Origin of the sequence: Nocardia sp. NPDC049220 (genome assembly GCF_040647855.1) — a bacterium.
In the GTDB taxonomy this organism is placed as follows: Bacteria; Actinomycetota; Actinomycetes; order Mycobacteriales; family Mycobacteriaceae; genus Nocardia.
In genome coordinates, this window is record NZ_JBEZDA010000010.1 from 1 (window position 1) to 57,671 (window position 57,671).

Annotated in this window: 48 protein-coding genes, 3 rRNA genes, 1 pseudogene and 1 riboswitch (1 of these 53 running past the window's edge); of the genes and pseudogenes, 32 read left to right on the plus strand and 20 right to left on the minus strand. The window is 64.8% G+C overall.

What is annotated here, in order from left to right; genetic code table 11:
• The 3 genes from AB0C34_RS20870 to rrf all read left to right on the plus strand — a co-directional run.
• Positions 1-304: ribosomal RNA gene (locus AB0C34_RS20870) — 16S ribosomal RNA — on the plus strand; the annotation flags it as partial.
• Between the two features lie 342 nt (positions 305-646).
• Positions 647-3,769 (plus strand): 23S ribosomal RNA (locus AB0C34_RS20875).
• A 111-nt stretch (positions 3,770-3,880) separates the two neighbouring features.
• Positions 3,881-3,997: ribosomal RNA gene (gene rrf, locus AB0C34_RS20880) — 5S ribosomal RNA — on the plus strand.
• Between the two features lie 130 nt (positions 3,998-4,127).
• Here the strand turns inward: rrf and AB0C34_RS20885 are convergent.
• Positions 4,128-4,611: pseudogene (locus tag AB0C34_RS20885) on the minus strand (LLM class flavin-dependent oxidoreductase).
• Between the two features lie 254 nt (positions 4,612-4,865).
• Between AB0C34_RS20885 and AB0C34_RS20890 the strand changes: the two are divergent.
• Together AB0C34_RS20890 and AB0C34_RS20895 are read left to right on the plus strand one after the other, a co-directional pair.
• Entirely contained in the window at positions 4,866-5,054 is a 189-nt protein-coding gene (locus AB0C34_RS20890; RefSeq protein ID WP_357075300.1) for a MerR family transcriptional regulator, read from the plus strand.
• Between the two features lie 48 nt (positions 5,055-5,102).
• The gene (locus AB0C34_RS20895) at positions 5,103-5,258 is read left to right on the plus strand and encodes a hypothetical protein (RefSeq protein ID WP_357075303.1); all 156 of its coding nucleotides are present in this window, start codon (positions 5,103-5,105) and stop codon (positions 5,256-5,258) included.
• 238 nt (positions 5,259-5,496) lie between these two features.
• Here the strand turns inward: AB0C34_RS20895 and AB0C34_RS20900 are convergent, their stop codons facing one another.
• Positions 5,497-6,378 (minus strand): helix-turn-helix domain-containing protein, encoded by an 882-nt coding sequence (locus AB0C34_RS20900; RefSeq protein ID WP_357075305.1) that lies wholly within the window; start codon positions 6,376-6,378, stop codon positions 5,497-5,499.
• Positions 6,379-6,484: 106 nt separating this feature from the next.
• Here AB0C34_RS20900 and AB0C34_RS20905 point away from each other — a divergent pair, with 106 nt between their 5' ends.
• Positions 6,485-7,276 carry an SDR family oxidoreductase gene (locus tag AB0C34_RS20905; protein ID WP_357075308.1) on the plus strand — a complete coding sequence of 264 codons (792 nt, stop codon included), beginning with the start codon at positions 6,485-6,487 and terminating at the stop codon, positions 7,274-7,276.
• Between the two features lies 1 nt (position 7,277).
• A complete protein-coding gene (locus AB0C34_RS20910) occupies positions 7,278-8,354 on the plus strand; it encodes a diacylglycerol kinase (RefSeq protein WP_357075311.1) in 1,077 nt (358 codons plus the stop codon).
• Positions 8,355-8,420: 66 nt separating this feature from the next.
• On the opposite strand, the gene AB0C34_RS20915 is transcribed toward AB0C34_RS20910, so the two are convergent.
• Positions 8,421-8,897, minus strand: a complete 477-nt coding sequence (locus AB0C34_RS20915) for a nuclear transport factor 2 family protein (protein WP_357075314.1) — start codon at positions 8,895-8,897, stop codon at positions 8,421-8,423.
• Between the two features lie 106 nt (positions 8,898-9,003).
• Positions 9,004-9,321, minus strand: coding sequence for a hypothetical protein (locus AB0C34_RS20920; RefSeq protein ID WP_357075317.1), 318 nt, complete (start codon positions 9,319-9,321; stop codon positions 9,004-9,006).
• Positions 9,322-9,534: 213 nt separating this feature from the next.
• Between AB0C34_RS20920 and AB0C34_RS20925 the strand changes: the two genes are divergently transcribed.
• From AB0C34_RS20925 to AB0C34_RS20945, 5 genes are all read left to right on the plus strand, one after another.
• Positions 9,535-9,666, plus strand: a complete 132-nt coding sequence (locus AB0C34_RS20925) for a hypothetical protein (protein WP_357075320.1) — start codon at positions 9,535-9,537, stop codon at positions 9,664-9,666.
• A 226-nt stretch (positions 9,667-9,892) separates the two neighbouring features.
• On the plus strand, positions 9,893-10,732 hold the full coding sequence (locus AB0C34_RS20930) for an IclR family transcriptional regulator (RefSeq protein ID WP_357075323.1): 840 nt from the start codon (positions 9,893-9,895) through the stop codon (positions 10,730-10,732).
• A gap of 251 nt (positions 10,733-10,983) precedes the next feature.
• Positions 10,984-12,387 (plus strand): amidohydrolase family protein, encoded by a 1,404-nt coding sequence (locus AB0C34_RS20935; protein WP_357075326.1) that lies wholly within the window; start codon positions 10,984-10,986, stop codon positions 12,385-12,387.
• Between the two features lie 10 nt (positions 12,388-12,397).
• Positions 12,398-13,348 carry an antibiotic biosynthesis monooxygenase gene (locus tag AB0C34_RS20940; RefSeq protein WP_357075329.1) on the plus strand — a complete coding sequence of 317 codons (951 nt, stop codon included), beginning with the start codon at positions 12,398-12,400 and terminating at the stop codon, positions 13,346-13,348.
• A 310-nt stretch (positions 13,349-13,658) separates the two neighbouring features.
• Positions 13,659-14,531: an expansin EXLX1 family cellulose-binding protein gene (locus AB0C34_RS20945; protein ID WP_357075332.1), complete on the plus strand. Its 873-nt coding sequence runs from the start codon at positions 13,659-13,661 to the stop codon at positions 14,529-14,531.
• On the opposite strand, the gene AB0C34_RS20950 is transcribed toward AB0C34_RS20945, so the two are convergent.
• On the minus strand, positions 14,524-16,212 hold the full coding sequence (locus AB0C34_RS20950; protein ID WP_357075335.1) for an FAD-binding dehydrogenase: 1,689 nt from the start codon (positions 16,210-16,212) through the stop codon (positions 14,524-14,526). The genes AB0C34_RS20945 and AB0C34_RS20950 overlap by 8 nt on opposite strands.
• Positions 16,209-16,850, minus strand: a complete 642-nt coding sequence (locus AB0C34_RS20955; RefSeq protein WP_357075859.1) for a TetR/AcrR family transcriptional regulator — start codon at positions 16,848-16,850, stop codon at positions 16,209-16,211. The genes AB0C34_RS20950 and AB0C34_RS20955 overlap by 4 nt, the downstream gene beginning before the upstream one ends.
• Positions 16,851-17,054: 204 nt before the next feature.
• Between AB0C34_RS20955 and AB0C34_RS20960 the strand changes: the two genes are divergently transcribed.
• Both AB0C34_RS20960 and AB0C34_RS20965 read left to right on the plus strand, forming a co-directional pair.
• Positions 17,055-18,056 (plus strand): zinc-binding alcohol dehydrogenase family protein, encoded by a 1,002-nt coding sequence (locus tag AB0C34_RS20960; protein WP_357075862.1) that lies wholly within the window; start codon positions 17,055-17,057, stop codon positions 18,054-18,056.
• A gap of 198 nt (positions 18,057-18,254) precedes the next feature.
• Positions 18,255-18,872: a cutinase family protein gene (locus tag AB0C34_RS20965; RefSeq protein WP_357075338.1), complete on the plus strand. Its 618-nt coding sequence runs from the start codon at positions 18,255-18,257 to the stop codon at positions 18,870-18,872.
• A gap of 236 nt (positions 18,873-19,108) precedes the next feature.
• On the opposite strand, the gene AB0C34_RS20970 is transcribed toward AB0C34_RS20965, so the two are convergent.
• Positions 19,109-20,314, minus strand: a complete 1,206-nt coding sequence (locus AB0C34_RS20970) for a cytochrome P450 (protein WP_357075341.1) — start codon at positions 20,312-20,314, stop codon at positions 19,109-19,111.
• 369 nt (positions 20,315-20,683) lie between these two features.
• Positions 20,684-21,442, minus strand: a complete 759-nt coding sequence (locus tag AB0C34_RS20975; protein WP_357075343.1) for a hypothetical protein — start codon at positions 21,440-21,442, stop codon at positions 20,684-20,686.
• A gap of 846 nt (positions 21,443-22,288) precedes the next feature.
• Here AB0C34_RS20975 and AB0C34_RS20980 point away from each other — a divergent pair.
• The 6 genes from AB0C34_RS20980 (at position 22,289) to AB0C34_RS21005 (ending at position 27,794) form a co-directional block, all read left to right on the plus strand.
• Positions 22,289-22,876, plus strand: coding sequence for a YbaB/EbfC family nucleoid-associated protein (locus tag AB0C34_RS20980; RefSeq protein ID WP_357075346.1), 588 nt, complete (start codon positions 22,289-22,291; stop codon positions 22,874-22,876).
• Complete coding sequence (locus tag AB0C34_RS20985) at positions 22,864-23,226, plus strand: hypothetical protein (RefSeq protein WP_357075349.1); 363 nt, start codon at positions 22,864-22,866, stop codon at positions 23,224-23,226. The genes AB0C34_RS20980 and AB0C34_RS20985 overlap by 13 nt, the downstream gene beginning before the upstream one ends.
• Positions 23,223-24,119: a hypothetical protein gene (locus AB0C34_RS20990; protein WP_357075352.1), complete on the plus strand. Its 897-nt coding sequence runs from the start codon at positions 23,223-23,225 to the stop codon at positions 24,117-24,119. The genes AB0C34_RS20985 and AB0C34_RS20990 overlap by 4 nt, the downstream gene beginning before the upstream one ends.
• A 301-nt stretch (positions 24,120-24,420) precedes the next feature.
• The gene (locus AB0C34_RS20995; RefSeq protein WP_357075355.1) at positions 24,421-24,921 is read left to right on the plus strand and encodes a hypothetical protein; all 501 of its coding nucleotides are present in this window, start codon (positions 24,421-24,423) and stop codon (positions 24,919-24,921) included.
• Between the two features lie 695 nt (positions 24,922-25,616).
• On the plus strand, positions 25,617-26,927 hold the full coding sequence (locus AB0C34_RS21000) for a cytochrome P450 (RefSeq protein ID WP_357075358.1): 1,311 nt from the start codon (positions 25,617-25,619) through the stop codon (positions 26,925-26,927).
• A gap of 51 nt (positions 26,928-26,978) precedes the next feature.
• The gene (locus AB0C34_RS21005; protein WP_357075361.1) at positions 26,979-27,794 is read left to right on the plus strand and encodes an SDR family NAD(P)-dependent oxidoreductase; all 816 of its coding nucleotides are present in this window, start codon (positions 26,979-26,981) and stop codon (positions 27,792-27,794) included.
• Positions 27,795-27,842: 48 nt separating this feature from the next.
• Here the strand turns inward: AB0C34_RS21005 and AB0C34_RS21010 are convergent, their stop codons facing one another.
• From AB0C34_RS21010 to AB0C34_RS21025, 4 genes are all read right to left on the minus strand, one after another.
• Positions 27,843-29,876: an SDR family oxidoreductase gene (locus AB0C34_RS21010; protein WP_357075364.1), complete on the minus strand. Its 2,034-nt coding sequence runs from the start codon at positions 29,874-29,876 to the stop codon at positions 27,843-27,845.
• Positions 29,877-30,176: 300 nt separating this feature from the next.
• Positions 30,177-30,881: a 5'-nucleotidase C-terminal domain-containing protein gene (locus AB0C34_RS21015; RefSeq protein ID WP_357075367.1), complete on the minus strand. Its 705-nt coding sequence runs from the start codon at positions 30,879-30,881 to the stop codon at positions 30,177-30,179.
• Between the two features lie 263 nt (positions 30,882-31,144).
• Positions 31,145-31,801, minus strand: coding sequence for a biliverdin-producing heme oxygenase (locus AB0C34_RS21020; protein ID WP_357075370.1), 657 nt, complete (start codon positions 31,799-31,801; stop codon positions 31,145-31,147).
• 101 nt (positions 31,802-31,902) lie between these two features.
• Positions 31,903-33,327, minus strand: a complete 1,425-nt coding sequence (locus tag AB0C34_RS21025) for a threonine/serine exporter family protein (protein ID WP_357075865.1) — start codon at positions 33,325-33,327, stop codon at positions 31,903-31,905.
• 234 nt (positions 33,328-33,561) lie between these two features.
• Between AB0C34_RS21025 and AB0C34_RS21030 the strand changes: the two genes are divergently transcribed.
• Positions 33,562-34,416, plus strand: coding sequence for an LLM class F420-dependent oxidoreductase (locus AB0C34_RS21030; protein WP_357075868.1), 855 nt, complete (start codon positions 33,562-33,564; stop codon positions 34,414-34,416).
• A 30-nt stretch (positions 34,417-34,446) separates the two neighbouring features.
• Here the strand turns inward: AB0C34_RS21030 and AB0C34_RS21035 are convergent, their stop codons facing one another.
• The 4 genes from AB0C34_RS21035 to AB0C34_RS21050 form a co-directional block, all read right to left on the minus strand.
• A complete protein-coding gene (locus AB0C34_RS21035; RefSeq protein ID WP_357075373.1) occupies positions 34,447-36,354 on the minus strand; it encodes a VWA domain-containing protein in 1,908 nt (635 codons plus the stop codon).
• A gap of 158 nt (positions 36,355-36,512) precedes the next feature.
• Positions 36,513-38,147, minus strand: coding sequence for an ABC transporter permease (locus tag AB0C34_RS21040; protein ID WP_357075376.1), 1,635 nt, complete (start codon positions 38,145-38,147; stop codon positions 36,513-36,515).
• Positions 38,144-39,076 carry an ABC transporter ATP-binding protein gene (locus AB0C34_RS21045; protein ID WP_357075378.1) on the minus strand — a complete coding sequence of 311 codons (933 nt, stop codon included), beginning with the start codon at positions 39,074-39,076 and terminating at the stop codon, positions 38,144-38,146. The genes AB0C34_RS21040 and AB0C34_RS21045 overlap by 4 nt, the downstream gene beginning before the upstream one ends.
• Entirely contained in the window at positions 39,076-39,729 is a 654-nt protein-coding gene (locus AB0C34_RS21050; RefSeq protein WP_357075381.1) for a TetR family transcriptional regulator, read from the minus strand. The genes AB0C34_RS21045 and AB0C34_RS21050 overlap by 1 nt, the downstream gene beginning before the upstream one ends.
• A 100-nt stretch (positions 39,730-39,829) precedes the next feature.
• Between AB0C34_RS21050 and AB0C34_RS21055 the strand changes: the two genes are divergently transcribed.
• Positions 39,830-41,761 carry an acyl-CoA dehydrogenase gene (locus AB0C34_RS21055; RefSeq protein ID WP_357075384.1) on the plus strand — a complete coding sequence of 644 codons (1,932 nt, stop codon included), beginning with the start codon at positions 39,830-39,832 and terminating at the stop codon, positions 41,759-41,761.
• A 126-nt stretch (positions 41,762-41,887) separates the two neighbouring features.
• Here AB0C34_RS21055 and AB0C34_RS21060 read toward each other — a convergent pair whose 3' ends face one another.
• Positions 41,888-42,532, minus strand: coding sequence for a phosphatase PAP2 family protein (locus tag AB0C34_RS21060; protein ID WP_357075387.1), 645 nt, complete (start codon positions 42,530-42,532; stop codon positions 41,888-41,890).
• A gap of 629 nt (positions 42,533-43,161) precedes the next feature.
• On the opposite strand from AB0C34_RS21060, the gene AB0C34_RS21065 reads away from it, so the two are divergent.
• The gene (locus AB0C34_RS21065) at positions 43,162-43,560 is read left to right on the plus strand and encodes a cupin domain-containing protein (protein WP_357075871.1); all 399 of its coding nucleotides are present in this window, start codon (positions 43,162-43,164) and stop codon (positions 43,558-43,560) included.
• Positions 43,561-44,000: 440 nt separating this feature from the next.
• Positions 44,001-45,734: an FAD-dependent oxidoreductase gene (locus AB0C34_RS21070; protein WP_357075390.1), complete on the plus strand. Its 1,734-nt coding sequence runs from the start codon at positions 44,001-44,003 to the stop codon at positions 45,732-45,734.
• Between the two features lie 127 nt (positions 45,735-45,861).
• On the opposite strand, the gene AB0C34_RS21075 is transcribed toward AB0C34_RS21070, so the two are convergent.
• The 3 genes from AB0C34_RS21075 to AB0C34_RS21085 form a co-directional block, all read right to left on the minus strand.
• Positions 45,862-46,758: a nuclease-related domain-containing protein gene (locus AB0C34_RS21075; protein WP_357075393.1), complete on the minus strand. Its 897-nt coding sequence runs from the start codon at positions 46,756-46,758 to the stop codon at positions 45,862-45,864.
• Positions 46,759-46,860: 102 nt separating this feature from the next.
• On the minus strand, positions 46,861-48,258 hold the full coding sequence (locus AB0C34_RS21080) for a DUF2252 domain-containing protein (protein ID WP_357075396.1): 1,398 nt from the start codon (positions 48,256-48,258) through the stop codon (positions 46,861-46,863).
• A gap of 49 nt (positions 48,259-48,307) precedes the next feature.
• Positions 48,308-50,002, minus strand: a complete 1,695-nt coding sequence (locus AB0C34_RS21085) for a GMC family oxidoreductase (protein ID WP_357075399.1) — start codon at positions 50,000-50,002, stop codon at positions 48,308-48,310.
• 221 nt (positions 50,003-50,223) lie between these two features.
• On the opposite strand from AB0C34_RS21085, the gene AB0C34_RS21090 reads away from it, so the two are divergent.
• The 8 genes from AB0C34_RS21090 to gcvP all read left to right on the plus strand — a co-directional run.
• Positions 50,224-50,817: a CDP-alcohol phosphatidyltransferase family protein gene (locus tag AB0C34_RS21090; protein ID WP_357075873.1), complete on the plus strand. Its 594-nt coding sequence runs from the start codon at positions 50,224-50,226 to the stop codon at positions 50,815-50,817.
• A 42-nt stretch (positions 50,818-50,859) separates the two neighbouring features.
• Positions 50,860-51,258 carry a glycine cleavage system protein GcvH gene (gene gcvH / locus AB0C34_RS21095; protein ID WP_357075402.1) on the plus strand — a complete coding sequence of 133 codons (399 nt, stop codon included), beginning with the start codon at positions 50,860-50,862 and terminating at the stop codon, positions 51,256-51,258.
• Between the two features lie 169 nt (positions 51,259-51,427).
• Positions 51,428-51,913, plus strand: a complete 486-nt coding sequence (locus AB0C34_RS21100; protein WP_357075405.1) for an FHA domain-containing protein — start codon at positions 51,428-51,430, stop codon at positions 51,911-51,913.
• Positions 51,914-52,004: 91 nt separating this feature from the next.
• Positions 52,005-52,808, plus strand: a complete 804-nt coding sequence (locus tag AB0C34_RS21105) for a MerR family transcriptional regulator (RefSeq protein ID WP_357075876.1) — start codon at positions 52,005-52,007, stop codon at positions 52,806-52,808.
• Between the two features lie 159 nt (positions 52,809-52,967).
• Positions 52,968-53,441, plus strand: a complete 474-nt coding sequence (locus tag AB0C34_RS21110) for a bifunctional nuclease family protein (protein WP_357075408.1) — start codon at positions 52,968-52,970, stop codon at positions 53,439-53,441.
• Positions 53,442-53,629: 188 nt separating this feature from the next.
• Positions 53,630-54,187, plus strand: a complete 558-nt coding sequence (locus AB0C34_RS21115) for a MerR family transcriptional regulator (protein ID WP_327115458.1) — start codon at positions 53,630-53,632, stop codon at positions 54,185-54,187.
• Between the two features lie 15 nt (positions 54,188-54,202).
• Positions 54,203-55,582 carry a M14 family zinc carboxypeptidase gene (locus AB0C34_RS21120; RefSeq protein ID WP_357075411.1) on the plus strand — a complete coding sequence of 460 codons (1,380 nt, stop codon included), beginning with the start codon at positions 54,203-54,205 and terminating at the stop codon, positions 55,580-55,582.
• Between the two features lie 100 nt (positions 55,583-55,682).
• Positions 55,683-55,783, plus strand: a riboswitch (glycine riboswitch).
• Positions 55,784-55,903: 120 nt separating this feature from the next.
• A protein-coding gene (gene gcvP, locus AB0C34_RS21125) for an aminomethyl-transferring glycine dehydrogenase (protein WP_357075879.1) crosses the window boundary here: on the plus strand, positions 55,904-57,671 show its 5' portion. The gene runs 1,079 nt beyond the window's last position; 1,768 of the gene's 2,847 nt are visible here — the first part of the coding sequence; its start codon is at positions 55,904-55,906; the stop codon falls past the right edge of the window.

Here is a 57,671-nt window from a genome sequence, read left to right on the forward strand (position 1 = left end):
GGCCGGTACAGAGGGCTGCGATACCGTGAGGTGGAGCGAATCCCTTAAAGCCGGTCTCAGTTCGGATCGGGGTCTGCAACTCGACCCCGTGAAGTTGGAGTCGCTAGTAATCGCAGATCAGCAACGCTGCGGTGAATACGTTCCCGGGCCTTGTACACACCGCCCGTCACGTCATGAAAGTCGGTAACACCCGAAGCCGGTGGCCTAACCCTTGTGGAGGGAGCCGTCGAAGGTGGGATTGGCGATTGGGACGAAGTCGTAACAAGGTAGCCGTACCGGAAGGTGCGGCTGGATCACCTCCTTTCTAAGGAGCACTTCTGCATCGCACCCCGAAGAGTCGGGGATGGTAAACGTTGATGCCAGAGACCGTTGAGTTCTCATCTGTAGGACTGCGGACGCTCATGGGTGGAACGCTGACAAGTTTTATCGCATTCGATCAGTCCTGTGTGGTTGGTCGCGGTGAATATATCGACACACTGTTGGGTCCTGAGAGAACACGCGAGTGTTTCTTTCTAGGCAAAGAATAACGATCTGGTGGGATCTCCGGTCATACCGGCCTCGGCCTTTGGGTTGAGGTGCTGGTGTCGGGTTGGGTTTCATCGGGTGTGTTGTTTGAGAACTGCACAGTGGACGCGAGCATCTTTGTTTGTAAGTGTTTAAGAGCGTACGGTGGATGCCTTGGCACCAGGAGCCGATGAAGGACGTAGGAGGCTGCGATAAGCCTCGGGGAGCTGTCAACCGAGCTGAGATCCGAGGATTTCCGAATGGGGAAACCCAGCACGAGTGATGTCGTGTTACCCGCATCTGAATATATAGGGTGTGTGGAGGGAACGTGGGGAAGTGAAACATCTCAGTACCCACAGGAAGAGAAAACAATTGTGATTCCGTGAGTAGTGGCGAGCGAAAGCGGATGAGGCTAAACCATGCGGATGTGATACCCGGCAGGGGTTGTCCGTGTGGGGTTGTGGGGCCCATTTTCTCATTGCTGCCGTGATGAGCGACAGTCAGAAAAGTTCGTGTTAGTCGAAGTGGTCTGGGATGGCCTGTCGTAGAGGGTGAGAATCCCGTAGACGAAAACACGTGCTCTGTCGTAGTGGGTGCCCGAGTAGCAGCGGGCCCGTGAAATCTGCTGTGAATCTGCCGGGACCACCCGGTAAGCCTGAATACTCCCTGGTGACCGATAGCGGACTAGTACCGTGAGGGAAAGGTGAAAAGTACCCCGGGAGGGGAGTGAAATAGTACCTGAAACCGTGCGCTTACAATCCGTCAGAGCCTTCCCTTCGGGGTGGGGTGATGGCGTGCCTTTTGAAGAATGAGCCTGCGAGTTAGTGGCATGTGGCGAGGTTAACCCGTGTGGGGTAGCCGTAGCGAAAGCGAGTCCGAATAGGGCGTTTGAGTCGCATGTTCTAGACCCGAAGCGGAGTGATCTACCCATGGCCAGGGTGAAGCGACGGTAAGACGTCGTGGAGGCCCGAACCCACTTAGGTTGAAAACTGAGGGGATGAGCTGTGGGTAGGGGTGAAAGGCCAATCAAACTCCGTGATAGCTGGTTCTCCCCGAAATGCATTTAGGTGCAGCGTCACGTGTTTCACACCGGAGGTAGAGCTACTGGATGGTCTAGGGGGCCTACAAGCTTACCGAAATCAGCCAAACTCCGAATGCCGGTGTGTGAGAGCGTGGCAGTGAGACTGCGGGGGATAAGCTTCGTAGTCGAGAGGGAAACAGCCCAGATCGCCGGCTAAGGCCCCTAAGCGTGTACTAAGTGGAAAAGGATGTGGGGTCGCGAAGACAACCAGGAGGTTGGCTTAGAAGCAGCCACCCTTGAAAGAGTGCGTAATAGCTCACTGGTCAAGTGATCCTGCGCCGACAATGTAGCGGGGCTCAAGTACACCGCCGAAGCCGCGGCATTCACACATGACATTCCAGCCCTTTTGGGGGTTGGCAGTGGTGTGGATGGGTAGGGGAGCGTCCTGTTGCCAGGGAAGCGCCGGAGTGATCCAGGTGTGGAGGCTACAGGAGTGAGAATGCAGGCATGAGTAGCGAAAGACGAGTGAGAAACTCGTCCGCCGAATGACCAAGGGTTCCTGGGCCAGGTTAATCCGCCCAGGGTGAGTCGGGACCTAAGGCGAGGCCGACAGGCGTAGTCGATGGACAACGGGTTGATATTCCCGTACCCGTGTATCCGCGCCCATGATGAATCAATGGTACTAACCGTCCAAAAGGTGATGGACTCCCTTCGGGGAGCCGGAGCTGGCTGCACGGGACCTTCGTTGGTAGTAGTCAAGCGATGGGGTGACGCAGGAAGGTAGCTGGGCCAGTCAGTGGTTGTACTGGTGTAAGCCTGTAGGGCGTGACATAGGTAAATCCGTGTCGCATGTGCCTGAGAGGTGATGCGTAGCCGATTGAGGCGAATTCAGTGATCCTATGCTGCCGAGAAAAGCCTCTAGTGAGTTGGTACACGGCCCGTACCCCAAACCGACACAGGTGGTCAGGTAGAGAATACCGAGGCGATCGAGAGAACTGTGGTTAAGGAACTCGGCAAAATGCCCCCGTAACTTCGGGAGAAGGGGGACCAACGCTGGTGACGGGACTTGCTCCCTGAGCTGGTGGTGGTCGCAGAGACCAGAGAGAAGCGACTGTTTACTAAAAACACAGGTCCGTGCGAAGTCGTAAGACGATGTATACGGACTGACGCCTGCCCGGTGCCGGAAGGTTAAGAGGACCGGTTAGCGCCTTCGGGTGCGAAGCTGAGAATTTAAGCCCCGGTAAACGGCGGTGGTAACTATAACCATCCTAAGGTAGCGAAATTCCTTGTCGGGTAAGTTCCGACCTGCACGAATGGCGTAACGACTTCTCTGCTGTCTCAACCACAGACTCGGCGAAATTGCATTACGAGTAAAGATGCTCGTTACGCGCGGCAGGACGAAAAGACCCCGGGACCTTCACTATAGCTTGGTATTGGTGTTCGGTACGGTTTGTGTAGGATAGGTGGGAGACTGTGAAGCGGGCACGCTAGTGTTTGTGGAGTCGTCGTTGAAATACCACTCTGATCGTATTGGACTTCTAACCTCGGACCATGATCTGGTTCAGGGACAGTGCCTGGTGGGTAGTTTAACTGGGGCGGTTGCCTCCTAAAATGTAACGGAGGCGCCCAAAGGTTCCCTCAGCCTGGTTGGCAATCAGGTGTCGAGTGCAAGTGCACAAGGGAGCTTGACTGTGAGAGCGACAGCTCGAGCAGGGACGAAAGTCGGGACTAGTGATCCGGCACCGGCAAGTGGAAGCGGTGTCGCTCAACGGATAAAAGGTACCCCGGGGATAACAGGCTGATCTTCCCCAAGAGTCCATATCGACGGGATGGTTTGGCACCTCGATGTCGGCTCGTCGCATCCTGGGGCTGGAGTAGGTCCCAAGGGTTGGGCTGTTCGCCCATTAAAGCGGCACGCGAGCTGGGTTTAGAACGTCGTGAGACAGTTCGGTCTCTATCCGCCGCGCGCGTCAGAAACTTGAGGAAGGCTGTCCCTAGTACGAGAGGACCGGGACGGACGAACCTCTGGTGTGCCAGTTGTCCTGCCAAGGGCACTGCTGGTTGGCTACGTTCGGAAGGGATAACCGCTGAAAGCATCTAAGCGGGAAGCCTGTTCCAAGATGAGGTTTCTCACCACCTTCGAGTGGTTAAGGCCCCCTACAGACCATGGGGTTGATAGGCCAGAACTGGAAGCACGGTAACGTGTGTAGGTGACTGGTACTAATCGGCCGAGGACTTACCAACAAAGAAGCTACGCGTCCACTGTGCGGTATCTGAAACAACACACAACCCTGTGAACAATCCCACCGTCTCGGTACGGGATGGGGTGTTTACGGGTGGATAGTTTCATAGAGTTACGGCGGCCATAGCGGCAGGGAAACGCCCGGTCCCATTCCGAACCCGGAAGCTAAGCCTGCCAGCGCCGATGGTACTGCACTCGACAGGGTGTGGGAGAGTAGGACACCGCCGGAACATCCTTCACCGAAGGCCCTCGACACAGTCGAGGGCCTTCGGCATTTCCCCCACACGACAACAGATCACACCGACATTACGGAATCGTCCAAGTATTTCTCGCTGTTTCGGGCGTTGGCAACATCGGTTATCAGGCGACGGCCCGTTCGCGGATCTCCACCGCCGTCTCGAGCATTTGCTGAGTGCTGGTGAACCAGTCCTGCAGATTCAGATCCACGATGAGTTCGTCTGCGCCAGCGGCTGCGGCCGTTCGGACGTCGTCCATCACCTGATCGAAGACGTCCAGCGTCTCGTCGAGGAAGCGGCCGCGATCCGCTCGAGTGGCGCCAGTGGCCTGGAGTTCGTCGGTGGACCAGCCGGTGCCCATGCCTGCGACCACGCGGCCGCCACTGATCTGATCGATCGTAGCCAGCGCCTTCGCCAGCTGGATGGGTGTGCAGTGCAGCGACCAGAACGGCAGTACCGAGGCGCACCTCTTCGGTCGCCACCGCCGCTGCCGTGAGGACTGCCAGGGGGTCAGCGGCCTGCCGCTGGGTTTCCGGCCACGGCACGTTCGGCGGGGCATAGGGTTCGGCGGGCTTCTCTGGGAAGAGCAGTCGTTCGTACGTCCACACACTGGCGTATCCGGCCGCTTCGGCCGTTCTGGCTGCTTCGACCAAGTCGTGTTGTAGGTCGACTCCCGCTCTCTGGGGCAGGCGAAGTCCGTTTCATGTGAAGCCTCCGATGCAGTCGTGATTGTCGTAGCCGCAGGAACTGAGCCAGCCTCCGGCATCTACCTGTTGTTCAGGCAGAGTGCGGCTGTTTTTGGTCCATCCGGCGAGTCTTGAACATTCACATAGGTGTGAAGGTCGAGGGTAAGTTCGAGCACGTGCGAATCGGAAAGCTCGCCGAGCGCACCGGCGTCTCCCGTCGGCTACTGCGCTACTACGAGGAGCAGGGCTTGATCACACCCAGCCGCGCCCTCAACGGTTACCGTGAGTACGGAGAGTCACACGTGCAGGTCGTTCAGCAGATCACGGGACTGCTCGATGCCGGACTGCCGACCCGTATCATCTAGCAGCTCCTGCCGTGCCTGGACAAGCCGCAGTCCATCTACGTTCCCGACGTGACGACCGAGATGATCGCCGAGCTGCGAGGCGAACAAGCTCGGCTGTCCGAACGCATCGAGTGCCTGACTCGCAACAAAGACGCAATCGCCGACTACCTCGACAAGGTTCTCAGCGTCAAATCGGCGAACAACGGGCGCAGGGCCACGTCATGATCAGATGCTCGAGGAGGTAATCCTTCCTGGTCATCCACAGGTTTTTAAGTATCGCTCGCCGGGCGAATTCCGCCGTCAGTTACAGGTGAAAGGGGGCGTAGGGGACTCGGTGGCCGGTAGGGCAGACGAAGAATGGCACTACGTTGTCCTTGCTGGGCTGCGAGCGGGGGCGTGTCGTGCTGCCGATTGTGGCGTTGCTCTTCTGCTGGACCTGCGCAGTTGTCGAGCGTGTCTGTGATCAGCTGTCGAGTTTACGTGCGGCCAAAGCAGCCGTGAGTTCCCGTGCGCTCGCGATTGTGGCCGAAATGAACTCGGCGCGTTCGAATTTCGTCGTGGCGGCGCGCAGTGGCCCGAGCTGGACTTCGTAGGCGGCGGTGCCGGTGGGGTCGAAAACCGGTGCTGCGAGATAACTCAGGGGCAGTTGGTCGTCGGAATCCAATTCCGTTCTGGTGAACGGCCGTGCGGTGAGGGCGGCGAGTTGGCGCAAAGCGCGGGTCCGTAGATGCGACCGGCGGAGATCGTCGCCGACCGCGCCGAGTAGATCAGCGAGCAGATCGACCATCCCGGCGTCGTCGGTGCGTGGACGGAAGACAGCGACGCCACGCTCGCGGACTAGCGCCAACAGCGAAGCGGCGGTGCGCTGGTCGGTGCTGGCTGTGGTGGCGAGCCAGGTATTCTGCTCACCCGCCGAACGCCACGGCATGACGCTCGCGCCCGCGGGAAACTGCAGCGGAATACGGTGTCCCACCGGGATGCCGGGGACGACGCGATCGATGCCGTGCCGGACATCGAGCACCGTGAGTCGATCCGGTTCGATCCGGCTGAACGTGGCGCCGTAGCCGGTGCGGTCGGCCAGGGCGGTGAGGATCTCTCCGATTCCGTGCGGGAGTGCGGCGCCGGACAGTCCGGACAGTGCGGGTCCGATGCCGTAACCGCGGGCGGGATGGCGGATGACCCAGCCTGCCACGTCCAACTCGGTCAGGATCGCGGTCGCGGTGGTGCGCGCGATGCCGAGTCGCTCGGCGATCCCTGCCACGCTGATCGGCGCATCGGAGGTCGCGAGCAGCGACACGATCTCGACGACGCGACGCGTAGGTGGGGACGGGGATCGTTCCGGCATGGCGTCAACCCCTTGTCTCGACTCCGACGTACTCCGTACGATGACGATTATCAGAATAGATCGTGTCGAATATTCGACAGGCCTGCGCAGCGCATAGGGGGCGCGAATGATTCTGGATCGGTTCCGTATCGACGGACAGGTCGCCATCGTCACCGGCGCCGGTCGCGGCCTCGGGGCGGCGATCGCCGTGGCATTCGCGGAGGCGGGCGCCGACATCGTCCTGGCGGCACGCACGAAGAGCCAGCTGGACGAGGTCGCGGAGCAGGTGGCCGCGACCGGAAGGCAGGCCCATGTGGTCCCGGCGGATCTGAGTGACGCCGATGCTACGGCGGCCCTCGCGGCGACGGCCGTCGAACGGTTCGGACGCCTGGATATCGTGGTCAACAATGTCGGTGGTGCGCTGCCGTGCCCGTTGCTCGACACGACACCGCAGATGCTGGCGGAGGCGTTCAGTTTCAATGTTCTCACCGCGCACAGTTTGGTTCGGGCGGCGGTGCCGCGGATACTCGACACCGCCGGTGGCGGTTCCATCGTGAACATCACCTCCACGATGGGACGCCTGCCGGGGCGCGCGTTCACCGCCTACGGCACCGTCAAAGCCGCCTTGGCTCACTACACGAAGCTCGCCGCGCTCGACCTGAACCCGCGTATCCGGGTGAATGCGATCGCGCCCGGTTCGATCCTGACCTCTGCGCTCGAGGTCGTCGCCGGTAATGCGGCGATACGCACCGAACTGGAGACCAAGACCCCGCTGCACCGCATCGGCGAACCCGAAGACATCGCCGCCGCGGCTCTGTACCTCGTCTCGCCCGCCGGGAAGTATCTCACCGGCAAGATCCTCGAGCCCGACGGCGGCTTGATCGTTCCGAATCTCGACCTACCGATTCCGGATCTGTGACATGACATATCGCGTAGTGCAATGGGGCACCGGCAATGTTGGCAGGCATGCTCTGGCGGGCGTCATCGCCAACCCCGACCTTGAACTCACGGGGGTGTGGGTGTCCGGCCCCGCCAAGGATGGTGTCGACGCGGGAATGCTTGCGGGACTGGATCATTCGGTGGGTGTCACCGCGACTACCGATGCGGCTGCGCTGCTGGCGTCGGGTCCCGACTGCGTCGTCTACTGTTCGATGACCGATAATCGCCTGTTCGAAGCGGTGCAGGATCTCCAACGTATTCTCGCGGCGGGAATCAATGTCGTCGCCTGCGCTCCGGTGTTCTTCCAGTACCCCTACGGCGTGCTTCCGGATGACCTGCTCGAGCCGGTCCGAGCGGCTGCCGTGCAGGGGAACTCGTCACTGTGGGTCAATGGCATCGATCCGGGTTTCGCGAACGACTTGCTTCCGCTGGCCCTCGCGGGCACGTGCCTGCGCATCGACCAGGTGCGCTGTCTGGAGATCGTCGACTATGCCAGCTACGACAATCGCGAGGTCATGTTCGACATCATGGGTTTCGGCAAGCCGGTCGAGGACATTCCAATGCTGTTGCAGCCGGGTGTGCTCTCCCTCGCCTGGGGCGGCACAGTCCGTCAGCTCGCCGCGGGGATCGGCGTCACGCTCGATGGCGTGACCGAGACCTACGAGCGGGTCCCCGCGCCGGAATCGTTCGATATCGTCACCGGGCACATCGCCGAAGGCACCGCCGCCGCACTGCGTTTCGAGGTGCGTGGCATGGTTGGTGACGTGCCGGTCACGGTGCTCGAGCATGTGACCCGGCTGCGCTCCGATCTGTGCCCGGACTGGCCGCAACCCGCGCACCGAGCGGGCTCCTATCGGGTCGAGATCACCGGTGAGCCCAGTTACGCACTGGATCTGGTGACCTCGAGTCGCAACGGCGATCACAATTACGCGACTCTGCTGGCCACCGGTATGCGCATCGTCAACGCGGTGCCCGCCGTGGTCGCGGCGCCGCCTGGCATTCTCACCGCACTCGATCTTCCGCTGATCACCAGCCCGGCGGTGCGTCTGGGCCGCTGATCGGACGTCAGGTCCCGCGTGCTGTCCAGCGTCACCGGGTATCCGGTCGGCGACGTCCCGACGCGGCTATTCGGCGGGTGCCCACATGTTGGACAGCAGTTGGAAACTCGGTGTGTCGGACAGCGCCTGCATTGCTTCATAGATGCGCTGGTAGCCGGTCGAGGAGATACGCCAGTGGCCGTCGGTGTCGAGGCGGTAGGTGTCAGTGTAGTAACCGGCGCCGCGGATCAGGACGCGGTATTCCGTCGAGATCACCGTGTCCTCGAAAGCCCATGAGCCCGTCGCTGTTTCGCCGTCGATATGAATCTCCGGATGGTTGGCGACGTGGACGGTGACGACCGAGGGGCCGAGATTCTCCCGCATGAACGCGATGATGGCGTCGCGGCCGCTCAGGCGCAGCGGTTCGCCGAGCGCGTGGGTGCCGTAGTGACCGGCGGCGTCGACGGTCAGCGTGTCGCCGAACTCGTTCCACAATTTGAGGTCGAGGGTCCGGAAGTAGCGGTACTTCAGCTGTCGGACCGCTTCGATGGCGTCGAGATCCATCTCTCGAGGGTGGCACGCTCGAGGTCGTCAGACAAGAACGTGTTCTATTCTGGGTCGTCGGTGGTGTGTCGGAAGGCTACGGCGGCCTGACCGGTGTGCCTGCCGGTCACCGCGTCCTCGCCGCCTCGGCCAGAGCTGCGAGCCCATCGAGCACCGCGGCTTGCGCGCCGGGTACCTCGATGTCCATGTGGGTAGCGGGGGCATCAGCAGGGATGAACGTGAACGCGAAGCAGTCACAGCAGTCCGCCTCACGCGCGGCCAGGGCACGTGCCGATTGCTCGGCATCCGCCGCCAGCGTCAGGCGCAGTCGAGTCGGCGCGATTCGCTCGACACGTAGCAGGGAACTGGCGAACAGGTCGTGGAACTCCCGGACACGCAGAGGTTGTTCGGCAGTCGGCAGGGTGCATGCTTTCGGAACGCCCATGCGGTGTCCGGACGCATCTCCGTCATCGGGTCACCTCCAAGTCTTCTTCAAGGGTAAGCCCGTACTCTGGTGTCGGATCGAGTCGTGTTCCGTGGATGGTCATCTCGGCGGTGTCGAAGCCGCTCGATCGGGTACCCGCATCCTGGGGCACGCGACCGTTCAACCGCGGCGACGCCTGTCTGCACCGTTACCGTCCCGACCGGAGAGTCCGCGATGACCGCGCATCCCACCGCCCACGATCCACACCACGAACCCGCCACCGACCAGGACGTCACCCTGCTCGCCGAGCGCGACAGCCGCGAGTGGCCGCACGCGCTGATCGAATTCCAGCACAGGTCCGCGTAGGTGGGTCGGAGTTGGATGGTGAACGGGCGCGGTGCACCGGCGTCAGCTGCCCGGGCAGCGCTGTGTGCTGCCCGATCAGACAATCCGATGCGAAAGTGATAGTGGGCGTTGTCCCGGCGGGACCTCGAACGGCGTTGTGGCGGAACAGAACCAACGTGCGCCGGAGACGAACCAGTCGGGTCGAAGTACTTCTAAGTTCTAGGCGATCATGCAGTGGAGGTGAACAATGACGGTCGAGGCGGCGATCCCTCCGGATTCCGGCGAGTTGTGGACGGGATCGGGACCCGCCGCTCGGCCCGCGCAGCCGCCGGTGTCGATGATCGAGCGAATGACGCTGATACTGGAAGCATTCGACGGTGCGACGCCGACCCTGACCCTGGTGGGGCTCGCCGAACGCACCGGGCTGCCGCGCTCCACGGTGCACCGCATACTCGACCAGTTGATCCGATTGCGCTGGCTCGCGCACGCGCCCGGCGGATACCGCCTCGGTACGCGCACGCTCGAATTGGGTGGACTGGCGGCCGAACACAACGAGATTCGTGATGCGGTGAGCCCGCTGCTGCACGACCTCTGTCAGCGGACCAAGATGATCGGTCACCTCGGCGTCCTGGAGGGGCGCGAGGTGCTGTTTCTGGACAAAGCCGGGGGTCGGTGCGCAGCGGCGGTGCCAACCCGGCTGGGCGGCCGGATGCCTGCGCACAGCACGGCGCTCGGCAAGGCGATGCTCGCCTCACTAGAACCGAGCATCGTCGACGTGTCCTTCCGCGACCGGCTCCCGCAGTTCACCCCGCGCACCCTCGGTGACCGCGCCGAACTGCATCGTGAGCTCACGCGCACCCGCCAGCGGCAGGGTGTCGCCGTCGACAACGAGGAGTCGCTACCCGGGATCGCGTGCGTAGCCGTGCCGATTCGCAGCCGCGGCGCCGCGGTGGCGGCTTTGTCGCTGTCGGGTCGGATCGGCGGTGAACAGGCGGTACCGGACACCGCGCGCCTGGCACGCGTGCTGGTCGAGGCGGCCCATGAGGCAGGACGTTCGCTCCTCCCTCGGCAGGCGCGCCGATGCTAGCGCCGCCGGGAATCGGCGGCGTATCCCTCGACTTTCGGGGCGGTGGTCATCGCCGTCGGTGCGTCCGCTGACGAGCGCACGACGGCCGCTATGGCATGGTGCGTACGACGGCGGGGCGATGTACCAAGTCTTCGTGCGTCTGGCTTGCCGGGCTGACGTATGCGATGTCATCACGTCCGAAACGGGTGATGTCCGATAATTATTTCGGCGATCCACTGTTGTGCCCGGCTGTTTTGTGGTCTCCTCGGACGGTGAGCCAAGTCCACTTGGGGCACATTTTCCACATCGCGGGCAGCCCGGCCGCCGCCGATGCCGCTGACGCACTGGTTTCGGTACCGGACGGCGCGCTGGCGATCGACGACAACGGTCGAATCGCGTACTGCGGTGACCGCGCCGAAGTCCCCACCGTTTTCCGCGACGAAAATGTGTTCGATCACCGCCCGGGTTTTCTGCTTCCGGGATTTGTCGACACCCACGTTCACTTCCCGCAGACTTTTGCCGGCGACGCGTACGGTGGCGGCCAGTTGCCGGAGTGGCTCGATCACTGTATGTTCCCCGCGGAATCCCGGTATGCCGAGATCGAGTTCGCGCAGCGAGCTGCCCTCGAATTCTGTAACAGACGCACCGCGGCGGGAACTACGGCGGCGATGGTCTTCGGGTCGGCCTTCCCGCATGCGCAAGATGCCTTGTTCACCGAGACGCTGCGGTTCGGTCTTCGGATGGTCAGCGGCCGCGGTGTCCAGACGACCGGCGGGGAATCGGCGGCGCCCCTGATCACCTCCGAGGACGACGCCGTCAGGCTGTGCAGGGAAGAAGTCGACAAGTGGCACGCAGCCGACACCGGAAACGTCGAGACGGCACTTCTTCATGTGGCGATCGTGCCGCGTTTCGCGCTGTCGGTGACGCGCGAGACGTTGAAGAACCTTGGTGAACTATACGATTCCGTGCGCGACCGCGGCGTCTATTTCCACAGCCACCTCAACGAGAACAATCGCCCCGGAACCGGTGAAATCGACACCACGAAGCAGGTCTACCGAGTCGATTCGTACCTCGACGCCTACGACGGGAAGTTCCTGGCCGGCTCGGCCGAGGGGGGCAAGAGTCTGCTCGGTCGACGCAGTATTCTCGCGCACTGCGTGCACTGCGAGGATGTCGAGCTTCAGCGGATGGCGGAGACCGGCACATCGGTCGCGCACTGTCCGGTTTCGCAGCAGTTCTTGGGATCCGGCACGATGCCGTGGAAACGGACGATCGCCTCGGGCGTCAACGTGGCCGTTGGAACCGACTTCGGTGGTGGCGACGAATGGCTGATCCCGCAGGTGCTCTCGGCCGCGTTCAAGGTCCACATCTCCGAGCCGGGCGACGACGCAGTGGCGATGCATCCGGCCGAAATGCTCTTCACGGGGACGCTGGCCGGCGCGCGGGCTCTGGATATGGAAGGCCGATTCGGAAACTTCGATCTCGGCAAGGAAGCGGACTTCCTGGTTGTCGAACCGGCGCGATGGCCCGCCCTGGCGGGTGCGCTGACACACGGAATCCGGTCCGGAGACCCCAGATCGGCGCGGGATCAAACGTTGTTCGCCCTGCTGATGGGTATGCGTGAGCCCGCAATCTCGGAGGCTTACGTTCGGGGCCGTCGCGTCGACGCTCGGTGATGGCGCACCGATGACAGCCGCCGCCACCGCGGTCACCGTCTTCCACCGCCCGGCCGACGGTGCCGGCTTCCATGCCTGGTTGACGCGGCTCATCGAAATTGCCGAGACTGCACCCGGATTCGTGACGGCGTCGGCGGCGATCAGCGACGACCCGCACCTGGATTCGGGGTTCAGTGTCACTTTTCGATCCGAGCCGTTGATGCACGATTTCCTGGACTCACCCGACCGAACACAGGTGCTGACCGAAGGCGCGGCACTCGGGTTCCGCCGCAAGAGCTCGGATCTTGTCATCCTCGAAGGCGGATCGCCGCCACCAGGAATCGGCGTCTTTCGGCACAGCGTCGCCCGCGGCAGGGAAGCCGAATTCATCGCGACGGAGTCGCGCCTTGTCGCGGCGAGTGCGAAGTTTTCCGGATTCGAGGGCGGCCTGCTTTTTGCGTTCGGTGATACGGGCCGATGGTATTCGGTGGTTCGGTTTCGAACCGGGCACCAGCTGTCGAAGTGGATGCACTCGAAAGAACGGGACGCCGCGCTTCCGGAACTGCGTTCGGAGCTGACCGAGGATTTCACGGTCGCCGCGCACACCACACCGTTCGGTTCTACGCTGCGAACGGTCGACGGTGAGACACGAATGACGCCGACGTGGAAGATCGCCATGTTGGTGTTGTTGGTGCTGTATCCGACAGTGATGACGCTGTCCAGATTCCTCGGGCCGGTGCTGGACGGGATCGGCGCGCAGCCCTGGTTGGCGATGTGGCTGAGCCAGATCGTCAGCGTCGGGTTGATGAGTTGGATTTTGTCGCCCGCGATCGCGAGGTGCTTTCGGCGATGGCTCGATCCGGTCGATGGTGCGGGATGGTGGGTCGGTACCGTCGGAGCGGCGGCGGTTGTCGTGCTCTACGCCTTGACGCTGCTGCTGTTCGCCTCGGTGCAGTGGTTGCACTACTGGGACTATCAGTGACCGGTGTGCGGGCTCATGTCCGACCGTGCCGTTTGAGTTCCGTGCTCCGTGCACCCGGCGTCCGCGCTTACGTCGCATCGTTCGGTCGGCCGGCCGCGCGGTGCGGAAGCCGTTCGGGCCGAATCATTTTCGATCCTGCCGCGCTTGTGTCCACCGGATGCTCGATGTTTGCGTCGCGCTTGCTGAATTGTGAGTCTTTCAGAGTGAAGATTTTTCGTTCGCGATGTGCGCAGGCGTCCGGGCTGCTTTTCTGAGGACGTCAGGATGGACGGTCCGCAGGCGATCCGGAGTTGGGGGAGCGATGCACCGAATGCCGAACGAACGGCGGCGATCCCGCGCCGGATGGCTGTGGTCGGCGGCGGTTGTGCTGACTGTCGCCGGCGCGGCCCTCGGGCTGGCGCAGCCACAGCAGCCGATGTGCGAAGTGGGGTTCGCGCCGAGCCCACCGTCCCGAGTTCCCTTGCTGGCCTCGACATTTGTGCCGCGGACCCTACCGCCTTCGTCGACAGTGACGGGTGCGGCGCGGTACTACACCCTCGGCCGACGGGTCGCGTGCTCGTTCAGCGGATTGGCGTCGGACGGCTTCTATGCCGCGCTGTCGACCGTGGCTTACGGCCGTGCCGACCTGTGCGGCGCGTCTCTCGAGGTTCAGGGCCCACGCGGAACGGTGCGGGCCGTCGTCGTCGACCGTTGCCCGGGATGCACTACGGAGCAACTGGTTCTGAACGCAGCGGCATTCGAAGAAGTTGCCGATCCGCGTGCCGGGGTGGCGGAGGTCCGCTATCGAGTGGTGCGGGACCCGCAGCCGATGCCGGAACTGACCTACCAGGTGAAACCGGATTCCTCGGCGTCCCGGTTCGGCATCCTGTTCGGCGGCACCGGAAACGCGTTGTCCGAGGTGGCTGTTCGCCCTGTCGGAGGTGGTCCGTGGCGGGAACTCACGCGTGGGATGGACAACTACTGGAGCCTGTCCGACGCCGGTTCCGGCCCTTTCGGCGCGCAGCTGACGGATGTTTACGGCAACCGCGTCGAGATATCCGGTGTCACCATGGGGCCGGGACAACGCTCTACCGATGCGCGGCTGTATACCGGTGCTCCTTCGTTCACCGCGACCGCCGTCACCTCGTTGGCGGCACCATCGGACCTGCCTGCACTACGGTGCGCACCTAGCGAGGTCAGGTGAGTTTCGCTGTCGCCCGCCCCGCGGCGCGGCCGGAGAAGATGCAGCCGCCCAGGAAGGTGCCCTCCAACGCGTTGTAGCCGTGCACGCCGCCGCCGCCGAATCCGGCGACCTCGCCCGCGGCGTACAGGCCGGGAAACGCGGAGCCGTCCGGCTTGATCACCTGCGAGTCCAAGTTGGTCTGTACGCCCCCCAAAGTCTTCCGGGTGAGGATATTGAGCCGGACGGCGATCAGCGGTCCCGCGGCCGGGTCCAGGATTCGGTGCGGTTTGGCGACCCGGCCCGCCTTGTCGCCGAAATATCGACGCGCGTTGCTGATCGCCATCAGCTGGCTGTCCTTGGTGTACGCGTTGGCCAGTTCCCGGTCGCGGGCGACGATCTGGCCTTCCAGCTTGTCGTAGTCGAGCTGCGGTCCTCGGGCGATCTTGTTCATCCCGTCGACGAGCTCGCGCAGTGTGTCCGCGACGACGAAGTCGACACCGTGCTGCTTGAACGCCTCCACCGGGCCGGGCGCTCCCTTCGCGACCCGGCTCTTGAGCGTGAGTTTGAGGTCCTTGCCGGTGATGTCGGGATTCTGCTCGGAACCCGACAGCGCGAACTCCTTCTCGATAATGGATTGGGTGAGCACGAACCAGGAGTAGTCATAGCCGGACTTCAAGATCTCCTTCATCGTGGCGTTGGTGTCGAAGCCGGGGAAACATGGTGCGGGCAGCCGTTTTCCGAGCGCGTCGAACCACATCGAGGACGGACCGGGAATGATCCGGATGGCGTGGTCGGGCCAGATCGGGTCCCAGTTGACAATACCCTCGGTGTAGTGCCACATGCGGTCCCGGTTGACAATGGCGCCGCCTGCCGCCTCGGTGACGCCGAGCATGCGTCCGTCCACATGGGCGGGCACACCGGAGATGAGTGTCTCCGGGCATTTCCCGAGCCGCTCGGTCGGCCAGTTGCGGCGGATCAGCTCGTGGTTGTGACCGATTCCGCCGGAGGCCACGATCACCGCCTTTGCCCGGAACTCGAACTCGCCCACCTCGTTGCGCGACGATGCCTTGCCGCGTTCGAGATCGGTGTCCGCTAGCACGGTGCCGCGCACGCCGACCACCGCGTAGTTCTCCACGATCAGCTCGTCCACGCGGTGGCGGAAGCTGAAACCGACGAGCCCGCGACGCTCGCCGGCGAGGACAGGCTCGGCGAACACTCGGACCACCTCGGGGCCGGTGCCCCACGTGAGATGGAACCGCGGCACCGAATTGCCGTGACCGTCGGCGAATCCACCACCACGCTCGGCCCAGCCGACCAGCGGGGTCACGCGCAGGCCTAGAGTCCGAAGATAGTCCCGCTTTTCGGTGGCGGCGAAGTGTACGTAGGCCTGGGCCCACTGCCGCGCCCACAGGTCCTCGTCCTCGCGGTCGAACCCGGCCGAGCCGAGCCAATCTTGCAGCGCGAGATCGTAGGAATCCTTGATGCCGAGGCGTCGCTGCTCAGGGCTGTCGACGAAGAACAGTCCGCCGAGCGACCAGAACGCTTGACCGCCGAGATTGTTGCGGTTCTCCTGGTCGAGCAGGTGGACCGTGCGGCCCGCCTGGACCAGCTCATACGCGGCGACGAGGCCGGCGAGTCCGGCGCCGACGACGATGACGTCCGCCCGCTGTGCCACATCCGAACTGCTGTGGGACATGTTCATCCTTCGGTTGCGGTGCTGTAGGCCAGCACGACGTGGTGGAAGAGCTCGGTGCGCCGGCTGCGGACGACACCGCTGTCGGGCTCCATCAGAACTTGCACGCTGGTGCCGTCGTGGACAGCGATGAGCGCCTGACCGAGCGCGTGCGGGTTCGGCACGCGGCGGCCGACGCGCAGCAGGGCAGTGAGGATGGTCGGCATGAGGGTCGCGACGATGGCTTCCTCGCGCGCGGACATCACCTTGCGCAGTGTGGGTGTACGCAGGGCGTGTGTGGTGAACTCCGTGGTGATCCGGTACCAGTCCTCGTCGACGGGGACGGCCCGCTCCAGCCGTTCGACCACTGTGCTGACCTCAGCGGTGCATTCGGCGGCGATGTCGTCGAGGATGACTCTCGCCGCCGTGAGCATTGCCGCCGACCGCTGTTCCCACATGGTCAGAAACAGCTCGTCCAGTGAGCTGAAGTTGGAGTAGAACGCGCCACGGGTGAACCCGGCCCGTTCGCAAACCCGTTCGACGGTGACGCGACCGAACCCCTCCTCGGCGAATGCCTCGTAGGCTGCGGCGAGCAACCGGTTTCTCGTCTCGGTGCGGCGTCGGGTGGCTCGGGTCGGTGCGGTACGCGTGGCCTCGGACGTCACCAGCACCTCCCTCGGCTCCGGCTGATCGCGGCCATTCGATACAGAAACGTATCCAATACGGCAACGTATCAGAGTTGCGGCCTCGCGAGTAGGAAACCGCCAGGTAGGGTGGCCTCAGCACATTCGGCCGTGGTCGGGGGCCGGTCCGTATCGAGCCGATCGGTGCGAGGTGATTCGATGAGTGACGTCCGCGGCGGTACGAACTCGATGCTCTGTTGGCGGGCGCGCAGACCGGGCCCCATCGACACCGGTCCGCTGGACGAGGTGCGTTCGGTCATCCCGGAACCGGCGTCGGGCGAGCTGTTGGTGCGCGTACTCGCGTGCGGTGTCTGCCGGACCGACTTACACGTGGTGGAGGGGGATCTCCCGGTGCACCGTGCGGGCGTCGTGCCGGGGCACGAGGTCGTCGGTGCGGTCGTCGCCCTCGGCTCGGCGACGGAGGAGGAGTTCGCCGTCGGGGATCGGGTCGGCATCGCCTGGCTGCGGCACACCTGCGGGGAATGTGCGTTCTGTCTGCGCGGCGCGGAAAACCTCTGTCCGCGTTCGGCTTACACGGGCTGGGATGCCGATGGCGGCTACGCCGAGTTCGCCTGTGTGCCTGCCGCGTACGCGCTGCGCCTGCCGGACGGGTACTCCGATGCGGACGCCGCGCCGCTGCTGTGCGCGGGCATTATCGGATACCGGGCGCTGCGGCGGGCTAACCTGCCGCCCGCCGGACGACTCGGGATCTATGGCTTCGGCGGCAGCGCCCACATCGCCGCGCAGATCGCGGTCGCGCAGGGTGCCGAGGTGCACGTGATGACGCGTGATCCCGCCGCGCGGGAACTCGCGACCGCCCTCGGCGCGGCGTCGGTGCAGGGCGCGGCCGACCCATCCCCGGTGCGGTTGGATTCGGCGATCTTGTTCGCGCCCGTCGGCGAGTTGGTGCTGCCCGCGCTGGCCGCGCTCGATCGCGGCGGGGTCCTCGCCATTGCGGGAATCCATCTCAGCGACATTCCTGCGCTGAACTATCAGCAGCATCTTTTCCAGGAGCGCGAGATTCGCTCCGTCACCGCTAACACTCGCGCGGACTCCCGTGAATTCCTGGCCCTCGCCGGCGAACATCGGATAAGCCTGACCACGCACGGGTACTCCCTCGGTAGAGCCGACCGTGCGCTGGCCGACCTCGCGCACGGACGCTTCACCGGCGCAGCGGTTCTCGTTCCGTAGGGCGACGCGGCAGGACACGATTCGGCGCTGAGTCCGCATCGGTCGGGTCGAGTTCCTTGACAGTCGCCGGGGACGTTCTTACCTTCGCGGATATAGCCGAGAATTGTCATCGACAAGGGTCACTCGGCTGTCTCACAACGGCGTGAGTAGGTGAGCGCGATGGCCAACCGGACGGTGATTCATTTCGAAAAGTGTCGTGTGGCAAGGGCATTTGCTGTGCTACTGCTCGCCGCCGGATTCGGGGCAACGGCAGGATTGCACGCATGGGCGATGTCCTGCGTGGCAGTCGATGTCGCGATAGCCAGGGGGACACACGAACCCGGGTATCTGGGTTCGGCGGTGGGTGACCCACTCTATGACAGGCTGTGGCACGCGCTGTCGGTGAGTTCGCAGGCATATCGCGTGAGTTACCCCGCGGACCTGCTCGATCCGGCGTCGGTCAGCCGTGGCACCCAGGACATGACCGCCCATGTGCTACAGCAGGCGGCGATATGTCCGGAGCAACGGTTCGTGCTCGTCGGCTTTTCGCAGGGCGCGGTGGTGGTCCACGGGGTACTCGGCACCGAGACCGTGACCACGCTCGGCGGCATCTACTCCCTGCCAGTCGGTCTGGAATCCCGGGTGGCGGCGGTGCTGCTGTTCGGGGATCCGGTCCGTCGGCTCGGCGGGAACGTCCCGGATCTGTATTCCGCGCGGACCGGGAACTATTGCACCAGTGGAGATCCGATCTGCGGCGGTGGGATCGACCCGAATGCGCACACGAACTACTGGTGGGCTCTGTGGCCTGCCACAGAGTTCGCCGAGTGCCGGGTATAGGAACCGCGAACGGGAGGCCGAACGGTGGGGTCGATTGTGGTCGACCCCACTGGTTGGTGCCGCCACCGCCCGGCCGACTTCAGTCGAGCGCGGCGCGAGCATCGACGAGTTCAGAGGCTGATCACCGGACCGAGGCCGATTGTGCGGCAGGATGGCGCGCCTCATCGCAGTCCCAGTAGAACGGCACCGGGCAACCCCGGCGCCCATTCGGCAACACCATCCTGACCAGCACGGACTCAACCGACAATGGTAATCGGGAGCCGCTCGAGGCCCCGAGCCCAGATCGTCGGCCGCCAGGTCAATTCGTCCTCTCCGATCGCCAGGCCGAAATCGCCTAGACGTGCAAGTAGCGTTTCGAACGCGACTTCGCTCTCCACAATGGCGAACGGTGCGCCGAGGCAGTAAGTGATGCCGCGGCCGAAGTCGAGATGCTCGGCATTGTGTGGCCTATCCAACCGAAACACTGCGGGCTCCGGAAACTTCTCGGGGTCGCGGTTCGCAGCACCGAACAGCGCGACCAGCGACTCGCCTGCGGCCAGGTCCACGTCTCCCAACCGAGTCGCCTTCGCGGTCTGCCGCGGAACATACGTGACCGGCGAGTCGTACCGGAGTGTCTCGGTGACAACATCGGCCACCCGTTCCGGCTGCCTGCGTGCTGCCTCGAGTTCTGCGGGATGGCGTAACAACGCAAGCAGCCCATTGCCGACGAGGTTGGTGACGTTCTCGTGCCCCGCGATGAGAAGCGTCACCGCAAGGCTGATGAGTTCGCGCTCGCTGAGCCGTTCACCGTGCTCCTCCGCGTCCAGCAGTTCACTGAGCAGATCCTCACCTCGATTCCTGCGCCGCAACGAGATCAGGGCGAGGAAGTAGCCCTTGAACAGCGCGGCCGCCTCGATCCCCCGCGCCCGAACCTCATCCGAGATGACGAAGTCGACGGTCGGAGTGATGTCGTGGGTCCACGAGCGCAGCATCTCGCGATCCTCCGGCGGCACCCCTAGAATCTCGCACACCACCTGCAACGGCAGCGGGTATGCGAAATCCGAGATGACATCAAGGACGTCACCGCTCCGAGCCGCGGCCTCGTCCAAGAGTTCGGCCGCCAACTCCCGCATTCTCGGCCGCAGGCGCTCGGCCTTCTCGCGCGTGAACGATCCCGCGACCAGTCGCCGCAACCGGGTGTGATCGGGTGGGTCAAGCGCGAACATGAACCGGCCCATCACATCGTTCAGGCTGTTCTGTCCGAAGCTACGAGCCAATACCTCGGCGAAGTCGCCGCGTACGAAGGTCCGGTGATCACGCAGCAGCTGATCGATATCCGCGAATCTGGTCAGAAACCGCAGACCGTTGATACCTCGATGGGCCGGAGCCAGCGTGCGGAGCCGGTCGAACCACGGGTAGGGATCTCTGATCACTTCAGGTCGTGCCGGGTCGAACTCATCCACACGCGGATCGAAGTCCGACGCCGCAAAAGTGCCTGTCACAGCATGCCTTTCCCGTATGTCGAGCAGTGGAGCAAGGTGCACGGGTTTCGATCGAACGCCGACCAGCTACCCGCAGCCCTCGATGCATGATCCATCGAGTAGCGCATCTCCGCACGCGCGGGTCCGCCCATCGGACCATGCGCCGTTCTCGTATCGAATGTGGCCCGACGGGCTCATGGCCGCACGGGTCCGGGCCGGCTGCGGGTGCGACCCGAACTGGTGATCGCGGACAAGGCGTAGTCGCATCCCTCGGACGAGGTAGTGGCCGTCGGGTAGCCCATGTCCGGCGCCCGCTCTCGTGCCAACATCGCTCGAGAGTTCTGTTGACCGTCATTTCCGCGACGTCAGCTGTATCTGATGTGGATCAACGGACAGGCCGTGGGCTCGGAGCCGGTCCACCACCTGTTGGGTGTATTTGCGATCGGGGCGATAGTGTCCGCTGACATCGGTGAGCAGGTCGAGCCTACCCATGGTGACCTTGAGGCTCCCGGCGCCGGCGACCGGTCCTCCGGCTGTCAAGCTCGAATGATGAATGTCCGTCCTGGGTAACGTGACCAGCAAATTCCCTTCATGATCCATAACCCAGATCGCTCTACGTCGCCTGTCCAATCTGTTGCGGCCTGGTCTTCGCGTGTTGAGGAGTTCGCCTTTCGCGTCATACAGCCGACCTTCGCGAATCTCGACAAGGAATTGCTTCCGTTGTTCTTCGTCGTAGTACCGAATGCCCGGCAGGAGTCGAGGCAGGAGTCGCCCTGGGCGCTCCTCACCGACGTATCGGCGCCGCATCTCGATTGTCAGCAGCGGTCGATCCAAGGTGGTTTCGCCAGGCAGGTGCAAACCCTGGTCGCCATTTCGGGGCTCATCGCCGATGGGCCCACTGTGAAGGTCCACGGTGAGCGCATCCAACGCTCCGGCAGAGTCCCGATCGGTGTCGACGACGTGGCGGACGACGCCCAGGTCGAGTGTGCGGGAATGTCGCCCATAGAATGTGGCAGCCGTGCGCGCTCCCTCCGTCGCTGCATCCACCACGCGGTGAGCTGCCTCGCCTAATGCGCGTATCAGGGGATTACCGGCGAAGTCGTCGACCATCTAGCTACGACGTCTCATCACTCTGCTCACAGGCATCTTTCTAGCAGGGTAGCTGGAGACGTTGCCAAGGCCCCTGGATGAGAGATTCCGGGCGGCCTCCTCACGCGCTACGACCCGATCCGTCCTTCCCGTCATGCACATGTCTCGATCACTCCTCCTACCGGTCAGCTGCAAGCTGTTGCTCCGAACCTGTGCTACCGACAGGCCGACAAGTTCCGGCAGGGTCGGCGCTTCGGCGCAGGTGATGATCGATTGCACAACGGTGCTGATGTGCGGGCGGAACGCATCGCGCGGTGGGACGACCCATCTTCGATATCCGGTGTTCTCATCGCCGGGGGCCGGCAGCGCGATCGAGCCGCCGTCCGGGACGATCGTTGCGGCTGCGCGCAGTAGCGCGATAATGATGGCGCTGTCGTTGGCGAGTCACCATGTCACGACGGCTGGCGCGCTCAACGGCCTGACGGCCGAGATCTCAGACACCCACTGAGACACCTCGAGCGGTTGTGCGCCCTGCCCCGTCGGGTCGGGCAGGTGCGACCCGATGGATAGGCCAGAGGTGCCGAAACTGACGGCGTAACGAGACCTCTGAAGACACTGTGCGACAACGTATATGCTGCTTCGCGCGAGCAGGATCGTAACTCCGAACTGTGGTGGAGCGGCGCGTGCCCAGCATCGTCCACCGGGGCCGGGGCACCTGCGGCTCTCGCAGAATTCCGATGGAACCGATCTGCCCCGCACTGCGTCAGAACAGATGAATGAACGGCGAAGGACGTCGTTGCGCGATCCGCGACGTCGGGTTCTTCGGCGGGTAGGTCGGTGGTGGGCAGTCGCGAAATGGGAGGTGTTGTGGCGGAATTCGATCCGAGCCGCGCTGCGGAGAGCTTTGCGCAGTTGGCAGAAGATTTCGAGCGCCGGGCCGGGCGGTTTCAGGAGTTGCAGGAGCGGATGACGGCGCTCACGGTCACCGAGTCCAGCGGTGGTGGTCGGGTGAGTGTCACTGTGGACAGCAATGGTGTTCCGACCGCGATCAACCTGTCGGCGGGGTCGCGTGGCCAGGATCCGGCGGTGCTGTCCGCCGAGATCATGTCCTGTATGCGACAGGCGCAATCGACATTGCGTACACAGGTCACCGAACTCGTGCAGCACACCGTCGGTGCGGACGAGGCAGGCGCTACGATCATCGATCAGTTCGCCCAGCGGTTTCCCGATCCAGGGCCGGACCCGGTCGCGCCTTCCGGGTACTCCGCATCGCCGCCGTCGGGCAACACTCCACCGTCGGTCCCGTCCGCTTCCTCCCCGGCACAATCGCCGACCTCTTCGGATGCGAGCCTGTCGCGGTCGCGTAATCGCAAACCTGACCGCGACCAGATCGTTGTCCCGGATGAACCAGACGCCGACGACGAGTACTACAACCGGAAGACTTGGCTGATATAACCATGGGCAACCCCGACGCAATCTCGGTCGATCCCGAGGAAGTCCGCAGTCACGCGACGAATCTGCAGAAACTCATGCACAGTTTGACGCTGTCTCTCGAGGCCGCCAGCTACCTCGGCGCCGCAGACGACGGCTTCGGAGCGATCCCACGACCGCTGGTGAAGATGGTGCTGGACGACGATCACCGAAACGCCATCGAAGTGATCCGCAAGCTCGCCGAGGACGTTGCGGCGTTGCCGGACAAACTCCATACCGTCGCGACGGCATTCGACGACAAGGATGGTGCCTTCGGCAACTCGCTGACCGAACTGCACGGGAGGATCGCCGACGCGTCAGGAGGGTCGAAGTGAGCACCGGGATCGGCAACTGGATCAACGAGAACACTCCAGGCTTCAACGATCGGAAGAAGCCCGAGGGCAACCCGCTGATCGAAGACGGGACCGACTACCGGGACGAATATTTCCAGGAGACCGTCTTCTGGCTGCACGACATCGGTCTGAAGCAGGATGAGAAGACCGGCGTCCCCGGTTTCTTGTCCGGAACCATTGCGGGTGACGCCTGGGAGGCGTACGCGAATCTCAAGAACGCCAAGACATTCGAGGCCATCCTCGGTGGCATCGAGGTAGGCGTGACCGGATACGACGCTTGCTACGATCCATTCGGATTCGCGGGCGACCTGATCGCCGGATGGATGCTCACGCACGCCGAGCCATATCGGAAGGTCTTGGACGCGTTCGCTGGAAACGACAATATGGTGCAGGCGTATTCCGTTACGTGGAGCAAGATCGCCAAAGAGCTGACCGATATGAGCGTGACGTGGAAGTCAGGGGTGGAGGCCGATATTGCGACATGGACCGGCCAAGCTGGAGACGCCTACCGAAGTCGTGCCGGCGATCTGATCGATCAGATCGCCGGGGCAGGTGGGATAGCGGCCAGTCTCGGGGAGACCATGGACATCGTGTCGAAGATCGTCAAGGCATTCCGAAAACTGGTGCAGGATATCCTGACCAGCTTGGTGGGAGCACTGATCGGGTACACCATCGAGCTCGCCTTAACTGCGTGCACCGCGGCCCCACACGTCGTCAGCGCGGTGCTGCTCAGATTCGGGCGCGACAGCATGAAGATCTCGGCGCTGCTCACCGAGATGGCCGGTGCCTTCAAGGATGTGCACACGCTCGCCCAGGCTGTTACCGCCGTCATCTACGCCGTCCTGGGTAAGCAAAACCAACCTGAACAAGCTTGACATCTGCGTTCGGCGGTTCGCGGGGGAGTTTTGTTGCGAATCGTCGGCACCTAGTGAGGAGTGACTGCACATCGTGCGCAATGAGCAATGGCCGAATGCACATATCGGCGCCCCCGAGAACCGGTCATACGCGCCGCCGCCACCGGCTGGGCAGGCTGGTTTCGGCGGTCCGCCACAGCCGCACGGATACAGCGGACGTACGCGGAGCAACATATTTCAACCCCAGTCGCCCGGTGCACCCGAGGTCCACGTCTATCGCGGCACCGCTCACTACGTGCCACCGCCACTGCACACAGTCGATATGCCGAGACTCCGGTTCGCGCAGAACGCGGAGCGGTACCCGGTAGAAGCGTATCGGCCCGAGCCAGGTCAGACCGGAATTACGGTCTACACCGCCTATTTCCGGTGGTGGATCCTAGCGCCCGCATACGCGGCAGCCGGACCGCGAATATATGTGAACGGCAATGAAGTACCGAATACATCCTGGGGCGTCACACACGTACCCGCCAACCCAGGGCTCTACCGCGTCGAAATATTGACGCGGCGACCACACTGGTTCTACCGAATCTTCTTCAAGTCATGGTATTCCGATATGGGACCAGCCGACACTGTCGTCCCAGTCGAATCCGGGTATCAAACACAAGTCCACTACCGCTCTCCGGGGTTCCACCTCCTTCCAGGCGCGATCGCCCCGTACCCCCCGAGGTGGCCGGGATTGAACTGGATCCGCTTCAGCTGGGTGGTCTTCGGCGCGTTGATCGGCCTGATGTTGTTCGGGGTGGTGATGAACATTCTCGACTGAGCCGCCACTGGAGAAGCTGCATCAGCGCCGAGTTGAGCGTGTGGATATTCGGCTGTTGCTGTGCGAGGAAGCCAATGGCCTCCTTGTGGTCTCGCTCTCGGCGATCTCGTCGTCGTCGCAGTAGTACGCGGCCGCGGTTTCCGGCATTCGCACCTGAGTCAGCGATAGGGAAGTCCAGCGCGTAGCTGAGCGCGCGGCCGCCGTCGCGCGCCAGCCGGTGCGCATTGTCAGCGCCGGTTACCCCCATATGGTGCTGCCGCAAACGACGAATGCTCCCGATGTCGGGAGCCGCGCTGCACGGCGGGGTGCTCGTCACGAGATCTTCCTACCGTGTTCGGGTGGAGGCAGAAGGTGAAACTGCACCGTCGGTGCTCCTTGGGCAGCACCTACCAGCGGTTGCTGGATGCGGTGTGTGGTTATGACAAGCCGGTGGCCGACGGCGGCGATCCGGACCTTTCCGTTGCCGGCAACGGCGGGGTCCGCAGTTCGTCACGCGGCTGGTGTGACGCTATGGCTGCCGGCGCGGGCAGCGACGGTCGCGATAGTTCCCGGTGGCGGAATCGCCGATCCCGGCTATGATCTCGGTCGAACCTACTGGTCGGTTGGCCGATGGTTGGTGTCGGTAGGTGAGAAGGGACCGCGCACACGCTATGACAACGCTCCAGCGAACGAAAATAGCACCCGGGCGCCCGCCCGTGGTCTCCGGAAAACAGCCGATTGTCGGCCACCTTCCCGAATTCCTCGTGGCGCCAGAGCGCGTGCTCTGGCGCGGTCAACGACAACACGGCAATATCTTTCAGCTCGTCGTGCCGGGCGCCGATGTCGTCGTACTACTCGGCATGCGCAATAGTGAGTTCTTCTTCAAAGAAACCGACAAGCGCCTCTCCATCGCAGACGCCTACCCCTTTTTCACCCGCATGTTCGGCTCTGAATTCTATTTCATGGGCAGTGTCGAACAGTGGAAGAAACAGCGCGAGGTGGTCCTTCCCCGATTTCAGGGAGGGCAGGTGGCCGACTACATTCAGGTCATGGACCAGGAAGCCGCTCGGTTTGTCGAATCACTTGGCGACCGAGGCGAATTCAACCTAACCGACGAGTTCGGCGTACTGGTCATGCGTATCGCGGCCCACGCCTTTTTGGGGCCAGCGATCGCCGACGATCTGGTGGCCGGCGACTTCTTCGAGGAATTTCGTAAGTTCAGCATGGGGATGAGCTTCTTCCTCCCCGACTGGCTGCCCGTTCCGCGGACCGTCAAGAGCAATCGCGCTCGCGACCGGTTACGGCGGTCGCTCAGCGAAATGATTCAGCAGCGACGACGCGCTTCGATTGATCCGCCGGACTTCTTGCAACATCTGGTCGAATCTGTCTATGCCGATGGCACCCGGGTGCCCGACAATGTGCTGGTCAATTTCGTGCTGATGTTCTGCTGGGCCGGCCATGAGACGACCACCGGGCATTTGTCGTGGGCCTTGGCCGATCTCATCGAACATCCTTCGGAATTACGTCGTGTGCGGGCCGAAGCCGAGCAGTTACTGGCTGCCGATCAGGTGGATCTCGCCGGGGTACGAGGCATGCGTTTCACCTATGACTGCCTGCACGAAACAGAGCGGTTGCACCCGGTGGCCTACATCCTCGCCCGGCAGGCGCAAGAAGAGCTGGACATCGACGGCTATACGATTCCGCGCGGCGCCTTCGTCTTCACCAGCCCGGCCGTCAGCCATCGGCTACCGGAAACCTATCCGGAGGCCACCGAGACCTACTGGCCGGACCGGTATTCCCAACCCGGTGGCAAATCGGCCCGGGGTTCGCTAATCGGTTTCGGCGCCGGCGCGCATCGCTGCCTCGGCACTCATTTCGCTTACCTGGAAATGCAAATCATTGTGGCGCGTCTGGTCGCGGAATTCGAATTGGAGCTGGTGCACGGCATGCCGAAGCCGATGTCCGGTGCGGGCACCACCAAATGGCCCGCGCACCCGTGCGCCGTTCGGTACCGCCGTCGCAGCTGACCGAGCCCGCCAGGCGTAGAACACATTCGACGAGACACAGGACGTATCGACGTGAAGAATTTCGCGGGCAAAACCGTGGTCATTACCGGCGCCGGTGCCGGGATAGGCCGATCCATGGCGGTGGAATTGGCGCGCCAGGGGGCCCGGCTGGCGTTGTCCGGCCGAAGTATCGGCAATGTGGCGGAAACCGCCGCGCTCTGCGAGAAGGAAGGCGCGAGAGCGCGTGCCTACCAGGTCGACGTCACCGATCGCGCGGCCGTATACACCCATGCCGATCAGGTGCTGGCCGATTTCGGCGTGGTAAACCTGGTCGTCAACAATGCCGGGGTCTCGATGACCGCCAATGTGGCGGAACTGGACATCGAGGATTTCGAATGGATTGTGAATATCAACTTCTGGGGCGTGATCTACGGGACCAAGGCCTTCCTTCCGCACGTGATCACCTCCGGTGACGGACATATCGCCAATATCTCCAGTATGTTCGGCCTCGCCGCGTGCCCCAGCCAAAGCGCTTACTGCGCAACGAAATTCGGCATCCGCGGCTTCACCGAAGCGCTCCGGCAGGAGATGAAAATCGCCGGCCATCCGGTGGGTGTCAGCAGCGTGCATCCCGGCATGGTCAAGACGGGGATCGCCTGGAAGGCACGCGCTGGTAAAGACCACGACCGCGATGCCCTGGCCGCTAATTTCGACCGTCTGGCGAAGACTTCCCCGGATTCAGCGGCATCCGCCATCATCGCTGGCATTCGCAAAGATCGTGCGACCATCTTGGTGGGCGCCGACGCCAAGGTGATCAACTGGCTTCCCCGGCTGTTCGGGTCCGGATATCAGCGCATCCTCTCCGCACAGATGAAGAACCACGTATAGCACTCCGGCTGTAGTAAGTCCGTCCACCATGGCCCGATCATCGCGGATCTACCAGTGTATTCCCGGCACTACGCGCGCGATGCGGGCCGCGGGCCCTGGGAGGGCCATGAGCGGCATGACCACCGGGGCGAGCACAGCGAGGGGACTGGGAGCCTGCTGTGCGTCCGGCTCGGCGGGCGCCTCTTGGACGGTCGCGGAATTCGTGCTGTGTTGCGCCGCATGGGATTCCCCGAAGAGGCGGAAACCCTGGTGCATGATCTGGCGTTTCACCGACGGCATGAGTAGCTCCACCGCCTGGGCGAAGGTGCCGACCGGGGTGTCGATGCGGTGGGGGCGGTCCTCTAGCGCGCGGATCACGATGGCGGCGGCCTGGTCCGGATCGGGGACCGGAAGCGCGCGGTACAAATCAGTCGGCGCAATCATCGGCGTGCGCACCAGCGGCATTCGGACCGAGGTGAAGGTGATTCCGGCATCGCGGTTCTCGACCGCCGCGATCTCGCTGAAGTTGTCGAGCGCAGACTTGCTCGCCACGTACGCGGCGAATCGGGGCACCTTGGTCTGCACCGCGATCGAGGAGATGTTGACCACGTGCCCGAAGCGGCGTTCCCGCATCGACGGAAGCAGCCCGAGGATGAGCCGCACTGCGCCGAAGTAGTTCACCGCCATGGTGCGCTCGAAATCGTGCATTCGGTCGGTCGAGTTGAGCACCGACCGGCGGATCGAGCGGCCCGCGTTGTTCACCAGGTAGTCGACGTGTCCGTGGTCGTCGAGGACGCATCGCACGAGCTTCTCGACCGCCTCGGAGTCGGTGATGTCGCAGGGATAGGTGTGTGCCACACCGTTTTCCGCGCGCACCGCGTCGGCGGCAGCGGCCAGGTCGTCGTGGCCGCGGGCGACCATCAGCACGGTGGCGCCGCGGCGGGCGACTGCGTGCGCGGTGGCCAGTCCGATGCCAGAAGAGGCGCCGGTGATCAGGACTACCCGACCCGCGAGCCGGTCACCGGTGAACGACACGCGGCCACGCTGGGGATCCAGATGGTTGCGCCAGTACTCCCACAGGCGCTCGGCGTAACTGTCGAACGACGGTACGGTGATTCCCGCGCAGCGCAGTTGGGCGCGGGTCGAGTCGCTGATGAACTCGGCCGAGAACGACGTGTGCGGGGCGACCTCGGCCGGAATGCCGAGTTGTGCGAGCAGGAAATCGCGCACGGCACGAACACCGGGCAGGTGCGCGAGTCCGCTCAGCGCGAGTGCGCTGCCGGGCATCGTGCCGGCACCGGTCGGTGCGCCCGCTGCCGCGGCAAGTGCGGCGTACACCTCGCTGCACGGCTGCGGGTCCGGGTTGACCAGGTGGAAGGTGCGTCCGTCCAGGCCGGGGCGGCGGATCAGGTGGACCATGGCGGCGGAGACGTAGTCGACCGGGACGATATTGGTCGCACCGACATCGGGCAGCGGTATAGGCAGGTCGGACGGCAGCGCGCTGAGCTTGGCTATGGCGGCGAAGAAGTAGTATGGGCCGTCGATCTTGTCCGTTTCGCCGGTGCGCGAATCGCCGACGATGATCGCGGGCCGGTACACCCGCCAGCGGACGCCACGCGACTCGCGGACGAGTTGTTCGGCGGCGAACTTCGTCCGGTGATACGGCGAGGTCAGCTGCTGTCCGAGGTCGAAGTCCTCTTCGAAGAACTTGCCTTTGTGATCGCCGGCCACGGCGACGGAGGAGGTGTGGTGCAGCACCGCGCCCAGTTCGCCGGCCAGTGCGAGGACCGAGCGGGTGCCCGCAACGTTGGCGGCGTGCGAAGTGTCCTCATCGGCAGTCATATCGTAGACGGCGCCCAAATGGATGATGTGATCGGCATGCGGTGCTTCGCGGGCCAGGCCCAGCCCGTCGGCGGTGAGGTCGCCGATCAGCGCGAAGACACGGGTGCCGCCGCGCCAGCTCGTCGTGAGTTCGGTGAATTTCGCCAGGGACGTCTCACGCACCAGGACATGCACGATCGCCTCGGAATCACTATCCAGGAGATCCTGCACCACCCGTCGGCCCAAGAATCCGGTACCGCCCGTCACGATGTAGGAAACCATCGCACTCTCCTGCCGTTTACTCGAACCGTGTTGTCGCACAAGTTATCCGGCATGCGGCGGTGGATGCGGACAGCGTCGAATCAGCCCCGGTGACAATCCGTCGGGCCGAGAGCAGGAACCTCTTCGTCCTGACTTGTTACTGCACAGTAACCGACCCTGCGGGACACCGGCAAGCGATCGTTACCCGTTCGAGTTGTGGCGATGGTCACCGTCCTTGCAGGTCAAAGGGTGTGTCTGACAAGTATTTCCGGATGCCGGCAGTTCGGTCGAAATTCCGGTAACCGGTGCGCGTTCGGCGCCTTACCTCTGCTCGACGCGGGAGGACGGTGCGTGCAGCGCAGGCTTGTCGCGCAGGAACGCCTTGAAGGCGTCCAGATCGATCGGGCCGACTGTGATGTCGGTACCCTCGTTGAAGACCGTGAAACCGTCGCCGCCGGAGGCCAGGAAGTTATTGGTGGTGATGCGGTAACGGGCAACCGGGTCGAGCGCCTGTCCGGCGATGCGCAGGCTGTCCGGGATCACCTTCGAGTCGACGGGGGTCGTCTGGGAATAGGTGTAGGTGCCCTGCGCGTCCATGACGTTCGCGGCCAGATACTGGAATTTCGCGCCGGTGAACGGCACGCCGGGTGAGCATCCGTCCGCAGCGCAGCCGACCTGCCGGACGCGGGCCAATTCCGTTATTCCGTCATCGAATTCGTGATTTCCTACCGACGACGCGGCGACCCCGACATTGTTCAGGAAGGTGATCGTCGGCTCGTCGTGGAACAGGGCGGAGAACACGGGACTGGCTCCGATGTTGTCTCCGGCTGCCACCACCGCGCTCGCGGGATAGGCGGCCTTCAACCGAGCAAGGTGAGTCGCGAGATAGGCCGCCCCGCCCGCGTCGTACCCCGCGATCTTCCCGGTCGATTCGGCCGACGGCTGTAAGTTCCCGTGCAAGTCGTTGAATCCGAACAGATGCACCTCATCCGGGTGCGACGCCGGCACGTCATTCGTCGAGACCACGGGCGCGACCTTCGGCGTCGTCGAGATGGCGGGGCCGTCGCCTGGATCAGGGACGCCACACCCCCGGGCAGACTTGCCCCGACCAGGCCGGCGAGCACACTGGCGATGCGACGGCGCGTTCTCATATCAACTGTCTCACGCTCCGTCTGTCCCCGCGGAGACACGACCGGCCGAATCCCGCACCCGCCAAACGAGACCTGGCGGGCGATGCGGCTCGTGTGGTTCGCTGGCCGGATTTCTTTGGTCGTCGCGGGGCGGGTCTCCTACTGGGCGGCGGGAAACTCCTCGGCAAGTTCTTCGAAGACCGCGGTGTTCATCGCGAACGCGCGCTGTCCCTCGTCGAGTACACGGCGACGCTCCAGATCGTCCAGCGGTAGGCGGTCGAGCAGGCCGCGGTACTCGCGTTTGAACGCCGCCGGATTTCCGACGCCGTCGAAAACGTAGAAGCGCACACCGTCGCCGCGGTGTGGCAGGTTCCACAGCTTCTCCGCGGTGCCGCGGATGACCTGTCCGCCGGACAGGTCACCGAGATATCGGGTGTAGTGGTGGGCGATGTAGCCGGCGGGCCAGTCACGGGCGCACTCGTAGATGCGCGCGGCGTAGGCGGCGGTCGCAGGCAGCGGTTCGAGGTTGTCGCGCCAGTTGGGGCCGAGGAGATGGGTGAGGTCACTTTCCAGTTCAATGGTGCGGGCGAGTTCGGGCCGAATAAAGGGTCCGGCGATCGGGTCGTGGACCAAATCGTCCCAGCGGCGCTCCAGCGCCTGGTAGATGAACCAGAGTTGGCCGGTGTAGCGGTGATACGAGTCGACGCCGAGCGCTCCGCCGAGCATGTCACTCATGAACCGTGAGTTCTCCGCCTCCGCGTGCTGTTGCTCGGTGGCCTTGCGGATCTGCGCCGAGAACGGAACTGCCTCCGCCATGTCCGAACCACCTCACCTCATACCGGAGTGGGCTACCTCAACCACCGCGATAAGAGGGTACCGGGTGGACACGGACCCGCGCGGGATGTTGCCGCGCACGGTCACTGGACGGATACCGACCGGCGGCGACGCCGCACGATCGGACGCCGCACCGAGCCGAAACGCCGGAGTATCCGTGGTCGGCGGGCGGTCCGGTCGAACCACTCGCCGAGGGTGACACCAGCCGCCAGCGCGCAGCCGACGCCGAAGGCCGCGAGCAGTTGATTGGCTCCGATCAGCAGTTCGTCGTTGAGCAGGGCGTACAGGCCGCGGTACACCTTGAGTCCCGGTAGGAGCGGGGTGATACCCGCGACCGCGACGACCAGGGGCGGCGTCAATGCCCGGCGGGCCATCAGACCACCGGCCAGGCCGACCAGAGTCGCTGCGATGCCGGAGGAGATCAGCGGACCGAACCCACCCTGCTGCGCGAGCAGGAAACAGATGGTGCCGGCGGCACCGCTGCCTGCGGCGGCGGCGAGCGCGCGGCGTTCGGCATAGCAGGCGAGCGCGAACGCCAGTGCCGCGACGGCGCCCGCCACGATCTTCATCGGCAGGTCGGTGATGTCGTGGGCGGAGGTGAGGTAGACCGGCGGCACGGTGGCGTCGACGAGATTGGCGACGCGCAGCGCGAGCACGATGCCCGCGATGATCCCGCCCGTCATCATCATCACCTCGAGCATGCGGGCGGTCGCGGTGATGGGCGCACCGGTGATCGCATCCTGAACCGAGCCGACGAGTTGTAATCCACTGAGCAGCACGGTGATTCCGGCCGCGATGATCAGGGTCGGGTCGACGTCGATGTCCAGCCGCACGGCCAGCGTAGCCAGGACGAGAGCGGGCACGGCCGCGATCGCGCCGCCGACCACGTGCTGGAAGAAGAACGGCAGGCCGTAGCGATTCAGCATGCGGTTGGTGCGGTCGATCGCCGCGGTGCTGGCGAAACTGATCGCGGCGACGATCGCGCCGCCGCCGAGGAGCGCGGCGATCGACGCGGCCAGGAGCGACCAGGCGAAGGTGGCGGTCCACCGCCGATACGGGTGTGGCGCCGAGGTGATCGCGTCGAGTGCCGCGCGTGCCTGGTCCGGCGGGACGACTTTTGTACGGATCCGGCGGGTCAGGCGGTCCACCGCGGCGAGCCGGGTGAAGTCCAGGGCACGGTAGTGCACGATCCGCATGGTGCTGGCCGGTGGCAGTTGTGGTCCGCGGTCGGCCCAGATCCTGATGGCGTCGTAGGTGACGTCGATGCTGCAGCGCGACAGGCCGTAGGTGGCGGCGATGAACCGCACGGTCGTCGTGGTGTCGACGACGCCGGTGCCGGAGGCGAGTACCACTTCGCCGACCCGGACCGCGAGATCGAGGACCTCGGCGACGCGCGCGTCGTCGGTGAGATCGATCGGTTGCAGGGGTGTCGGCGCGGCGACGATGGTGTCCGCGGTCGCCTGGCGGTCCGCGACGAGCAGTCCGACGGCCTGGCTGACGACCGGAATCCGCAGTGCCCGCCGCAGTCGCAGCCCGCGGCGCCGGCCGAGGTGATCCACCCGCTCGGCGGTGACGTCGCCTCCCGAAAATGTGTCAGGACCCATGGGCGCGAACCTAGTCACCCGACAGGCATTCGGCATCCGCAGGGGTCGGCACTGTGGCGTCGACGCAGCACAGGCTCTTGGGCCGCCCCGGAATTCATGGTAGAACTTGTTCTAATTTCGGCGATGGGAGTGGGTACCGTGCGGTACGGAATCGTATTGTTTACCAGCGACCGGGGAATCAGCCCGGCAGATGCGGCGGTGGCTGCGGAGAGTGTCGGCTTCGACACATTCTATGTGCCTGAGCATACCCATATCCCGGTGGTCCGCGCGGCACCGCATCCGCGCACCGGTGACGCGAGTCTGCCCGACGACCGGTACCTGCGAACCCTCGACCCCTGGGTGGCGCTCGGCACCGCGGCCGCCGTGACCAGTCGCATCGGATTGGCCACGGCCGTCGCGCTGCCGGCCGAACATCACCCGATCACGCTGGCGAAAACGATCGCCTCACTGGATCATCTGTCCGGCGGTCGAGTCAGCCTGGGTGTCGGATTCGGGTGGAATACCGACGAACTCGCCCACCACGGTGTGCCCGCGGGCAAGCGCAGGACCGTGCTGCGCGAGCACCTGGACGCCATGCGCGCCCTGTGGACGGAGGATGAAGCCAGCTTCGACGGAGAGTTCGTCTCCTTCGGCGCCAGCTGGTCGTGGCCGAAGCCGGTACGCAAGCGGATCCCGGTGCTGCTCGGCGCCTCGGGCACGGAGAAAACCTTCAGGTGGCTGGCGAAGAACGCCGACGGGTGGATCACGACCCCGACCGAGGACGATCTGGAAGGGAAAATCGGCCTGCTGCACCGGATGTGGCGCGAGTACGATCGCGCGGACTCGCCGGAGATTCTCGCGCTCGCGCCGCAGCATGACGCGGCGCAGCTTGCGCGATGGGCCGACTTCGGTGTCACCGAGGTGCTTTTCGGGCTGCCAGACAGTTCGACCGACGACGTCCGGGCCTACCTCGCACGGCTGGCGGCGGAACTGGGGATCGACGAATCCCGGTGACGCGCTGAGAGCGCCACCGGGATTTTGACGTCAGCCTCGCCTGCGGGCCACCACCAGGCCCGCGATAACGCCGACAACGATGACGGCGCCCGCGCCGAGCCCCGCGACGAGAAGCCATTTCGTCGCCGGCCGGGTGGCCACATCGTTGGTCGGCGTCGCCGCGGTGTTCGGAACGCTGTTCGCTTTGCCCACGCCGCTGGCCTTCTCGCCGAAGACTCCATCGCCGATACCGGTGGAGTACACCGGTCCGTTCTCGCGCGTACCGCCGACGGTGAGATCCAGCTGGATGGGTACCGGCGTGCCGTCGCCCTTCTCGGTGAAGGTGGAACCCAGTTTCACCGCCAGGTAGTACCAACCGCCCACCGACTCTTTGCGGGCGTCGAGGCTGGTGGCGGTCCGGTTGGCGTAGCGTATCGGAACCGTAGCCATCGGTTTGTTCGATGGCAGAACGTGGTCGGTGCCGGTGTAGGCGCTGAAGTCCGAGCCGATCTCCTGGCGGATCGGGCTGTAGAGCGTGGTTCGGATATTGGAGACGTTGTCCACACCGCGCGCGCCGTTGCCGCCGAAGCGCACCTGATAAGCGAGGCCTTGACCCCAATCCAGCCGGACCCGGTAGAACACGAACTCACCCGGCCGGAGAGTGTCGGTATACCGCCCGGTGGCGGTGAGCGGCGTCGCTACATTGAACGAACCGCCGCCGATCGTGGGCGTGCCGGCACCGGCCTGCTCGGCGAAGGCCGTCGGCGGTGCAGTAGCGGCGGGTCCTGGATCGGTCGCGGCGGGCTCGATGCCGACCAGCAACTCGAGGGGCAGCCGCTCGGGAACACCGGTGGAGACTTTGTCCCAGGTCAGGGCGAAGTAGTAGCGCCCACCGCCCCGGCACTTGTCGGAGTTCGCGTTGCTGGCGCGCTCCTTGGTCGCGCCGTCCCAGGTCTTGGCGACGGTCAGCGCCACACCGTCACTGGAACTGGTGGCTTGTTGGAATTCGAAGGCGTTGCAGTCCCGGCCGTCCGCACCGTAAACGCGCAGGTTGAGGACGTTGATGTCATCGACGGATCCGATGTTCGGTAGGCGCGGAAAGGAGATGGTGCCACTGAAGTAGGCGGTTGCCCCGGTGGGAATGTCGAGGGCCCAGTATCGGGTCTCTTTCTGGCCGATGGTGTCGAGGTACTGGCCGGGTGTGGCGAGGGGCGCCTTGTCGTAGCTTGGCGTGCCGGTGATGGGTGTGCCGGCGGCTTGGTAGTTGCGCAAAGCGGCGGCGGTGACGCGGGGGAGGATGCGTTCGAGTGCGTGGCCGTCGGTGGCGTCTGTGTAGGTGCCGCCGGTGGCTTGTGCCATGCAGGTCAGCTGGGCGCGGGCCTTGGCGTCGACGGCGAAGCCGATCGCGTGCATGATCAGGTCTATGCCGCGCTGTTTTACTTCTCGTGCGACCTCGCATGGGTCCGGTGGGGAGCAGGTGTCGTCTCCGTCGGAGACCAGCACGACCGAGCGTGGGCCGGAGTCGGGGAGGGCTTCGGCTGCTTGGCGCAGGGCGGTGGCCATCGGAGTCCAGCCGCGGGCTTCGATGCGATCGACCGCGGAGGTGAGCGCGGTTCGGTCGAGGGTGTCGGGGCGGTGTAGTACCTGCACGTCGCGGCATCCCGCGGTCTTTTCCGCCTCGGAATTGCCGGTACTTGTGCCGTAGGTGGCCAGCCCGACCTTCGACTCGGCGGGTGCGGCGTCGACGAATGTGCGGACTGCGGTCTTGGCGGCGTCCATCATGGTGCCTGCCGGGTCCGGTCGTTGCATTGATCCGGAGGCGTCCAGGATCAGCATGGTCGGTGCGTATTGCGGGGTTTGCTCGGAGGTGTTCGGCTGTGCTGTTGCACTGGGGGCGGCGAGCAGTGCGCTGATCAGGCAGGTGGTGAGCAGGGCGGTGAGTGTGGTGAATCTCGGCATGGTCCTCGTCGATTGTGTTTCGCCGGTATCGCACGGCGCGATCCAGATCAGTTCCTGGTGACCGTATTGCTCGGATGTCTTGTAGCGCGACTCCGCACTGCCCCACCACGAGAAGTGGTCCGCGCGACGTGCTCGCGCGGACCACCGAATCGGGCGAATCAGCGCAGGTCGCGCCGGCGGAACGCGGCGACGCCGACACCGATCAGGATCGTGGCGATGCCGAGTAGCCACAGCTCCGGCTGGGCTCGGAACTCCGTACCGGGCAGCTTCGGCGGGTGCACATACGGCACCAGATCCACCATCCACTGGGGCAGCCCGTCCAGCGAGCCGACGAAGTAGAACACCACCATGGCGCTGAGCACGCCCCACGCGACCGGTGTGAATCGCGGTGCGAGACCGTAGAGCGCCACCGTGATGCCCGTGACTACCCAGACCGCGGGTAGCTGCACGGCTGCCGCGCCGATCGATTGCGGCAACTTCACGGCCAGGTCGCCGGTGGCGGCGCCGTATACGACACCGATCGCCGTGCCTGCGATCAGCAGAGCCGCCGCGGGACCGAGGAGCGCGAAACCGATATGGCTGAGCGTGTATCGGGCGCGCCCGACGGCGCCGGACAGGGTGGCCTCGACCCGTCCGCTGGACTCCTCGTCGTGCAGCCGCAACGTGGCGGAGATCGAGTAGGCGGACGCGGCAGCGGCGAGCATCGCGATGGCATAGGTGATGAACGACTGCTGCAATTGCTCCGAGCCACCCATCTTGGTGACCACGTCGCGGATCGTGTCGCTGCCACCGAGCATGTCACCGACGCTGTTGACCGCGCCGCCGATCAGCAGACCGTAGAGCGCGAAGCCGATGGTCCACGCCAGCAGTGTGCCGCGCTGTAGCCGCCAGGCCAGGCCAAGCGGGCCGGACAGGCCGGGTGTCGCGGACGGCGGCCCAGGACGTTCGGCGAGCAGTCCCGAGCCGATATCGCGGTTGCCGAGCAGCGCGTACGCGGCGACGGTCCCGAGCGCGGCGACCGCGCACAGCGGGATCAGCACCCACCAGCGCTCGTTCGCGTACGGCCGGATCTGTAGGCACCACCCGATCGGCGAAAACCAGGACAGCACACCATTCCCGGCGTCGCCGACCGCCCGCAGTGCGAAAGTGGCGCCGAGCGTGCCGAACGCCACGCCACGGGCCACCCGTGCGCTCGTGCTCACCTGGGCCGCTACCGCGGCGAGGGAGCCCCAGACGACGCCCGAGGCAGCGAGCGCTGCGCCGAAGGCGAGTGAGCCCGCACCGGGCAGGTCGTTGCTCGCGAGCGACAGGGCACACACGATTCCGGCGAACAGCGCGCCGGCATAGCTCATGATCAGTGCGGCGGTGAGCCCGGCGTAGCGGCCGATGCTGGTCGAGCCCACCAGTTCCGCGCGACCGGTCTCCTCCTCGACGCGGGTGTGCCGGATCACCGTCAGCACTGTGGCGATCGCGATGATCGTGTACATGGCGCCTGCTTTCCAGGTGCCGATCGAGCCGAACTCGGAGCTGAACACCGGGCCGTACATGGCCAGCAGCGCTGGGCTGCCGGCCGTTGTCGCCGCGAAGCTGTCCAGCTGGGCCTGGGTGCTGTACAGATCTTTGATGCTGGCGATCTGGATGGCGGGCATCAGACCGATCAGCAATGTCCACAGCGGCAGCACGATCCGGTCTCGCCGAAGGTATAGCCGCAGCAGGCTGCCGGTGCCCGCGAAATTGTCGGAAAGGCCGAATGCCGATGGCGCGGTGGAGCGGTCGACAGTGGTGGTGGTCATGCTCGCACCCTCTCCCCGGTGGTCGCGGCAAACTCGGGTGTCCGGCCGTCGACGTGGTAGTGCCGCAGGAACAGTTCTTCGAGCGTGGGCGGCTTGCTGGTCAGGCTGCGCACCCCGGTGTCGCCGAGTACCCGAATCAGTTCGCCGAGGTGCTCGCTCTCGACCTGGCAGCGCAGGGTGGATCCGTCCCACTCGATATCCTCCACGCCCGGGAGGCGGCTGAGATCGCCTGCATCGCCGAGCAATTCGGCGGTGATCGAGGTGCGTGAGAGGTGGCGCAGGTCCGACAGCGAGCCGCTCTCCACTGTTCGCCCGGACCGGATGATGGTCACCCGGTCGCACAGCGCTTCGACCTCGGAGAGGATGTGACTGGACAGCAGGACGGTGGCGCCGCGCTGCTGCGCCTCGTGCACGCACTCCCGGAAAACCTGCTCCATCAGCGGGTCGAGACCGGAGGTCGGCTCGTCCAGCAGCAGCAGGCGCGCGTCCGAGGCCAACGCGGAGATCAGCGCGACCTTCTGGCGGTTGCCCTTGGAGTAGGTGCGTGCTTTCTTGCGCGGGTCGAGGTCGAAGCGGTCGATCAGTTCTGCGCGGCGTTGCTGGTTCCTGCCGCCCCGCATCCTGGCCAGCAGATCGATGGTCTCTCCGCCCGACAGTGATGGCCACAGCGTGACATCGCCTGGGACATAGGCCAGTTCGCGGTGTAGGGCGACGGCGTCGGCCCACGGATCTCGGTCGAGGAGTCGAACTCGACCCGACGTGGCGCGCAGGATGCCGAGCAGCACCCGGATGGTGGTCGACTTGCCTGAGCCGTTGGGTCCGAGAAAGCCGTGGATCTCGCCCTCGGTCACCATGAGGTTCAGTCCATCGAGGGCGGTGACATGGCCGAAGGTTTTACGGAGATCGTGGACTTCGATGATGCCGGACATCAGGTCTCCTTGGTGAATGTGTCCAAGATCGTTGAATCGCTGAGCAGGCCCTGGGTGTAGAACTCGAGTGCCGGGGGAGTCATCTCGTTGGATAACTCCCGAATTGCTTTGCGGTAGTTGATCTTTCCGTCACGTTGCTGGCGCATCTGCATGTATAGCAGGGTGGCGCCGACATTGAGCAGGGTCAGGTATCTGGCGCGCGCTGCCGGGTCGCGGCTCGATTTTGCCGTGCCCGCCTCGACTGCCAACTGGAGGTATTCCTCGGCGTCGGAAACCATATGATCGAACAAGGATTCCGCCAGCGGCCCGCCTGCCTGCAGGCTACGCACCATGTAGGCGACGAACGGGCCGAACGACTCGATCTCGGCGAGGGCGTTGAGCATGCCTTTCGCGACGGAAGGCGCGGTGGTCGCCTTGATCTTCTCGTCCCGGATCACTTGTAACACTCGGTCGTCGCAGGCGGCCCGCAAGCCGTCCTTGGAACCGAAGTGATGGTTCACCAGCCCGGGGGAGACACCAGCGGCGGCGGCGATCGCGCGGACTCCGAGCTGGAATCCGTGTTCGCCGAATACCTCGATCGCGGCGTCGCGGATGCGGGCCGCGGTGGTCAGATCGTCGGTGGATCCTTGCGATACGGGCTGTTTGCTAAACACATGTTCAGTATATTAAACGTTCGTTCAAGGTCTAGCAAGGTCGGTGTGTGACTTGTTACGTCAACGGTTTCGCGTCCGCGTGCCGGACTATCGTCGGGTCATGACTACCGGCACCGCGACCACGGCCGATCACCTACGTATTGCCTTGGACGGACCCTGGGCGGGCATCCGGGAAGAGGCACGGATCCAGCTGGCCGGAGACGAGTTCGCTGGGGATCCGTCGCTCGACTTCAAGGCGGCGCGGGCGCGGGTGCTCGATCAGATGCGCGCCGTCGCCTCGTTGGGCTATGCCGAGCGAGGGTTCCGGCGGGAGAACGGTGGGACCAGCGAGCCAGGGGCGGCGGTCGTCGGCCTGGAGATGCTCGCCTACGCGGATCTGTCGCTGTGGGTGAAGGCCGGAGTGCAGTGGGGTCTGTTCGGCGGTGCGGTGGAGAATCTCGGCACCGACCGGCACCGCGAGTACATCAAGCGGTTGATCTCGTTGGATCTGCTCGGGTGCTTCGCCATGACCGAGTCCGGGCATGGGAGTGACGTCGCGAACCTGGAGACGACGGCGACCTACGATCCGCAGACCCAGGAGTTCGTCGTGCACTCGCCGACACCGTCGGCACGCAAGGATTACATCGGCGGCGCGGCCGAACACGCCAGGATAGCGGCGGTTTTCGCGCAGTTGATCACCGACGGTGAGAACCGAGGCGTGCACTGTCTGCTGGTGCCTATTCGCGACGAGAACGGCGCCGACCTGCCCGGTGTGACCACCTACGACGACGGACTCAAGGGCGGACTGCCCGGTGTCGACAACGGCCGCATCCTGTTCGACCAGGTGCGGATTCCCAGGGAGAACCTGCTCAACCGGTATGCCGACGTCGCACCGGACGGGTCCTACAGTTCCGAGATCGACAACCCGAGCCGACGGTTCTTCACCACGCTCGGCACCTTGGTGCGCGGCCGCGTGAGTGTCGGCGGCGCCGCGGCGGCCGGTACCCGGGTCGCGGTGAGCATCGCGGTGCGATACGCGCTGAAGCGTCGCCAGTTCGCCGACCCGGACACCGGTGTGGAGACAGTGCTGTTGGATTACCGCAATCACCAGCGCAGGCTGCTCCCCTTGGTCGCGAAGTCGTACGCGCTCGCGTTCGCGCAGAACGACCTGGTACGGCGGATGCACCTGGTGCAGACCGGCCAGGATCTCGAGCCGGGCGCGCAACGCGCTCTGGAGAAGCGCGCGGCGGGACTGAAGGTCGCACAGACCGAACACGCCACCCGCGCCATTCAGGAATGCCGTGAAGCGTGCGGCGGCGCAGGCTATCTGACGGAGAACCGTCTGGTCACGCTCAAGGCCGACACCGATGTCTTCACCACTTTCGAGGGCGACAACGTCGTGCTGACGCAGTTGGTGGCCAAGGAACTGCTCACCGCCTACTCCGATGAAGTGCGCGACCTGGATGCGCTGGGGTGGGTGCGTTTCGCCGCGACCATGGCAGGTGACGTGGTGCGCAAGCGATCCGGTGTGCGCCAGCTGATCCAGACCCTCAAAGACCGCGGCGACGAGTCCATCGACGAGGGAGATCTCTCCCGCCGCGCGGTGCAGTTGCAGTTGTTCGCCGACCGCGAGGACTACTTGGTCCGCACCGCGGGGCACCGGCTGCGCGCCCGAGCCCGGGACACCGGCCCGTTCGAAGCGTTCAACAACGCCCAGGACCACATCTTGGCTGCCGGTTCGGCGCATATCGACCGCCTGATACTGGAGGCCTTCATCGAGGGTATCGCCGGCATCCACGACCCGGACGCCCGTGCGCTGGCGGACTCGATGTGCGACCTGTTCGTCTACTCGTCGATCGAGGAGAACCAGGCCTGGTACATCATGCACCGGTTCATGTCGGTCGACCGAGCGAAGGCGGTACGCCGCGGCGTGAACGAGCTGGTCGACCGGCTGCGCCCGCACGCGCAGACCTTGGTCGAGGCCATGGGCGTGCCCGAGACGATGCTGCGCGCCGCCATGCTCCACGACGCGAGCGTGTTCGACCGAACATAGTCCGGGAGAAGGTCGTCGACCGACCGCGCGGTGGCGAGGGCACCGGGTGATCGGGTGTGCGTCGGCAATCGATTGCCGCGTCGATCGCGGTTCAATCACCGATCGGCGGACCTGGAGTCATGCTGCTCAGGTGCCGAGCCCGCCGCGTCGGGCAGTGCTGTGCCGGCGGGGTAGCGATTCGGCCGTCCAGCACAGCAGTGTCACCATCGTGATCGCCGCTGCGGCGCCGCCGAGGACGTCGGTCGGATGGTGGTAGTCGAGGCCGATCATTCCCGTGGCGGTCGCCGCCAACGCCACGCTTGCCGCCGCGCACACCGCATATCGCGCGCAGGGCGTGCCGGCCAACAGTACGAAGGTGGTGGCGATGGCGACCAAGTGGACGGTGTGTCCGCTCGGGTATGCGAGATAGTCGTGCCACTGCCGTCCCCACAGCGGTTTCAGCAGCCAGGTGTTGATCGCGACCGCTATTTCCGGGACCGTGGCCATCGTTATTGCCCGTCGCATGTCACCGTGGTAGGCGAACCATGCGCAGGTGAGCATGAGTAGCGGGATCAGTATGTAGCCGTTGCTCGGGAGCACGAGCGCCTCGTACACATCATGGCGTGTACCCAGCATCGAGTGCAGGGGTTCGGCGATCGCGCGATCAACCGAGGATGGACCGCCATCGGCGGGCAGGGTCATCGGCACCGTGATGGTGACGGCCGCCCCGGTCGCGGCGACGCCGAACCGGGTGCGATGTCGCAGGACCGAAGTCTCCCGAACAGCTAACACCGCTCGACGATAACCACCGCCACACCGGGCGGCCTAGGGGGCTCGCGATGGACACCGGCGACCCGGTCGAGGCCATGGGCACGCCGACCAGTAGCTACGAACGAATTATCTGTATTCGTCGAAACTCTGACTATTTATGCATGATGTGTCGGATATGCGACCGCTCCGCGATCGCGTTGGACGTGGGCTGTGCCGGTGTTCGTGTCGTTTGTTCCATATTGGCAAATAGTTCTTGATTCGCGGCTCGGGCGACGGCCGGATTGATAAAATGAATGCCAGATTCTTGGAACAACTGCGATATTTTCGGTGTAACTCTGAAGGCGAGCGGATACCGCGATCGAGGAGACGCCATGCGGCTCCGCCCCGGTCCGGCACACGTCTTGGAAGGCGAGCGCAGAGGGTCGAAACCGCAACAATCGCTCAGTTTGCCCGCGACAGATGTCGTGGCGTTGCTCACTTCATCGAACGTGAACCTGCTGGTCATCGCCGAAAGCAGCCAGCGGAGGTGTCACAGATTCCCCAGCTGCCCCGTCTTCACTGGGCAGGTAGTTCGCTCGAAGGGAAGAACCGTGACCACAGAAAACACACCCCACCCCGAGAACCCCGATACCACGACCACCTTTCCCGCGATCGAAGTGATCGGGTCCGTGCGCGGGGCGCCGCAAATCCCGGATGGCGCCGAAGCCATGACGGTCCTGGTCACCGTCCCTCCTGGGTGCACGGGGTCACCGCCGCATCGGCATTCCGGTCCGGCGTACGGCTATGTCATCAAGGGCGAGATCATCTTCGAACTGGAAGGTGAGCCGCAGCGAGTCGTCAAGGCGGGGGAGACGTTCTGGGAGCCTGGCGGGGATGTCATCCACTACCAGGATGGGAACAACCTCGACGATGTCGAATCGGCCTTTGTGGTGACGATGTTCTGCGCGCCCGGACAGCCGATGTTGGTTCTGGTCAGCGCGGAGGAACTCGAACAGCGCCGCCACCTGCGGGCACCCCGCCCGGCAGTAGCGTCCAGCGCACGCGCCTGAGCCCTCGCCGATACGGTCGCATTCTCGCTCGTGCACGCGACGGGGCCGCCGAATTCTCAGATGGTGTCGCGGGCTCTCGGACCCACGCGGCGTGGCGCGGTTGCCGGCGCCGATGCCAGCGGCTGACGTGGTTGCTGCCATCGGCTGGCAGGGGTGCCGATGAAAGGTCCTGTCGATCTCGCGAGTCCGGAACGTTGTCGCCCGCGACAGGTGAATTCGCAAGGGACTGACAGCGCGTTCCGATCCGCTCAATGTGGGCACCCGCCGCCGTCGAGATGCTTCTGCGCAGTGTCGAACAGGAAAAGTCTCCACGTGTGCAACTCACGCAGCGGCGACTGCTCGGCGTAGTCGGTCCGCCGGAAGTTCGCGCCGACGGGTAGCTGACAGCTACCCGCGCGACCGCTTCGATCTCGAAGAATAAAGACTTGAAGGGAACATTGATGGACTATTCGAGTGAACACCAGATCGCCACGTCGGTGCTCGTGATCGGTACCGGCGGTGCCGGTTTACGGGCAGCGATCGAGCTGGCAGAGCGTGGCGTCGACGTGCTGGTGGTCGGTAAACGGACGAAGGGGGACGCGCACACCACGCTGGCGGCGGGTGGCATCAACGCCGCACTTGCGACCATGGACCGCGAAGACACCTGGCAACAGCACGCGGCAGACACGATCAAGGAGAGTTACCTTCTCGCCCGCCCGGAGACCGTGCGGATCGTCACCGAGAATGCCGCTCGCGGAATCGACGACCTGCAGCGGTGGGGAATGCCGTTCGCTCGGGAAGCAGATGGGCGTATTTCCCAGCGGTTCTTCGGCGCACACACCTACCGACGGACCGCATTCGCTGGCGATTACACCGGCCTGGAGATCCAGCGAACACTCGTCAACCGTGCTGGTCAGCTCGGTATACAGATACTGGATACCTGTTATGTGACGCGAATTCTCGTGCACGACAACGTTGTGTTCGGTGCATATGGGTTCGATCTCGACAACGGTCGGCGATATGTGTTTCACGCCGATGCCGTCATCCTTGCCGCGGGCGGGCATACCCGGATCTGGCGTCGCACGTCGTCGAGGCGGGATGAGAACACCGGTGACTCTTTTCGGCTCGCCCTACTCGCCGGCGGTCGAATCCGCGATCCGGAACTCGTGCAATTCCACCCGTCCGGGCTCATCGAACCGGAGAACGCCGCAGGCACGTTGGTATCGGAAGCCGCACGGGGCGAAGGCGGGATCCTCCGGAACGCGGCGGGCGAGCGATTCATGACCCGGTATGACCCGGAGCGGATGGAACTGTCGACCCGCGACAGGGTGGCGCTTGCCGCGTACACGGAAATCAAGGAAGGCAGGGGCACCACGCACGGTGGCGTCTGGCTTGATGTATCGCACCTACCGCGCGAGACGATCATGCAGCGGCTGCCGCGTGTCTACCAGACCATGCTGGAACTACAGATGCTCGACATCACCCGCGGCCCGATCGAGATCGCGCCCACCGCGCACTACTCGATGGGCGGCGTGTGGGTACGGTCGCACGATCACGGAACCGACGTCGAAGGCCTCTACGCGATCGGTGAGGCGTCCAGCGGTTTGCACGGCGCCAACCGGCTCGGTGGCAACTCACTGATCGAACTGTTCGTGTATGGCCGGATCGTCGGCGAGGCCGTAGCGCGCTACTCGGCCGAATTGTCTGCCCAGCGTCGGTCACCGGGCGCGCTCGCCGATGCTCGCCGTGAGGTGGATGAACTTTTGGCCACCGACGGCAAGGAGAACGTGCGCGCATTACAGCGCGCCCTGCGCGACACCATGACCGAGCACGCGGGCGTGGTCCGCGACGATGCCGGAATTCGAACAGGACTATCGGATCTCGATCAGATCGAGGCACGGATGACACACATCGGAGTACATCCCGATCCCGCGGGCTTCCAGGATCTGGCGCACGCGTACGACCTGAAATCTTCAGCGATCGCTGCTAGGGCGACACTGGAGGCTGCCCTGGAACGACGCGAAACGCGTGGTTGTCATAACCGCTCCGATTACCCCGAACTCGATCCTGACCTGCGCGTGAATTTGGTGTGGTCCGGGCCAGGTCGGATCGAACGGGAGGACATCCCCGAGGTTCCGGACGACATCGCCCGACTCATGCGGGAGGTCTCCACTGCCGGGAAGCTGGTCGAATGAGCGGATAAGACACGGCGTCAGCGCACCCGCGTGGCGGTGGCGCCCGCGAGTCTTACGCGGCTCGCGACTCTCGTTGCTGCGCGCCAGGCCCAGGGGCACAACCGGCTCGGTAGCAGTAGGTCCGCCCTCAGCCCGGGCCGTAGGTCAGTATCGCGGTGACCACGAACCACAGCATCCAGGCGGCGCCGATCATCATGCCGATCGCGAGGACGGTGCGCATGAACGTGCGGCCGAGATCGAGGTCGCCGGATTCCCTCGGATACAGCTTCCACGGGCTGTACCACGGCGCTTCGATGGCGAACGGGGAGCTCTGCGCCTCCCGTTCGGCCTGCGCCAACTCCTGGGCGTAGGCCTCGGCCTGCGCCTGATTCGGCCCGCCGTGCCAGAGGGTGATATCGATCGGACCGAGAAAACCCTCGTTGAGTAGTTCCTGCGGCGCCGGCAGATAGGGCAGAATGCCGAGGCCACGGAACGCGACGGCGATATCGTTGGCCGTCCACAGGAAACTCTCCTGCTCGGCAAGCGAGTCGAAGTAGTGCTGGAGCCGAACGGGGTCGTCGCCGATGATCACGTCGAAGCTCGGATCGGTCCACGCCTGCTCGATCTTCAACTGGGCGCCGCGTAACGGGACGATCAGCGCGAGACCATGCACTACGCGCTGGCCGAGTCCGCGGGCGGCGAGCCAGCTCTGCAATGCGAAGGTGTGTTCGCGGGACCTCTCCAGCGGTGTGCCGCGGTCACGGCGCTCGGTCGCGGCGGGCTCACCGTTGATCGTCCACCCAGCGTTGAGGGGGACTTCCAGCACGCCGTCCTGCCGGGCGACGAGCGCCTCTGTCTCGATCACCACGCAACTGTTAGGCGTCCACACCACCGCGTCGAACTGGTGCAACTTGTCCTGGTGGAACAGGCTGCAGTGGACGGTCGCGACGCCGTGCGGACTCGCGGGATCCTTCCAGGCGCGCAGCCAATCGATCAGAGCCCGCTCGGCATTGGTGCCTGAGGCGTTCTGGACTCGTACGAGCATTGGCGACCACCCTTCTCGTCGACACTCGACAATGGACAGGATACGAGGTCGCGCGCCGAGTTCGCCGCGCCCACGCCAAGAATGGGCGTGTTGCGGGCGGAACTAATCCGGTTGTTCGGCCGCGATCCGGCCCGCGCGGACCGCCGCGACCAACTCGGCGTGGTCGGCCTCGGTGCGGTCGGCGTAGCGCACCGCGAAATTCGCCACCGAGTCGTCGAAGCGCTCGTCACCGTCCAGGTACCCCGACAGCAGTCGTGGGTCGAGCGAACGCGAATGGGCTCTGGCCAGCAGTGCGCCCGCTAACCTTCCGTAGTCGTCGAGATCGTTGGCGGGCAGGCCGGTGGGGTCTATGCTGCCCTTCGAATTGCGGAATTGCCGGACGATGAAGGGCAATTCGGTGCCGCCGCCGGTCGGGTCCAACGAGGTCCAACCCAGCAGAATATCGGTCTCGGACTGAACGATTCTCGCGCCTTGCACGATCCGCTCTCCTTCGTGCCGAGTCGGGGCCGTCGGTAGAAACGGGGCCAGTACCGAGGGGGTGGCCTGCTTCACCTGGAGGATCAGCGACTCACCGTCGTTGCCGTGCAGTAGCGCGATGTAGGTGTGCAGCCCGACACTTCCGGTGCCCACAATGCGAAACGCGATGTCGGACACCGCGAAGCGGGCGATCAGGTTGCGCCGGGATTCACGCAGGGTTTCTGCGTAGCGCTCCAGTCCTTCGATCACCGCCGCGGCGACGCGGTCCTCGACGGCGGTGAGAATCGGTGGGTCGCTGATGAATCGGTGTCGGCGAATGCCGGTCTCATGGTCGTCCAGGTGCTCGGTCCACTTGGCTACCACCTTGGCGCTTGTGTTCTTGCGGGCCTTCTTCGCGGCCTTCGCGAAATCATCCAGCAGGGCCTCGGCCTTGGCCTGGGTGATCACCGACTCGTCGGGTAGCGCGGTCCACGATGCCATGAACGGCATGGCGGCCAGCGCGTCGACTGTCGCGCGATAGGCGCGCGCCGCGTCGCGGGCCGCCGTACGGCAATCGTCCTCGTCGGCACAGCCCTCGCGGCCCGCGAGTACCAGACTGGCTGCGAGACGCTCCAGATCCCACTCCCATGGGCCCGCGATGGTCTCGTCGAAATCGTTGATGTCCATGATGATTTCGCCGCGCGCGGTGCCGTAGAGGCCGAAATTGGCGGCGTGCGCGTCGCCACACAGCTGGGCGGCGAGCCCGCTGTGCGGGCCACCCGCGAGATCGGCCGCCATCAACCCCGCCGCGCCTCGGTAGAAGGTGAACGGCGAGGCGATCATCCGGCCGACGCGCAGTGGCCTCAGATGCGGCAGTCTGCCCGCGTTGCTCGCCTCGACGAACTCGGGTACGCCGGGACGATGCACGCTGGTCGGCTCCCGGTCGCGCGCGAGCGGAGACACCTGCTGGCGCAGCACGCGGCCCCTGGCGCGAATCTGCTCCGCGGGCGCATAGGAGCGTAGGTCGATACCACTGTCGGACACGATGAATCACGCTAGCGACTGCGCGGCGGGGACCGATGTGGCGTCGGACTCACTCGACGGGGATCGCGGGCAGGACGGGCTCGATCGGCAGTCGCAACGCACCAGGCGCGATAGCGGGCACCGTGGGACGGGCCGGCGCCACCGGTGCGACGCGACAGTAGGACGATCCCAGTTCCGGCCGGGTGTCGGGCTCGTTCCGGTTGGGCCAGAACGCCATCGCGCGCTCGGCTTGCGCGGTGATGGTCAGCGACGGGTTCACGCCGAGGTTGGCGGTCACCGCGGAGCCGTCCGCGACGTGCAGGCCAGGATGCCCGTACACCCGTTGGTACGGGTCGACCACACCGGTTTCCGGGCAGTCGCCGATGACGCAGCCGCCGATGTAGTGCGCGGTAGCCGGGATCCCGAACACATCCATGATCAGGCCGTGGGTGTCGCCGTCGACCTTCGCGCCGAATCGGCGGCCGATGTCGTGTGCCAGCGGGATCCAGGTCGGGTTCGGCGCACCGGTACCCGGCCTGGTCACGAGTCGTCCGCGCCGTCGGAACGAGGTCAGGGAGTTGTCCAGTGACTGCATGATCAGCAGGATCACCGACTTCTCCGACGCGTGCCGCGCGTTGAGGCTGCGGAGGAACACGAGCGGGTGCAGCAGGATCGCCAGCAGAAACCGGAGGAAGCGGAACGCGCCGCCGTCCACGATCGGCACCGACATCGGGAACAGCGCATTCTGCCGCTTCCCGTAGTGACACACCTCGACGTGGGTGTCGGCCTCCGGATGGATCGAGGAGGTGATCGCGACGCCCTCGGCGAAATCGTTGCGTGAGCGGCTCACCACGTTGAGGATCGCCTCGGAGTTGCTGCGAGTCAGCTCGCCGAGCCGGGGCGACAGGCGGGATAGTACGCCGTCGTCGCGCATCTTGTGCAGCAGCTTCTGGGTGCCGAGGGCGGCGCCCGCGAACACCACCTGTTCGGCGGTGAAGGTCCTGCGCTGCTTGCGGATCCAGCGGTCGGACCGTTTGGTCTCGACCGCGTAGCCGCCGCCGGGCAGCGGGCGCACGGCGGTGGCGGTGGTCAGTGGATGCACCTGCGCGCCCGCCTGCTCGGCCAGGTAGAGGTAGTTGGTGGTGGTGGTGTTCTTGGCGTTGTGCGGGCAGCCCGTGAAGCACCGTGCACAATGCACGCAGCCGCTGCGCCGCGGCCCGGCGCCGCCGAAGTAGGGGTCGTCGACCTCCGTGCCCGGATTGCTCTCGTTGAAGAACACACCGACGTCGGTGGGGTGGAAGGTATCGGCGACATCGAGGTCTTCGGCGATCTGCTGGATCACCTCGTCGGCCGGGGTCATGCGCGGGTTGGGTGCGACGCCGAGCATGCGCTTGGCCTGGTCGTAGTACGGCGCCAGCTCTGCGCGCCAGTCGGTGATGTGGTTCCATTGCCGGTCGGTATAGAAGTTCGGTAGCGGTTCGTAAAGGGTATTGCCATAGATGAGTGAGCCGCCGCCGACGCCCACCCCGGAGAATACGGCGCACTTGCCGAGCAGACTGATTCGCTGTGGGCCGGTGCAGCCGAGCCGAGGCGCCCAGATCGATGTGCGCACATTCCAGTTCGTGGCGGGGATGTCCTCCGCGTTCCACCGCCGACCAGCCTCGAGCACGCCGACCCGATAATTCTTCTCGGTGAGCCGCAACGCGCTGACGCTGCCGCCGAAGCCGGAACCGATCACCACCACGTCGTAATCGAATGTGGACATGACTTCCTCTCGCGCACCCCCGATGGGTGAGATGATTTCATACTCATTCTGTCACGGTCGGTTTGTGGCGAAAACCATTCGCGGAGGGCGTCCGGGGGCACGGATCTCGCAAAAATCGGCGCTGGAGATGGCGGCGGCCGGGTCGGTGCGGTATGCACGGGGTCGTGACAACCGAATCGGGCACGACGGAACCCGGGGAGCGCGCAGGCGCCGACGGTGCGGTGCAGGGTGTCTTTGCCGACCGCATCCTGACCGTGCCGAATGTGCTCAGCGTGCTGCGCCTGCTCGGCGTTCCGCTTTTCCTGTGGTTGCTGCTGGTCCAGCGGGCCGACGGCTGGGCATGTGCGCTACTGGTCGCCAGCGGCGTCACCGACTTCCTGGATGGCAAACTCGCGCGGTTGCTCGACCAGTCTTCGCGCCTGGGCGCGTTGCTCGATCCGTTCGTGGACCGGCTGTTTCTGGTCACGACGCTGGCTGCCTTCGTGATCCGCGGCCTGGTCCCGTGGTGGGTGGCGGTGATCCTGGTCGGGCGAGACGTCCTGCTCACCGCGACGCTGTCGGTGTACAAGCGCCGCGACCTGCCCCCGCCCGAGGTGATCTACCTGGGCAAGGCCGCCACCTTCGCGCTGATGTCGGCGCTGCCCTGGCTACTGGCCGGGCAGATTGACTGGGCGGGCGACGGTTTCGGGCGCGCCTTCGGCGGGGCATTACTGATCTGGGGCACGGCGGTCTACGTCTGGACCGGCATGCTGTACACCGGCAGGGCCATCGCGGTAGCGAGAGCGATACCGGCAGTGTCACACCGCACGGCATAGCCGATAGAGTTTGCTTGCAACGTTCAAACGAAAGGACGGCCTGTGACCCAGACCCCCGAGGATCTGCGCTACACCGAGGAGCATGAGTGGGTGCGCCGGATCGCCCCGACCCGGGTCCGGGTGGGCATCACCGACTACGCCCAGTCTCAACTCGGTGACGTTGTGTTCGTGCAGTTGCCCGAGACGGACACGGACGTGGTCGCCTCGGACAGCATCGCGGAGGTGGAGTCGACCAAGAGCGTGTCCGACATCTACGCTCCGATGGGCGCGAAAGTCGTTGCGGTGAACGAGAAATTGACCTCGGAGCCGGAGACCTTGAACACCGATCCCTACGGTGAGGGATGGCTGTTCGAGTTGGAGGTGAGCGACGCGGTGAGCCTGGATGCGACGCTCGATGAACTGTTGGATGCCGCAGGTTATCAAGCAGTTATCGGGGGCTGAGGCAGCCTTGCCAGTTCCACCTGCACGGGTGCGGCCTGGCAGGGTACGGTCAATGCCAACAGATGTACCCGGTGGTTGTGCCGGGAATCTAGGGACTCGACGGCAGGTCGTGATGTCACAAACATCACCTGCTTGCATGTGATAATCAGGTTCGAGGAGGAGAGAAACGGTGAGCGAGAACAAAGACCCGGGTTACGGGGAGACCGCGGCCGAGACAACGTCGGTCTTCCGCGCGGATTTCCTGAACGAGGTCGACGCGTCGCGCTCCGGGGAGCCGACCGGCGAGCAGCCGGTCCAAGGGGTCGAGGGTCTGCCCGTTGGCGCGGCCCTCTTGGTCGTCAAACGCGGCCCGAATGCGGGCTCGCGGTTCCTGCTTGATCAGCCGACCACATCGGCGGGTCGTCACCCCGACAGTGACATCTTTCTCGATGACGTCACCGTCAGCCGTCGGCACGCCGAGTTCCGTCAGGACGACGATTCGTTCCAGGTCGTGGACGTCGGCAGCCTGAACGGCACTTATGTGAACCGGGAGCCGGTGGACTCCTCGGAGCTGCAGAACGGTGACGAGGTGCAGATCGGCAAGTTCCGGCTGGTGTTCCTCACGGGACCGCGCGCGCAAGTTACGGACACGTCGGCGGGTGCGGGCAGTCTATGACCACGTCGGCGCTGGGTCTCACTCATGAAAGGCTCAGGGTCATGAAGGACCTGGCGCAGTGACCGGTGCGGCGCAGTGGGCTCGCGGAGGCATGTCGATCGGCTCCGTACTCGACCTGCTGCGTCCCGATTTTCCGGACGTCACCATCTCCAAGATCCGCTTCCTGGAAGCGGAGGGCCTGATTCGGCCGGAGCGGACGCCCTCGGGCTACCGTAGGTTCTCCATCGCAGATGTCGAAAGGCTTCGGTTTGTACTGACCGCGCAACGCGACCAGTACCTACCGCTGAAGGTGATCAAGGAGCAACTCGAGGCTATCGACAGCGGTGCGGCAACGCTCGGTGTGCGGGAAGCCCGTGCCCGAGCGCATCCCGGTCACGGCGGTGTCGCGGAGTCCGGGCGTGTTCCGACGGAGTCCGAGCAGTCCGCTGCCGGTCCCGAACGCGGCGGTCGCCCCGTGGCGCCGCCGCGTCGGCTCGGTGTCGTACCGAGCGAGGTCTCTCCGGACGATCTGCGATTCGATCACGAAATCCGGCTCACTCGGTCGGATCTGCTCGACCAGGCCCAGATCGATGACAGGTTCCTCAACGATCTGATCCGCGCCAACCTGATCACGCCGGGTGTCGCGGGGTATTTCGACGCCGACGCGGTCACCCTGGCGAAGACTGCGCGGGCGATGGCCGAATTCGGTTTGGAGGCACGGCATCTGCGCGCGTTCAAGCTGGCCGCCGACCGGGAAGCCGCGCTCGTCGCGCAGATTGCCGCCCCGATCGCGAAGAGCCGCGATGCGGGTGCCCGGGCTCGCGCCGAGGAGATGGTGCGTGAACTCGCGGCGTTGTCGCTGACATTGCACAGCTGTCTGGTGAAGGCCTCGGTCCGGAGTTCGCTGGGGGGTTGAGCCTCTGGCGGCTCCTGGTCGGTAGGTTTCGTCGATCCAACACGCCGATTGCGGCGGTGCACACCGATCGCTGGACCCGTGCTGGTTCGCCTAGACTCGTGGTACGGCGAGTTCTACAGCGGTCATGTCGGGCTGCCGGCGAGTATGGGAGGCAGTGCGATGAGCGAAATGCGCGTGATCGGCATCCGTGTCGAACAGCCACAGAACCAGCCCGTGCTGTTGCTCCGCGAGGTGGCGGGAGACCGGTATCTGCCGATCTGGATCGGGCAGGCCGAGGCGACAGCGATCGTGCTCGAGCAGGAGGGGGTGACGCCGATCCGCCCGTTGACCCACGACCTGATCAAGGTTCTCATCACAGAACTCGGGCACACGCTCAAGGAGGTCAGGATCGTTGATCTCCAGGAGGGCACCTTCTACGCGGACTTGGTTTTCGACAACGATTTGCGTATTTCGGCACGTCCGTCCGATTCGGTGGCGATAGCCTTGCGGGTGGGTTGCCCGATCTACGCCGAGGAGCCGGTGCTGGAGGAAGCGGGCCTCGTCATGCCGGACGAGCGTGAGGACGAGGTCGAAAAGTTCAAGGAATTTCTCGAGTCGGTGTCCCCTGACGACTTCAAGGCAACCGATAGCTGAAGTAGAGGTCGAGACTTTTACCGCGCGTCGCGTTTGGCTCGATGAGGGCGCTCCCTGGACAATCGAGGGGAGTAATCTCGACAGTTGGGCCACGCCCGTTTCGGCCGAATCCACCAACGGTTCGGTCACCAACGGAGCCGGGTCATCGATGAGGCTGGGAATGCGTCGGCGAAGCAAGGGAGTGGTCAGTGGCAGAGCAATCGCAGGATGTGGTACAGCCAGGCCTGTTCCCGGACGACTCGGTGCCTGACGACCTAGTCGGGTATCGCGTCCCCAGCGCATGCCAGGTGGCCGGGATCACCTACCGGCAGCTCGACTACTGGGCGCGAACCGGTCTGGTCGTGCCGTCGGTCCGTGGCGCCGCGGGTTCGGGTAGCCAGCGGCTGTATTCGTTCAAGGACATCCTGGTCCTCAAAATCGTCAAGCGGTTGTTGGACGCGGGCATTTCACTGCAGAACATCCGTATCGCCGTCGATCACCTGCGCAGCCGCGGCGTGCAGGATCTGGCCGGCATCACCCTTTTCTCCGACGGGACCTCGGTCTATGAGTGCACCTCGCCCGAAGAGGTCGTCGATTTACTCCAAGGCGGGCAAGGGGTGTTCGGTATCGCCGTCAGCGGAGCCATGCGGGAACTGACCGGCGCGATCGCCAATTTCCCGGCGGAACGGGCGTCGGCAGTCACCGAACGACCGGAGGACGAGCTGTCTTTCCGTCGTAAGGCGCGGATGAATCGGAAAACGGGCTAGGTCAACCGCTGCTCGATGAGCGCGATAGAGCGTCGCGCCGTGCAAGGCGGCCACGACATCGCCGGACTGGTGGGGCCGATCGACCCCATTGAGGCATTCCCGACGGTGGACGAACTGAACGGATTCGCTGACGTGCTGGCCGCCGCGCATCCGGGCCGAATATCGATTACCGAGATCGGGCGATCACGCGGCGGTGATCCGATCCGCGAGGTGCTGGTCGGATCGGGACCGCGGCACATCCTGGTGCTCGGCAATCCGCACCCGAACGAGCCGATCGGCATGGCCACGATCCGTCATCTGCTCGGCAGAATGGCGCGCGACGATGCCAGCACGGTCGAGGCCACCTGGCATTTCGTGCTGTGCGTCGATCCGGACGGGACCCGGCTCAACGAAGGCTGGTTCGCGGGTCCGCACACCAGAACTGGTGTCGCGCGCGGTTTCTACCGCCCACCCGCGGTGGAACAGCCAGAGTGGTGCTTTCCGACCGCGTGGCGTGGCATTCGAGTCGGTGTACCCCTGCCGGAGACGAGAGCGCTGATGACGCTGATCGACCGCACCCGGCCGGCCCTGATCGTTTCGTTACACAATGCCGAGTTCGGCGGGGGGTTCTTCTACACCACCGGCGGTGACCCGGAGTACTGGTCGGCGCTGACCGACCGACTAGCGGCCTCGGAGGTGCCGATCTATTACGGCCAGCCCGACACACCAGGTGCGCGGACGTTGGCGCATGGCGTTTTCGAACTGCCGCGGTTCGACGCGATGGCCGACCGACTCGCAGGACAGGGCGTCGATGCGGTCGCGGCATTGGGGGGCGGCGGCTGCCGGGACTACGTGGCGCGCTACGGCACGGCGATTCTGGTGTGCGAGTTGCCGTTGTGGGTCGATCCGCGGATCGGCGACGGCTCAGCGGGCGATTGTATTCTCGGTGACCTGCTCGACGCCACGGCAGCCGACTTCGCCGCCCTGGCCGAGGTCGTGTCCGACGTGCTTGCCCGGGTCTCCGATCGGCTGAGCGGCAGCAGCCCGTTCGAGCGTTCGGTACGCGCGTTGGTCGCCAGGCTTCCCGGTCTCGCGGTGAGCAGGCAGGTGGTGGCGAGCCGGAACCGGATCGCGACCCGCGGCGAGATCTTCGTCCACCAGTACGACTGGACGGCCATGATGCGCCTGCGGCTCGGTGGCATGCTGTTGCGGTTGCTCGACACGGAATATCGGCGCGCCGGATCGCCGATACTGGCGGCCGAACGTGACCGGTTCGCCGCGGTCTTCGACGGGTGGTGCGCCGAGATCGAGCACAACGCGCCCGGCGTGCCGGTGCCGCTTCCACGCCTGGTCGGGATCCAAGCGGAGGTGATCATGCTCGCGGCGACCCGGTTGCGCGATGGTCTGGCGATCTGATGCCGGATTGCGGGCGGTCGGCGAGTGACGAGAACGACATGGCGCTGCGGGGGTCTCGTGGCGCGCCGCGGTGTCGCGTCGGCATAAACTGAGGCTGCGTCGCCGCCGTGCGGGAGAGTCCCGGTCTCGACATGAGTCCGGGCGCCGAAGGAGCAGCACCTCCCCGTCAATCTCTCAGGCAACAGGGACCGTGCGGGCTTCGACGCCTCTGGAAAGCGGTGGCTTCGAGCTGCCCGCCCATGGGGAAAGGGTTCGCGTCGGTCGCGGCACCCGAATCTCTCAGGCACCACGACAGAGGGGGAGGGCCGGTACTTGTCGACCATGTGGTCGACCCCGCCCGACCTTGGGAGTTTTGTCGTGACACGCTCATTCGCCGATCGTCATATCGGACCGGACCGGAGCGAACTCGCCCGGATTCTGGACGTCATCGGCGTACCGTCGCTCGATGACCTCGCTGCGAAGGCGCTGCCCGCCAGCATCCTGGACGGCGCCGGCCTGGCCGGACTGCCCGCGGCGGCCACCGAGCACGAGACACTCGCCGAGTTGGCGGCGCTTGCCCAGGCGAACACCGTGGCGACCTCGATGATCGGCCTCGGCTACTACGACACGCTGACCCCGCCGGTGCTGGTGCGCAATGTGCTGGAAAACCCGGCATGGTACACCGCTTATACCCCCTACCAGCCGGAGATCAGCCAGGGAAGGCTGGAGGCGCTGCTCAACTTCCAGACCATGGTGTCCGAGCTGACCGCGATGGATGTCGCCAACGCATCCATGCTGGACGAGGCCACGGCCGCGGCCGAGGCGATGACGCTGCTGCATCGCGCGAGCAGGTCCAAGTCCACGCGCTTTCTGATCGACACCGATCTGTTCCCCCAGACCAGGACCGTGCTGCATACCAGGGCGGAGCCGCTCGGCCTCGAGATCGTCGAGGCGGACCTGTCCGCGGACGTGCTGCCCGACGGTGAGTTCTTCGGTGTGCTTGCGCAGTCGCCCGGTGCCTCCGGCCGCATCGTGGACTGGACCGGCATGATCAGCGCGGCGCACGAGCGCGGTGCGCTGGTCGCGGTGGGGGCGGATCTGCTGGCAATGACGCTGATCACGCCGCCCGGCGACCAAGGCGCCGACGTGTGCTTCGGCACCACCCAACGTTTCGGTGTTCCGCTCGGCTTCGGTGGCCCGCACGCGGGATATCTGGCCGTTCGCCGGGCACAGGCCCGTCAGCTACCCGGTCGCCTGGTCGGCGTCTCGGTGGATGCGGACGGCGACGTGGCCTATCGGCTCGCGTTGCAGACCCGCGAGCAGCACATCCGTCGTGAGAAGGCGACCTCCAACATCTGTACCGCGCAGGTGCTGCTGGCGATCGTGGCCGCGATGTACGCGTCTTACCACGGTGCCGACGGCTTGCGTGCGATCGCCCGCAGGGTGCACCGGCATGCCGCGGCGATCGCGGCGGGGCTGGACGGCGCCGTCGTGCACGACGCCTTCTTCGACACTGTGCTCGCCCATGTGCCCGGCGGCGCGGAAGCCGTGGTGGCGAAGGCGAAATCGCGTGGGATCAATCTGCGTCTCGTGGATGCCGACCACGTCGGCATCGCCTGTGACGAGGCGACCACCGATGCGCACGTCGTGGCTGTGCTCGAATCCTTCGGCACCGCAATGTCCTCCGAACAGGGCGCGCCGGCCCCGGTCGCCGCGATCGAGACCAGGACATCGGAGTTCCTGACCCACGCCGCGTTCACGAAGTACCACACCGAAACGGCCATGCTGCGCTATCTGCGTTCGCTGTCCGACAAGGACATCGCGTTGGACCGCAGCATGATTCCGCTCGGCTCGTGCACCATGAAACTCAACGCCACCGCGGAGATGGAGGCCATCACCTGGCCCGGCTTCGCTCGTATGCACCCGTACGCGCCGGTCGACGACGTGCCAGGTCTGCTGAAGGTGATCGCGGATCTGGAGGGCTGGCTGTCGGATATCACCGGTTACGACTCGGTGAGTCTGCAGCCGAACGCGGGCAGTCAGGGCGAGTACGCCGGCCTGCTGGCGATCCGCCGGTATCATCTGGACCGCGGCGACGGTCATCGCGACA

Excerpts from the sequence above, each read along its gene's own strand:
- AB0C34_RS20900 (WP_357075305.1), bottom strand. The coding sequence starts at position 6,378 with ATGCCGGAACGATCCCCGTCCCCACCTACGCGTCGCGTCGTCGAGATC.
- AB0C34_RS20905 (WP_357075308.1), top strand. The coding sequence starts at position 6,485 with ATGATTCTGGATCGGTTCCGTATCGACGGACAGGTCGCCATCGTCACC.
- AB0C34_RS20910 (WP_357075311.1), top strand. The coding sequence starts at position 7,278 with ATGACATATCGCGTAGTGCAATGGGGCACCGGCAATGTTGGCAGGCAT.
- AB0C34_RS20915 (WP_357075314.1), bottom strand. The coding sequence starts at position 8,897 with ATGGATCTCGACGCCATCGAAGCGGTCCGACAGCTGAAGTACCGCTAC.
- AB0C34_RS20920 (WP_357075317.1), bottom strand. The coding sequence starts at position 9,321 with ATGGGCGTTCCGAAAGCATGCACCCTGCCGACTGCCGAACAACCTCTG.
- AB0C34_RS20925 (WP_357075320.1), top strand. The coding sequence starts at position 9,535 with ATGACCGCGCATCCCACCGCCCACGATCCACACCACGAACCCGCCACC.
- AB0C34_RS20930 (WP_357075323.1), top strand. The coding sequence starts at position 9,893 with ATGACGGTCGAGGCGGCGATCCCTCCGGATTCCGGCGAGTTGTGGACG.
- AB0C34_RS20940 (WP_357075329.1), top strand. The coding sequence starts at position 12,398 with ATGACAGCCGCCGCCACCGCGGTCACCGTCTTCCACCGCCCGGCCGAC.
- AB0C34_RS20945 (WP_357075332.1), top strand. The coding sequence starts at position 13,659 with ATGCCGAACGAACGGCGGCGATCCCGCGCCGGATGGCTGTGGTCGGCG.
- AB0C34_RS20950 (WP_357075335.1), bottom strand. The coding sequence starts at position 16,212 with ATGAACATGTCCCACAGCAGTTCGGATGTGGCACAGCGGGCGGACGTC.
- AB0C34_RS20960 (WP_357075862.1), top strand. The coding sequence starts at position 17,055 with ATGCTCTGTTGGCGGGCGCGCAGACCGGGCCCCATCGACACCGGTCCG.
- AB0C34_RS20975 (WP_357075343.1), bottom strand. The coding sequence starts at position 21,442 with ATGGTCGACGACTTCGCCGGTAATCCCCTGATACGCGCATTAGGCGAG.
- AB0C34_RS20995 (WP_357075355.1), top strand. The coding sequence starts at position 24,421 with ATGCCGAGACTCCGGTTCGCGCAGAACGCGGAGCGGTACCCGGTAGAA.
- AB0C34_RS21010 (WP_357075364.1), bottom strand. The coding sequence starts at position 29,876 with ATGGTTTCCTACATCGTGACGGGCGGTACCGGATTCTTGGGCCGACGG.
- AB0C34_RS21020 (WP_357075370.1), bottom strand. The coding sequence starts at position 31,801 with ATGGCGGAGGCAGTTCCGTTCTCGGCGCAGATCCGCAAGGCCACCGAG.
- AB0C34_RS21035 (WP_357075373.1), bottom strand. The coding sequence starts at position 36,354 with ATGCCGAGATTCACCACACTCACCGCCCTGCTCACCACCTGCCTGATC.
- AB0C34_RS21040 (WP_357075376.1), bottom strand. The coding sequence starts at position 38,147 with ATGACCACCACCACTGTCGACCGCTCCACCGCGCCATCGGCATTCGGC.
- AB0C34_RS21045 (WP_357075378.1), bottom strand. The coding sequence starts at position 39,076 with ATGTCCGGCATCATCGAAGTCCACGATCTCCGTAAAACCTTCGGCCAT.
- AB0C34_RS21055 (WP_357075384.1), top strand. The coding sequence starts at position 39,830 with ATGACTACCGGCACCGCGACCACGGCCGATCACCTACGTATTGCCTTG.
- AB0C34_RS21070 (WP_357075390.1), top strand. The coding sequence starts at position 44,001 with ATGGACTATTCGAGTGAACACCAGATCGCCACGTCGGTGCTCGTGATC.
- AB0C34_RS21075 (WP_357075393.1), bottom strand. The coding sequence starts at position 46,758 with ATGCTCGTACGAGTCCAGAACGCCTCAGGCACCAATGCCGAGCGGGCT.
- AB0C34_RS21085 (WP_357075399.1), bottom strand. The coding sequence starts at position 50,002 with ATGTCCACATTCGATTACGACGTGGTGGTGATCGGTTCCGGCTTCGGC.
- AB0C34_RS21105 (WP_357075876.1), top strand. The coding sequence starts at position 52,005 with ATGTCGATCGGCTCCGTACTCGACCTGCTGCGTCCCGATTTTCCGGAC.
- AB0C34_RS21110 (WP_357075408.1), top strand. The coding sequence starts at position 52,968 with ATGAGCGAAATGCGCGTGATCGGCATCCGTGTCGAACAGCCACAGAAC.
- AB0C34_RS21120 (WP_357075411.1), top strand. The coding sequence starts at position 54,203 with ATGAGCGCGATAGAGCGTCGCGCCGTGCAAGGCGGCCACGACATCGCC.